Below are 56,643 nucleotides of genomic sequence, written 5' to 3'. Positions count from 1 at the left end.
CCATCTCGCGCAGGGCATCCTCGCGGAAGTCGGCCGCCGAGTAGGGTTCGGCCGGATCGCGGATGTCGATCAGCCGGTGCGGCGCGCGCGAAAGCTCCTCGGGCTCGGGCTTGGCACTGCCGATGTCCAGCTCGCGATAGACCATCGCCGAGTCGACGCTGATCAGATCGCAGCCGAGCCGCTCGTGCAGCTCGATGGCGAGATCGGTCTTGCCGGCGGCGGTGGGGCCCATCAGCAGGATGGCGGGGGGGCGGTCGTCAGGCATTCAGGCTCCAGGAAAGACGACCCCGGCGACAGGTCTGCGAGGAGGCGCTGTGAATCCCTCCTTGGACGCTACCGATTCCATCCCTGGAATCGGACCTCCTCTACGACCTGTCCCCGGCGTCTCTCATAAGACAGTCCGGTTCAGTACATCGAAGTTCACTGCCCCCTCAGGAAGAGGCGGTCGAGTTCCTTCATGCTCATCTCGGTCCAGGTGGGACGGCCGTGATTGCACTGGCCGCTGCGCTCGGTGCGCTCCATGTCGCGCAGCAGGGCATTCATCTCCTCGAGGCCGAGCTGGCGGTTGGCGCGCACGCTGCCGTGGCAGGCCATGGTCGCCAGCAGCTCGTTGATGCGCGCCTCGACCCGGTCGGAGCGCCCGTAGCGCTCCAGGTCCGCGAGCATGTCGCGCACCAGCGGCTCCACGTCGGCATCGGCCAGCAGCACCGGCACCTGGCGCACCAGCAGGGTCTCGGGGCCGGCCGCATCGAGCTCTACTCCGAGGCGCGAGAAGGCCTCCCGCTCGGCCTCGGCGGTCGCCACCTCGGCGGGGCTCGCGGCGAGCGAGACCGGCACCAGCAGCGGCTGAGCCTGCAGCCCGGTCGCATCAGTGGCGTCGCCGTGCACCTGGGCCTTCATGCGCTCGTAGACGATGCGCTCGTGGGCAGCATGCATGTCCACCACCACCAGGCCGCGCTCGGTCTGGGAGAGGATGTAGACGCCGTGCAGCTGGGCCACGGCGTAGCCCAGCGGCGGCGCCCGGGTGGCGTCCTCCTCGGGCATCGCCGGCCGCGGGGCGCGCTCTGACTGCGCGGCGCGGCGCTCGTCGAGGGCCACCCCGGCGGCGCTGCCGCCTGGGGCCGGTGCGGCGGGCTGCGGGGTCAGCAGGGTCTCCTCGTGCTCGGGATGCAGCGCCCGGTAGCCTTCCATGAAGGCGCGGACGCGGTCGGGCGTCACGCCCTCGCGCCCGTCACCGCGGCCGCCACCACTGTCACCACCATGCCCGGCGGCGTGGCCGGGCAGCGCCATGGGCTGCTGCTGCCAGGCCGGGGCGGCCTCGCGCACGCCAGGATCGTGCGCCGCTTCCTGTCCTGCCTGCCCTTCGGGTTGACGTTCGCCGGCCTCGTCACGCTCACCGGGCCGCGCCTCGGCCAGTGCGCGATGCAGGCTCGAGAACAGGAAGTCGTGAACCATGCGCCCGTCGCGGAAGCGCACCTCGTGCTTGGTCGGGTGGACGTTGACGTCCACCACCCGCGGGTCGACCTCCAGATAGAGCACGAACACCGGATGACGGCCGTGGAAGAGCACGTCGCGATAGGCCTGGCGGATGGCATGGGCCACCAGGCGGTCGCGCACCACGCGGCCGTTGACGAAGAAGTACTGCTGGTCGGCCTGGGCGCGGGAATGGGTGGGCAGGCCGACCCAGCCCCACAGCCGCAGGCCGCCGACCTCGAGGTCCAGGTGCAGGGCGTTCTCCAAAAAGCCCTTGCCGAGCAGGGCGCCGAGGCGCCGCTCCCGGGTGACCGGGTCGTCGCCCGGCGGCAGCTGGTGGAGGGTCTTGTGGTTGTGGCGCAGCGTCCAGCCGATGTCGAAGCGCGACAGCGCCTGGCGCCGGAAGGCCTCCTCGACGTGGCCGAACTCGGTCTTCTCGGTGCGCAGGAACTTGCGCCGCGCCGGCGTATTGAAGAAAAGATCGCGCACCGTCACAGAGGTGCCACGCGGGTGCGGCGCCGGGGTGACGCGCGGCTCCATGCGGCGCCCCTCGGCGACCACCCGCCAGCCGCCGCGGGGGTCCTCGTCGACGTTGGAGGTGAGCTCCAGGCGCGAGACCGAGCTGATCGAGGCCAGCGCCTCGCCGCGAAAGCCCAGGCTCGCCACCCCTTCGAGCTCCTCGAGGGAGAGGATCTTGCTGGTGGCATGCCGCGACAGCGCCAACGGCAGGTCGTCTTCGCCGATGCCGCTGCCGTCGTCGCGCACCCGGATCAGCCGGGCGCCGCCGTTCTCGAGTTCGACCTCGACGCGGCGGCTGCCGGCGTCGATGGCGTTCTCGACCAGCTCCTTGACCACCGAGGCGGGGCGCTCGACCACCTCGCCGGCGGCGATCTGGTTGGCCAGGCGGGGGTCGAGGATCTGGATATGTCGATTATCTGGCATGTCGCTCCGGGGCTTGGCAAGACGAGTCGGGACGTCGGGATCACGAACGAGGGATACGCAGCACCTGGCCGACCCGGATCACGTCGCCGTTGAGCTCGTTGGCCTGGCGAATCTGCGCCACCGGCACGCCGTGACGGGCGGCGATCTCCGAGAGGGTGTCGCCGGGCTGGATACGATACTCGTTACCCGCCGTGCTGCGGCCGTTGTCACGCTGCCAGGCCAGCAGGCTCGCCGGCGGCGGGTTGCGCTGAAAGTGGCCGTGGATGCCGCCGAAGATGGCATCGACCATCTTCTGCTGATAGGCCCCGTCGCGCAGCCGGCGCTCCTCGCCAGGGTTGGAGATGAAGCCGGTCTCGACCAGCAGCGAGGGAATGTCCGGCGACTTGAGCACCACGAAGCCGGCCTGCTCCACCCGCGACTTGTGCAGCCGATTGACCCGTCCCATGCGATCCAGCACCTGGCCGCCGATGGTAAGGGAGTCGTTGAGGGTCGCGGTCATGGTCAGGTCGAGCAGCACGCCGCGGAGGACCTCGTCCTTGTCGTCCAGCGAGAGGTTGCCGTCGACGCCGCCGATCAGGTCGGCCTCGTTCTCGCTGGCGGCCAGCCACTGGGCGGTCTCGGAGGTGGCGCCGCGCTGCGAAAGCGCATAGACGGAGCTGCCGTTGGGCCGCGGGCTGTCGAAGGCGTCGGCGTGGATCGAGACGAAGAAATCGGCCTTCTGCTCGCGGGCGATGTGGGTGCGCTGGCGCAGCCCGACGTAGTAGTCGCCGTCGCGGATCATCACCGCGCGGAACCCCTCGGTGGCGTTAACTTTACGGGCCAGGCGCTTGGCCATCTCCAGCACGATATCCTTCTCGCGGGTGCCCGAGGGGCCGATCGCCCCGGGGTCCTCGCCGCCGTGGCCGGCGTCGACGGCGATGATGATGTCGCGCCGGGGGTGCGGCGTGGCCGGCTCCAGTACGTCGGGCGCGTCGACCTCGGCGGGGTTCCTGCCCTCGACCACGGCCTCGCTGCGCGCGCGCTGGGCGGCGATCTCCTGCTCGCGGATCATCGACTCGATGGGATCGATGGGGTCCTCGACGGCACTCTCGCCAGGGTATTCCAGGTCGACCACCAGGCGGTGGCCATACTGATCGTTGGGCGCCAGGCTGAAGTGCCGGGGCTCGATCTCCCGCTCGAGCTCCAGCACCACCCGCAGGCCGTTGCCGTCGCGCACGCCGGTGCGCAGGGTGCTGATGGCGCTCCCCTCCAGATCCAGGGCGTCGACGCGGGTATTGAGCCGGCTGTCGTCGAGGTCGATGACCAGGCGGCGCGGGTTGTCGAGGCTGAAGACGTTGGCCGCGGCCGGGGAGGAGAGATCGAAGACCAGGCGCGCATGGTCGGGCGCCGCCCAGAGGCGTAGGTTGTCGACGCTGGCGGCCTGGGCCAGGCTCGCAAACAGGGCGCCGGCCAGCCCGAGCCCCAGCATACCGAGGCCGACCAGCAGCCGCTTGGCGCGTATCGTGGGCTTCATGACGCCGCGTCGCCCTCCGCGTTCGTGAGACAGGGCGCCAGCTCGGGCATGCTCGCCAGCCGCTCGAGGACCGCCCGGCCGTGTGCGCTGCGCGCCTCGAGGAGCGCCTCGCGGCCCTCCTCGGCCAGGCTGAGGTGCACCGTGAGGTCCGGCGCGGGCAGCCAGCCTTCCCCCCGTTCCGGCCATTCGATCACGCAGAGCGCGTCCTCGGCGAGCAGGTCGCGGCCGCCGATGAACTCGAGCTCCTCGGGATCGCCCAGGCGATAGAGATCGAAGTGATGAACGAGCACGCCGGTAAGCTCATAGGGCTCCACCAGCGTATAAGTCGGGCTTTTGACCGCGCCGACGTGCCCGTAGGCGCGCAGGATACCGCGGGTCAGGGTCGTCTTGCCGGCGCCCAGCTCGCCGGTCAGGTGCACGCGACCGAGGCCCTCGAGGGCCCGCCCCAGGCAGGCGCCGAAGGCGACCTGGCGGTCTTCGTCATCGAGTCGCAGCAGCATCGTCCTCGCCCTTGCCATCACACACGGTCGGGTTGACCAGAATTCGCGCACAGGATGCCAGATCGCCGGCCAGCAGGCCACGCTCGCCGCCCTCGCGGGCCGCCCTGTCGGCGGCCAGGGCATGCACCAGCACTCCCAGCCGGGCCGCTGCCTCGAGCTCGAGCCCCTGGGCCAGCAGCGCGCCGAGGATGCCGGAGAGCGCATCGCCCATGCCGCCGCTGGCCATGCCCGGGTTGCCGTGGGGGCAGACGGCGAGCCCCGCGGGGCCGGCGACCAGCGTGCCGGCGCCCTTGAGCACCACCACGCCGCCGTAGCGGCGCTGCAGCGCCAGGGCCGCGCCGGGGCGGTCGGCCTCCACCTCGCCGGCAGAGCAGCCGAGCAGGCGCGCCGCCTCGCCGGGGTGCGGGGTGAGGATCCAGTCGTCACGCTGCCGGCCGCGGAATCGCGAGGCCAGCAGGTTGAGGCCGTCGGCATCCACCACCAGCGGGCGCGATGCCGCCAGGGCCGCCTGCAGCATGCCCTGCCCCCAGCTGCCCTGCCCCAGGCCCGGCCCGACCACCAACACATCGGCGCGCTCCGGCAGCGCATCGAGATCCCCGGCGCCGCGCACGCCGTGGACCATCACCTCGGGTCGACGCACCAGGCTCGCGGTGACGTGTTCGGGCGCGGTGGCGAGGCTCACCTTGCCGGCCCCCAGCCGCGCGCAGGCCTCGGCGGCGAGCAGCGCCGCTCCGCCGAACCCCGGCGCCCCGCCGAGCACCAGGGCATGGCCGTGATCGCCTTTGTGGGCATCGCGCGGCCGGGGCGGCAGCCAGGCCGCGATCAACCCGGCCTCCAGCCGACGGGCGGCGGGGGCGAGATCGCCCTCGGCCTCGGCGTCCACGCCGAGGGCGCAGAATACCAGCTCGCCGACGTGCGCCGGGGCCGCGCCGGTATAGAGGCCCAGCTTGTCGGCGATGAAGGTCACGGTGCGCGTCGCCCGGATCGCGCACCCGAGCCGCGCCCCAGTGTCGGAGTGAAGCCCCGAGGGAATGTCGATGGCCAGCACCGGCAGGCCGCTTTCATTGACGGCCTCGATCGCCTCACGAGCCTCGCCGCGCACCTCGCCGCCGAGGCCGGTGCCCAGCAGCGCATCGACGACGACGTCGCCCTCGAGGCGAACATCCGCCCGCCAGGGCTCGGCCGACACCCCGGCCACCGTGGCCATGTCGGCGGCGCGCCGGGCGTCGCCGGTTAACGCCTCTACCGGCTTGAGCAGCACGCGCTGCACGGCTAGCCCCTCGGCGGCGGCCAGCGCCGCCAGCACGTGGCCGTCGCCGCCGTTGTTGCCGCCGCCGCACAGCACGGAAAGCGCGCGCGCATGTGGCCAGCGCGCCCGCAGGTCCTGCCAAGCGGCGGCCGCCGCGCGCTGCATCAGGGCGAAGCCCTCGATGCCCCTCGCGATGGTGCGCCGGTCGAGCTCGCGGACCTGCTCGGCGCGATAGAGCGGCCGCAGCGTCGGCGCGGGATGGTCGGCTGGCCGGGTCATGCGGTGTCTCCTCGTTCGGGATGCTTTACCATACCGAGTGTAAATTCTCTGCGCCCCACGCCAAGTCATGGGGCCGATCTGCATGGTGTTTTCTCGATCATGAGCCCAGTGTCCCCCACGGGTGACGACCCCGACATGGCCGCCCTCGCCGAGAGGATCAAGACCTGGGGCCGCGAGCTCGGCTTCCAGCAGCTGGGCATCACCGACGTCGACCTGGCCGAGGACGAGGCCCACCTCGAGGCCTGGCTGGACGCCGGCTATCACGGCGAGATGGGCTTCATGGCCAAGCACGGCACCAAGCGCACCCGCCCGGAGGAGCTGGTGCCCGGCACCCGGCGGGTGATCAGCGTGCGCCTGGACTACCTGCCCGCCGAGGTGGAGACCACCAAGGTACTGGGTCGACCGTCGCTGGCCTACGTCTCTCGCTACGCCACCGGACGCGACTATCACAAGTTGATGCGCAAGCGGCTGGCCACACTCGCCAAGTGGATCGAGGCCGAGGTCGGCGACTTCGGGTATCGCGCCTTCGTCGACTCCGCCCCGGTGATGGAGCGCGGCCTGGCGCGCAAGGCCGGGCTGGGCTGGTTCGGCAAGAACGCCATGCTGCTCAACCCGAAGGCCGGGTCGCTGTTCTTCCTCGGCGAGCTCTATACCGATCTGCCGCTGCCGGTAGACGCGCCGTTCGAGACCGATCACTGCGGCAGCTGCAGCGCCTGTCGCACCGCCTGCCCCACCGGGGCCATCGTCGAGGACAAGGTGGTCGATGCCCGGGCCTGCATCTCGTACCTGACCATCGAGCTGTTTGGCGCCATCCCGGAGCGCTACCGCGAGGCCATGGGCAATCGGGTATTCGGCTGCGACGACTGCCAGCTGGTCTGCCCCTTCACCCGCTTCACCCGGGTCAGCCAGGAGCCGGACTTCGCGCCCCGCCACGACCTGGACCGGGCGAGCCTGGTCTCGCTGTTCGCCTGGGGCGAGGAGGAGTTCCTGGAGAAGACCGCCGGCAACCCGATCCGGCGCATCGGCTACGAGCGCTGGCTGCGCAACCTGGCCGTGGGGCTCGGCAACGCGCCCTGGAGCCAGGCCGTGGAGGCGGCGCTGCTGGCGCGGCTACCCTACCCCTCCGACCTGGTCCGCGAGCACGTGCGCTGGGCGCTGGACCGACAGCGTGAGAAGCGCCGGGCGCGCATTGCCAGCACCGGCTAGCCCGTCTCCCCATCGCCGGCGCCGCCAGCCTCCGGCGTGCGCCGCAGTCGCTTGGTCCATCGCTGGCGGGCGTATTTGCGCAGGTTGGCCACGTTGTCGGTCTCGTCGACGATATCCTGGCCCAGGATCGCCTCGATCACGTCCTCCAGGGTGACCAGCCCGACCCAGGTACCCAGCTCATCGTAGACCACGCAGAGATGCTGGCGGTCGCGCAGCATGACCGCGAAGAGGTGCTCGACGTTGTCGTCCACCTGGACGCTGCGCACCGGATGCATCAGCGACTTGAGAGTGGCCTCCGGCTCGGCATGGTAGGTGTCGGCCTTGTGTACGTAGCCCAGCGCCTGCTCGCCGCCGTCCATCACCGGGAAGCGCGTGAACGCCGAGCGTCCGAGCTGCTCATCGAACTCCGCCACGCTCATCTGCGGCTTGACGATCACCGAGACCGTGCGCGGGGTCATCACCTCCTTCACCCCAATCTCGTGCAGGTTGATGATATTGGTGATGACCCGGACCTCGTCGGCGTCCAGGGCCTTTTCTTCCAGGCCGATCTGCGCCAGCGCCTTGATCTCGCCGCGCATGTCGGTGTCGTGCTCGTGGCGCCCGATGCGCTGGGTGATCGCTTCGGAGAGCCAGATGAGCGGCTTCATCGTCCACACCATCACCCCCAGCACCTTGACCATGCTTCCCGCCAGCTGGCGCCAGTAGGTGGCACCGATGGTCTTGGGAATGATCTCGGAGACGAACAGGATCAGCAGCGTCATCACCGCCGAGGCGATGCCGAGCCAGGCCTCGCCGAACACCACCGTGACCTGGGCGCCCACGCCCGTGGCCCCCACCGTATGGGCGATGGTGTTGAGGGTCAGAATCGCGGCCAGTGGCCGGTCGATGTTCTGCTTGAGGTGGGCCAGCCGGCGATGCAGCTCGGGCTGCGTCTCGCGCAGCCCCGCCACGTAGCTTGGCGTCATGGAGAGCAGCGCCGCCTCGAGCAACGAGCAGATAAAGGAGACGCCGATGGAGAGGATCGCAAACGCGGCTAGCAGGAGCATGGTGCCTCGATTCGTGGCTCAGGGAAGCCGCCAGGCGGCTCCCGCATCATCGATCATGCTCCGCACCGCCGCAACCGGGGTCGTCACTCCTCCTCGTCACCGCGCTGGTCGGCCGTCTTGAGGAAGGTAGTGCGGTAGTGGGCGAGCTCGGCGATGGACTCGCGGATGTCGTCCATGGCGAGGTGCACGTTGCGCTTCTGGAAACCCGCCAGGGCGCCCGGGTTCCAGCGCTTGGCGATCTCCTTGAGGGTGGAGACGTCGAGGTTGCGGTAGTGGAAGAAGGCCAGCAGCTCGGGCATCTCACGCTCCAGGAAGCGGCGATCCTGGTGGATGCTGTTGCCGCACATCGGCGAGGCGCCGGCCTCAACGTGGGCGGCGAGAAACTCGAGGGTGCGCCGCTCGGCCTCGGCGGTGTCGACCCGGCTCTCCTTGACCCGCTGCACCAGCCCCGACCCCCCGTGGGTCCTGGTGTTCCAGTCGTCCATGGCGTCCAGCAGCGCATCGGGCTGGTGCACCGCGATCACCGGGCCCTCGGCGACCGTGTTGAGGTCGCTGTCGGTCACCAGGGTGGCGATCTCGATGATGCGCTCGCGGTTCGGGTCAAGCCCGGTCATCTCCAGGTCGATCCAGATCAGGCGCTGGCGGCGTTCATCGGCGGTGGCGGGCGTGGCATGCTCGGTCATGGGACATCCTTGCGGGGCGACGGCTGACGACAGCGGGCGCCTTGGGTGAGTACAATGCGCCCTATTGTAGCGAGCTTCGGGCCCCCATGAGCAAACGCAAGTTGAGCCGCCAGCAGCGCTGGCGCATCGAGAAGGTTCAGGCCGAGCGCGCCCGTCGCGCCGATCGGCGTGACGCCCAGGACAGCGACAAGCTGGCCGCCGGCGAGTACGGTCCGGAACAGAACGGCCGCGTGGTCGCCCACTTCGGCCGCACCCTGGACGTGCGCCCCGACGAAGGTGGCACGGCCGTGCGCTGCCACCTGCGCGCCAACCTCGAGGGGCTGGTCACCGGCGACCGGGTGATCTGGCGCGCCGCCCATGACGCCCGCGACGGCGTGGTGGTGGCTCGGGGTGAGCGGACGAGCGTACTGGAACGCCCCGATCCCCGCGGCCAGCTGAAGCCGGTGGCCGCCAACATCGATCAGATCCTGATCGTCTTCGCGGTGGAACCGGCGCCCCACGCCAACCTGATCGATCGCTACCTGGTGGCCGCCGAGGCCACCGGCATCGCGCCAGTGCTGGTGCTCAACAAGATCGACCTGCTGCCAGAACAGGGCGGCGAGCTGCGCGCGCTGCTGTCGCGCTACGAGGCGCTGGGCTATCCGGTGGTCACCACCACCACCGAGCGTGAAGGCGGCCTCGCGGATCTGTACGCGCGGCTCGCCGGCCGCACCTCGGTGTTCGTCGGCCAGAGCGGCGTGGGCAAGTCGTCGCTGATCGACCGCCTGCTGCCGGATGAAGAGCTGCGCATCGGCGCGCTCTCCGAGGACTCCCGCAAGGGCCGCCACACCACCACCACCGCGCGGCTCTACGCCCTGCCGGCAGCGGACGCCGGAACGCCTGACGAGGCCGGCAGTGGCGAGCTGATCGATTCGCCGGGAATCCGCGAGTTCGGCCTGATCCACCTGGACGAGCAGCAGGTCACCGAGGGCTTCATCGAGTTTCGCGACGTGCTGGGGCGCTGTCGCTTTCGCGACTGCCGTCACCGCCAGGAGCCGGGCTGCGCCCTGCTCGCCGCCGTGGAGCGGGGCGATATCCACCCCGAACGCTTCGCCAGCTACCGACGCATCGTCGAGAGTCTCGAGACAAGCTGACGCCAGACGCCAGCCCGGGCGACTACCCTGAGGCGCGGGTGACCGCATCGCGGAGCCTACCTCAAGGAGCCGAATTTAAGGAGAGTGTGCCATGAGTTCCGAAGACAACCTGCTCCCGCTGATCGTCGAGCCCGACCAGCTGGCCGCCCGGCTCGACGAGCCGTCGCTGTTGATCATCGACGTGCCCGCCCGGGCCGACAGCCATCAGGAAGGCCACGTGCCCGGCGCCCTCTTCCTGGATCATCGGCGGCTGCTGGCTGGCGAGGGCGAGGTGCCCAACGAGGTGCCCTCGATCGAGGCGCTCTCGCAGCTGTTCTCTTCGTTCGGCCTGACCCGCGACACCCACGTGGTGGCCTACGACGACGAGGGCGGCGGCTGGGCCGGGCGCCTGCTGTGGACCCTGGAGCTGATCGGCCACACCCGCTACTCCTACCTGAACGGCGGCCTGCACGCCTGGCGCCAGGACGGCCACCCCCTCTCCACCGAGACGCGGGCGCCCGAGCCCAGCGACTACCGGGCCGAGATCCTCCACCCCGAGGTCGCCATCGATCGCCTCGAGCTCGAGGAGCGCCTGGGCGAGAAAGGGCTGGCGATCTGGGATGCCCGCTCGCGGGCCGAGTACGATGGAGAGAAGGGCAACAATCGTCGCCTGGGCCATATCCCCGGGGCAGTCAACATGGAGTGGACCGACGCCATGGACCGCGAGCGCGGACTGCGCCTCCGCGACTATGCCGAGCTCATCACCGAACTCGAGACCCTGGGGCTGACCCCGGACATGGAGGTGGTCACCCACTGCCAGAGCCACCACCGCAGCGGCTTCACCTGGCTCGTAGGCCGCGCGCTGGGCTTCAAGAAGATTCGCGGCTACGCCGGCTCCTGGCAGGAGTGGGGCAACCGCGACGACACACCCATCGAGAGCTGATGGCCAGTGCTTCCGGCCACGCCTGGGCGTGGCCTTCCCTATCCGACTCCCTGATGGACGACTGCCCGTGTCACTCGCTCGACTCTTCGCCCTGATCCAGTATCCCCTGCCCCATCATCTGCTGTCGCGGCTGCTGGGCCGGCTCGCCGACTGCCAGCAGCCCTGGCTGAAGAATGCCCTGATCCAGGCCTTCATCCGCCGGTTCAAGGTCGACATGGACGAGGCCGCCGAGCCGGACCCGACGGCCTACGCGACCTTCAATGACTTCTTCACCCGCGCCCTGGAGGACGATGCTCGCCCGATCGGTGAAGGCGTGGTTTCTCCCGCCGACGGCACCCTCTCGCAGTTCGGCCCCATCGAGGCCGGCCAGCTGATCCAGGCCAAGGGCCACCGGTTCTCGGCCATGGAACTGCTCGGCGGCTACGGTGAGGCGGCCAGGCGCTACCTAGGCGGCAGCTTTGCCACCGTCTATCTCTCGCCGAGCGACTACCACCGCGTGCACATGCCCGTCGGCGGCACCCTAACCGAGATGGTCTACGTGCCGGGGCGCCTCTTCTCGGTGAACGCCGCCACCACCCATCACGTGCCCAACCTCTTCGCCCGCAACGAGCGGCTGGTGTGTCATTTCGACACCGAGCACGGCCCCATGGTGATGGTGCTGGTGGGGGCGATGATCGTTGCAGCCATCGAGACGGTGTGGGCGGGCCAGATCACCCCCCTGCCCCGTGGCGACGTGCAGCGCATCCGCTTCGACACCCCAGTACGCCTCGAGAAGGGCGAGGAAATGGGCCGTTTCAAGCTCGGCTCCACCGTAGTGATGGGCTTCGCCGAGAAGCTGGACGTCGACGGCCTGGCGCCCGACCAGAAAGTGCGCATGGGGCAGTCGCTGGGGCAACTGCCTCACTAGGATCAGGGCTTTATCAGCGGAAAGTCCCGGGGTGTCGGACCATTGCGAAGGCGCTGCAAACCCATCCTTGGACGCTACCGATGCCCTGCTGCGCTCTCGCGTCCCGCTCCGCTTGCAGGACCGGTGCTGGCCATCCTTGGCCAGCCCGTTCGGAGGAATCCTCCTCACCCATGGCATAGGGCCTTCGCTTCGACTTCCCTCCGAGCGCCCTGACCTTTTAGACTCAGCAGCGGGGCGTGGCGAAGGCCATCACCTCGGCGACGCTCTCCTTGCCCAGCGCCAGCTGGATCAGCCGGTCGAGCCCCAGCGCCACACCGCTGCCGGCCGGCAGGCCGCTCTCCAGGGCCGCCAGCAAGCGCTCATCTACCGCCACCTCGGCAAGCCCGAGGGCGCGGCGGGCGGCGTTGTCCTCGGTGAAGCGCGCACGCTGCTCCGCGGCGTCGGTGAGCTCATCGTAGCCGTTGGCGAGCTCGAGCCCGCCGAGGTAGAGCTCGAAGCGCGAGGCCACCCGCGCGCCGTCCTCGGGGTCGCGATGGTGGCGCGCCAGGGCGGCCTGGCTGGCCGGGTAGTCGACCACCGCGTCGAGCCCGTCGCGCCCCAGGCCCGGTTCGATGACGAAGCTCATCAGCAGGTCCAGGCAGCCGTCGCGATCGCTCTCGGCCATCGACAGCCCGCCCCGCTCCCCGGCCAGCCGGCGCAGCGACTCGAGCGACGCCGTGAAGGGATCGATGTCCAGCGTCTCGCGGAAGAGCTCGCGGTAGCGGCGCCGGCGCAGTGGCCCCGGCTTATCCCCCGCCCCTCGCCCGAGCACCCGCGCCACCAGGGCGGCGGTCTCCTCGATCAGCGCCTCGAGGCCGAGCCCCGGCCGATACCACTCCAGCATGGTGAACTCGAGGTTGTGGCGTCGGCCCACCTCGCCGTCGCGAAAGCTGCGCGCCAGCTGGAAGATCGACCCACTGCCTGCCGCCAGGAGGCGCTTCATGGCGAACTCCGGTGAGGTCTGCAGCCACAGCCGCTCGCGGCCGGCCGTGGTGGTCGCCTCGGCCGAGAGAGAGGCCAGGTGCACCTCGGTGCTGCCGCCATGGCCGAGCACCGGGGTCTCCACCTCCCACACGTCGCGCTCGGCGAAGAAGGCCCGCACCTCGGCGATCAGCCGCGCGCGCTCGCGCAGGGTCGCGATCTCGGCGCTCGGGCGCCAGTCGTCTGTCATGTCCCGACCTCCAGAACCGACAAGACCACGCCGAAGCGTGGCCTTGAGAGCTTTATCAAAAAAGCTGTCGCCCTCTCCGAGCGATGCTCAAACTAGGCGAATCCCGAGTAAGGCGGCGGAGTTTAGCAGCGCTAAATGAGCAAGCCGTCTCGGGATTCAACGACGTATGAGCGAGCGCAGGAAGGGCCGCACCTCAGGCGCGGGAGACGTACTCGCCGGAGCGTGTATCCACCTTCAGCACCTCGCCCTCGTTGATGAACAGCGGCACGCGAACCACGGCGCCGGAGGAGAGGGTCGCCGGCTTGGAGCCGCCCTGGGCGGTGTCGCCCTTGAGGCCTGGGTCGGTCTCGGTGACCTCGAGCTCGATGAAGTTCGGCGCGGTCACGTTGATGACGTTGTCGTTCCACAGCGTCACGGTGTAGGGCACCTGCTCCTTGAGCCACTTCTCGGTGTCACTCAGGGCCTTCTTCTCCACGGCGTACTGCTCGAAGGAGCCGTCGGTCTTCATGAAATACCACATGTCACCGTCGGTGTAGAGGTACTCCATCTCCAGCTCCATGACGTCGGCGGCTTCCAGGGAGTCGCCGGACTTGAAGGTGTGCTCCAGGACTCGACCGGTCATCAGGTTACGCAGCTTGACGCGGTTGAAGGCCTGCCCCTTGCCCGGCTTGACGAGCTCGTTATCGACGATGCTGCACGGATCGCCGTCGAGCATCACCTTCAGACCGCCCTTGAATTCGTTGGTAGAATAGTTGGCCATGATCGCTTATCCATATTCGAGCGTGCCACCGGCCGAGGCCGGCGGCACGCGCAAGCAGATGAAGTGTCACGGGGGCCTGGCCCCCGTACGCATTGACTGGTGTGCCGCATGATAACCCGAAGCAGCGCTCTTTTGCAGCGCCCCGCCCCGGAGACCAAGCCTCTCACTCCGGAGACCCAGCCCCTGCCCGTGCAGGCTCGCTGGCAGACCCAGCTGGCCAGGGCGATCCGCGCCCCCCGCGAACTGTGCCGTCGCCTGGGCCTCGACGCGAGCTGGCAGGGCGGCGCCGCGCGTGGCCATGCGCTGTTCGAGGTGCGGGTGCCCGAGGCCTATCTATCCCGCATCCGCCCCGGTGATCCGTCGGATCCGCTGCTGCGCCAGGTGCTGCCGCTCATTGAGGAGGAACGTTCGGTGACCGGCTACGTGGCCGACCCCCTGGCCGAGGCCGAGCACACCCCGGCCAAGGGGCTGATCCACAAGTACGCCGGCCGGGTGCTGCTGATCGCAAGCCCCGCCTGCGCGGTGAACTGTCGCTACTGCTTTCGCCGCCACTTCCCCTACGAGGAGAACGCCCCCTCCCGGGCGCAGTGGGAGCAGAGCCTCGACTACCTCCGGGAAGATGCGACGATCCGCGAGGCGATCCTCTCCGGCGGCGACCCCCTGGCCGCCAGCGATCGTCGGCTCGCCTGGCTGGTCGAGCGGCTCGAGGCGATCCCGCACCTCAAGCGGCTGCGCCTGCACACACGCCTGCCGGTGGTGATTCCCGACCGCATCGACGCTGCTCTGCTCGACTGGCTCGGCGCGACCCGGCTGCAGAAGGTGATGGTGCTGCATATCAACCATGCCCAGGAGATCGACGAGGCGGTGGTCGCGGCCTGCCGGCGACTGCGCGAGGCCGGCGTGACCCTGCTCAACCAGAGCGTGCTGCTGCGCGGGGTGAACGACGACCTCGACGCCCTGGCCACGCTCTCCGAGCGGCTCTTCGAGGCGGGCATCCTGCCCTACTACCTGCACGTGCTCGACCCGGTGTCCGGCGCCGCGCATTTCGACGTGGCAGACGACGAGGCCCGCGCGCTGGTCGCGGAGCTGCGCGAGGTGCTGCCGGGTTTCCTGATGCCGCGGCTGGTCCGAGAGATCCCCGGCGAGGCCAGCAAGACGCCGCTCTAGCTGTAAGCCATAAGCCGTAAGCTGTAAGCTGTAAGCTGTAAGTAAAAACCCCCAAGGCACGACACCTTGGGGGTTTTCTTATGGCTTAAAGCTTACAGCTTAAAGCTGCCGACCGGGGAAGCCGGTCAGGCCAACGTCTCGGCCGTGACGTTGGGCGCCGGCGCCTCGGTGGAGAGCTTGCGGTTGATGGCGCTCATCACGCCCTTGATGGAGGCGCTGGTGATGCTCTCGTCGGTGCCGACGCCGAACACCGCCTCGCCGCCGACGCGTACCTCCACGTAGGCGATCGCCTCGGCATCGGCGCCCTGGCCCCGGGAGTGCTCGTGGTAGTCGATGATCTCCACGTCGTGGCCCTCGGCGGCCAGCGCCTTGACGAAGGCGGCCAGCGGGCCGTTGCCCTGGCCCTGGATGGTGCGGCGCTCGCCATACTCCTCGATGGTCGCCTCGAGGCTCACGGTCGGGCTGTCCGGCTCCGAGGCCATGCGGTGGCTGATCAGGGCGAAGGGCTCGTGCTGCTCCAGGTACTCGTCGACGAAGGCCTGGTAGATCATCTGCGAGGTGATCTCCTTGCCCAGCCGGTCGGCGACTTCCTGCACCACCTGGCTGAACTCGATGGAAAGCCGGCGCGGCAGCTCGATGCCGTGCTCCTGCTCGAGCAGGTAGGAGACGCCCCCCTTGCCGGACTGGCTGTTGACGCGGATCACCGCCTCGTAGCTGCGGCCGACGTCCAGCGGGTCGATGGGCAGGTAGGGCACCTCCCAGGCGTCGCTCTCGGCCTCGCGGCGTGCGGCCATGCCCTTCTTGATGGCGTCCTGGTGGGAGCCGGAGAAGGCGGTGAACACCAGATCGCCCACGTAGGGGTGGCGCGGGTGCACCGGCAGCTGGTTGCAGTACTCCACCTCGCGCATGATCGGTGTGATGTTGGAGAAGTCGAGCTTCGGGTGCACGCCCTGGGTGTAGAGGTTCATGGCCAGGGTGACGAGGTCGACATTGCCGGTACGTTCGCCGTTGCCGAACAGGCAGCCCTCGACCCGGTCGGCGCCGCCCATCACCGCGAGCTCGGCGGCGGCCACGCCGGTGCCGCGGTCGTTGTGCGGATGCACGCTGACGATCAGGTGATCGCGCTTGGCGACATGGCGGCAGAACCACTCTATCTGGTCGGCATAGTTGTTGGGCGTCGCGCACTCCACGGTGGCGGGCAGGTTGACGATCATCGGCGCCTCGACGCTGGCGTCGAAGGCAGCCTCCACGGCGTCGACGATCTCCACGGCGAAATCCATCTCGGTGGTGGAGAAGAGCTCCGGGGAGTACTGGAAGGTCCAGTTCGTCTCCGGCGCCGCTTCCATGTTCTGGCGAATCTGGGTGGTGGCGTCCACGGCGATCTGGATGCACTCGGGCTTGTCGACGTTGAACACCACGCGGCGGAACACCGGATCGGTGGCGTTGTAGACGTGGACGATGGCGTTCTTCGCGCCCTTCAGCGACTCGAAGGTGCGATCGATCAGGTGCGGGCGGGCCTGGGTGAGCACCTGGATCTGCACGTCGTCCGGCACCTTGTCCTCTTCGATCAGGGCACGCACGAAGTCGAAATCGGTCTGGGAGGCCGAAGGAAAGCCCACCTCGATCTGCTTGAAGCCGATCTTGACCAGCAGGTCGAAGAGGCGCTGCTTGCGCTCCTGGTCCATGGGATCGATCAGCGCCTGGTTGCCGTCGCGCAGGTCGACGGCGCACCACTGGGGCGGCGTCTCGATGCGCCGGCTGGGCCACTGGCGGTCGGGCAGGTCGACGGCCACGAAGGGGCGGTACTTGGTAGCGGGGTTATCGAGCATCATGGTGGCGTTCTCCCAGGTAAGCGGCGGCGTTCAGCAACGTTCCGTCAGAAACGGCTAGTCAGAAACAGCGACGCCCCGTCGGCCAGGGGCGGACGGGGCGTCGTGGTAGTCAATGTTGTCGCACACGGCCATGCGGGATGCCTGACGGCAGCCGTGGGCGATGGCAACAGCGGCAATGTTCATGGCGCGGATACTGCGGATGGTGGACATGCTACAACCTCGTTTCGACCGGGACGTGCTCTCTAGCGGCGGGCGAGGCGACGGCGATGCGGACTGCACCGCACGTCGCACTCAGCGGCGGGCTAGGGGTAGTCGTAGGTCGAGAACGAGGTGGCGCGATGTCGTGTTCATGCCCCTAGAAGATCAGTCCTCGCCGCGCCTGTCAACTCCACTCCCCTCCCGTCGAGAGCCCAGCGCCGCCTCCATGCGGTCGAGCTGGTCGCGCAGCGCGCGCACGTCGTGGCGCAGGCCGTGCAGCTCAGCGGCCTCGCCCTGCCCGCTTTCGATCTCCATCTGCACGCTCTCCTTCTGCATCACGTCGAGCACGATGCCGATCATCATGTTGAGGAAGATGAAGGCGGTCAGGAAGATGAAGGTCAGGTAGTAGATCCAGCTCCAGGCATGCAGCTCCTGGGTGGCATACATCACGTCGGTCCAGTCCTCGAAGGTGGCGATCCGGAACAGCGTCAACATGGAGATCGAGATGTTGCCCCACAGGACCTCGTCGACCTCGGCGAACAGGAAGCTGCCGAGCGCCGCGTAGATGTAGAAGATGATGAACATCAAGAGCGCCACGTAGCCCATCCGCGGGATCGACTTGACCAGGGCCGCCATCAGCAGGCGCAGCTCGGGGATCATCGAGACCAGACGCAGCACCCGAAAGATGCGCAGCAGCCGTGCCAGCAGCACCATCTCCGAGTCGTCCAGGGGAATCAGGCTCGCCGTCACGATCAGGAAATCGAAGATGTTCCAGCCCCGGCGGAAGAAGTCCCGCAGGCGCTTCTCCGCCCCCATGCGAATCAGGATCTCCACCAGGAAGAACACCGTCACCGCCACGTCCATCGCCAGCAGCCACTGCTGGAAGCGACCGGTCTCCTCGTAGGTCTTGGCGCCGATCAACAGCGCCGAGAGGATGATGATGGTGATGACCGTCAGCTCGAAGGCCTTGTGGGCGCGCAGGCGCTCGAAGTGCCCCCGCCAGGTCTCGAAGGTCGTGCTCACCGCGACGGCTCCTCCAGGTCGCCCTGGCGATAGCCGATCAGGTAGAGCACCGCATCGAGCCCCAGGGTGGAGATCGACTGGCGCGCCTGGGCCCTGACCAGCGGCTTGGCCCTAAAGGCGATGCCGAGCCCGGCGGCGGCAAGCATCTTGAGGTCGTTGGCGCCGTCGCCCACGGCGATGGTCTGCTCCATGGCGAGGCCCTCGCGCTCGGCGATCTCGGCAAGCAGCTCGGCCTTGCGGTCGGCGTCGAGGATCGGCTCGCGCACCTCGCCGGTGACCTTGCCGTTCTCGATCACCAGTTCGTTGGCATGCACCTCGTCGAAGCCGAGGGTCTCCTGCAGGTGGCGAGCGAAGTAGGTGAAGCCGCCGGAGAGGATCGCCGTGCGATACCCGAGCCGCTTGAGCTGGCGCATCAGGCGCTCGACGCCGTCCATCAGCGGCAGCGACTCGGCGATCTCGGCGAGCACCGCCTCGTCTAGCCCCTTGAGCTTCGCCATGCGCTCGCGGAAGCTCTGCTGGAAGTCCAGCTCGCCGCGCATGGCCCGTTCGGTGACCGCCGCCACCTCGTCGCCCACGCCGTGGCGATGCGCCAGCTCGTCGATCACCTCGGTCTGGATCAGGGTCGAGTCCATGTCGAAGCAGACCAGCCGGCGGTGGCGACGCCAGATGGAGTCCTCCTGGATGGCGATGTCCACGCCGTGCATGGCACCAAGCGCCAGGGCCTTCTCGCGCAGGGCCTCGAGGTCGACCTCCTCGCCGCGCAGCCAGCACTCCACGCAGGCGCCCTGGATGGCGTCTTGCTCCCCGGGCACGCCGCCGTCCAGCGGCTCACGACCGGAGAGGCGATGGATCAGCTCCACGGTCAGGCCGTGCTCGGCGGTGAGCGCGCCCACCTCGGCGAGGATCCCGGCGGGCAGGTGCGGCGCCAGCAGGGTCAGGATCAGCCGCGGCCGGCTGGCCTGACTGCTCCAGCGCTGGTAGTCCTCGGCGCTGACCTGGATCGCCTGGACGTCGAGGCCCAGCGCGTCGCCCGCCGACGCGAGCGCCGCCTCCAGGTCGCTCTCGTGGGCGAGGCCCACCAGGGCCTCCAGGGAGAGCATGCCGAAGGTCACGCTCTGGTTGATGTCCAATAGGCGAGCCCCGCTGCTCGCCAGTGCCCTGCCCAGGCCGGCCAGCTGACCGGGGCGCGCCGTGCCGGTGGCACGGATCAGCAGTCGTCTCGTCATGTCACTCTTCCACGTTCAGGCGGTCGACCTTCTGCAGGCCGCGGGGCAGCTTGCTGCCCCGCCGGCCGCGCTCACCGCGATAATAGTCCAGGTCCGCCGCCTTGAGGGTCAGCTTGCGCTTGCCGGCGTGCACCACCAGGGAGGCACCGGCCGGCACCACCACCAGGTCACGCAGAAATTCCTCGCGTCGCGCGGCCCGGGCGCCGGGGATGTCGATCATCTTGTTGCCCTTGCCCTTGGCCATCTCGGGCAGCGCCTCGAGGGGGAAGACCAGCAGCCGCCCCTCGTTGGAGACCGCCGCCACGCTCGCGCCCTCCGCGGCCGGCACCTCCAGCGGCGGCAGCACGTTACAGCCCTTGGGCACGCTGAGGATCGCCTTGCCGGCCTTGTTCTTGCCGGTGAGCTCCTCGAGCCGGGCGACGAAGCCGTAGCCGCCGTCCGAGGCGAGCAGGTAGCGGGTCTCGGGCGGGGCCAGCATCAGACCCGTCATGTGCGCCCCGGCCACCACGTTGACCCGGCCGGTGACCGGCTCGCCCTGGCCACGGGCGCTGGGCAGGTTGTGGGCCTGCAGGGTGTAGGCGCGACCGGTGTCGTCAAGCAGCACCAGCGGCTGGTTGGTCTTGCCCCGGGCGGCGAGGTGAAAGCAGTCGCCGGCCTTGTAGGAGAGTCCGGCGGGATCGATCTCGTGGCCCTTGGCGCTGCGGATCCAGCCCTTCTCGGAGAGCACCACGGTGACCGGGTCGGCGCCGACCAGTTCGACCTCGGAGAGCGCCTTCGCCTCCTGGCGCTCGACCAGCGGCGAGCGACGCGCATCGCCGTGCGCCTCGCCGGCCTCGCGCAGCTCGGTCTCGATCAGGTCGGTGAGCTTGGCCTCGTTGCCGAGCAGCTCCTGCAGGCGCTGGCGCTCGGCCTCCAGGTCGTCCTGCTCGCCGCGGATCTTCATCTCCTCGAGCTTGGCGAGGTGGCGCAGGCGCAGCTCGAGGATCGCCTCGGCCTGGCGGTCGCTCAAGCCGAAGGCCTCGATCAGCGCGGCCTTGGGCTCGTCCTCCTCGCGGATGATGCGGATCACCTCGTCGAGGTTGAGGTAGGCGGCCAGCAGGCCCTCGAGGATATGCAGGCGGTCCTCGACCTTGCCCAGACGGTGCTCGAGGCGCCGGCGCACCGTGGCACGGCGGAAGCGCAGCCACTCACCGAGCAGGTCGGGCAGCGGCATGACCCGCGGCCGGCCGTCCAGGCCGATCACGTTCATGTTGACGCGGATGTTCTTCTCGAGGTCGGTGGTGGCGAACAGGTGCGCCATCAGCGCCTCGACGTCGACCCGGTTGGAGCGCGGCTCGATCACCAGCCGGGTCGGCTCCTCGTGGGTCGACTCGTCGCGCAGGTCGGCCACCATGGGCAGCTTCTTGGCCTGCATCTGGGCGGCGATCTGCTCGAGCACCTTGGCGCCGCTGACCTGGTAGGGCAGCGCGGTGACCACCACGTTGCCCTCTTCGCGCACGTAGCGCCCGCGCAGCTTCACCGATCCTCGCCCGCCCTCGTAGAGCTTTCTCAGGTCGGACCGGGAGGTGATGATCTCCGCCTCGGTGGGGAAGTCCGGCGCCGGCAGGTACTCGAGCAGGTCGACGGTGGTCGCCTCGGGATGGCGCAGCAGGTGGCAGGTCGCCTCGACCACCTCGCCCACGTTGTGGGGCGGGATGTCGGTGGCCATGCCTACGGCGATGCCGGTGCCGCCGTTGAGCAGTACGTGGGGCAGCCGCGCCGGCAGCACCACGGGCTCGTTCATGGTGCCGTCGAAGTTGGGGGTCCAGTCGACGGTGCCCTGGCCGAGTTCGGCGAGCAGCACCTCGGCGAACTTGGACAGCCGCGCCTCGGTATAGCGCATCGCCGCGAAGGACTTGGGATCGTCGGGGCTGCCCCAGTTGCCCTGGCCGTCGACCAGCGGGTAGCGGTAGCTGAACGGCTGGGCCATCAGCACCATCGCCTCGTAGCAGGCGCTGTCGCCGTGGGGGTGGAACTTGCCCAGCACGTCGCCGACGGTGCGCGCCGACTTCTTGTACTTGGCGCTGGCACCGAGCGCCAGCTCGCGCATGGCATAGACGATGCGCCGCTGAACCGGCTTCATGCCGTCGCCGATGTGGGGCAGGGCCCGGTCGAGAATGACGTACATCGAGTAGTCGAGGTACGCCTTCTCGGTGTATTCGCGCAGCGAGAGGCGCTCGACGTCGCCCTCCGCTACCTGGATATCCATGGTCATACGGTGTGCCCTTGGTCAGGGTTCAAAATCTGTGTCCGCCACCCGCGGCTGTTCCGGCGACAGGCCCCGAAGTGTCGGGCCATCGGGGAGGCGCTGTGAACCCTTCCCTGGGCGCTACCTTTTCCGTCCCTGGAAAAGGACCTCCCCTTCGGCCTGTCCCCGGCGCCGCTTGCCTTGGTGCTTGTAGCTTGGTGCTTGTAGCTCGGCGCTCGTAGCTTGTGGCTCGGCGCCTGGCGCTATACCTCGATATCCGCCAGGTTGCCGTAGTCCTCGAGCCAGCTCTTGCGGTCGGCGGCGCGCTTCTTGGCCAGCAGCATGTCCATCATCTCCATGGTGCCGTCGCCGACCTCACGGGTGAGCTGCACCAGCCGGCGGGTCTCGACGGCCATGGTGGTCTCGCGCAGCTGCAGCGGGCTCATCTCGCCCAGGCCCTTGAAGCGCTGAACGTTCACCGTGCCGCGCTTGCCCTCGAGCTTGCGCAGGATAGCCGCCTTCTCGCTCTCGTCCAGGGCGTAGTGCACCTCCTTGCCCAGGTCGATACGGTAGAGCGGTGGCATGGCGACGAACACATGGCCAGAATCGACCAAGGCCGGGAAGTGACGCACGAAGAGCGCGCAGAGCAGCGTGGCGATGTGCAGGCCGTCGGAGTCGGCATCGGCGAGGATGCAGATCTTGTGGTAGCGCAGCTTGGAGAGATCCTCGCTGACCGGGTCCATGCCCACGGCCACGGCGATGTCGTGCACTTCCTGGGAGCCGTAGATGTCGTGGGACTCCACCTCCCAGGTATTCAGGATCTTGCCGCGCAGCGGCAGGATCGCCTGGCTCTCACGGTTTCGCGCCTGCTTGGCGCTGCCGCCGGCCGAGTCGCCTTCGACCAGGAAGAGCTCGCTGGTGGCCGGGTCCTGGCCCGAGCAGTCGGCGAGCTTGCCGGGCAGCGCCGGGCCCGAAGTGACCTTCTTGCGCGCCACCTTCTTCGAGCTCTTCTGGCGACGCTGGGCGGCGCTGATAACGAGCTCGGCGAGCGCCTCGGCCTGATCGACGTGGTGGTTGAGCCACAGTGAGAAGGCGTCCTTGACCACCCCGGAGACGAAGCCCGCCACGGTGCGCGACGACAGCCGCTCCTTGGTCTGGCCGGCGAACTGCGGTTCGAGCATCTTCACCGAGAGCACGTAGGAGACCCGCTCCCAGAGATCCTCGGCGGTCAGCTTGACGCCTCGCGGCAAGAGGCTTCGGTACTCGCAGAACTCGCGCAGGGCATCGAGCAGCCCGGCCCGCAGGCCGTTGACGTGGGTGCCTCCCTGGGGCGTCGGGATCAGGTTGACGTAGCTCTCCAGCAGCGCCTCGCCCCCCTCGGGTAGCCACTGGATCGCCCAGTCGACGCCGTGTTCGTCGTCGGCGAAGTGGCCGACGAAGGGCGAGGCAGGCAGCACCTCATAGCCGTCGGTGGACTGGGCCAGGTAGTCGCGCAGGCCGTCGGCGTACTGCCAGACGCTCCGGTTGCCGTCGGGTTCGACCAGGGTGACCTTGAGCCCCGAGCAGAGCACCGCCTTGGCGCGCAGCAGGTGCTTGAGGCGCGACAGAGACAGTTTCGGGCTGTCGAAGTAGCTCTCCTCGGGCCAGAAGCGCAGCAGGGTGCCGCGAGCGCGCTTGGGCGCGCTGCCGATCACCTGCAGGGGGGAGGCCTTGTCGCCGTGCTCGAACGCCATGCCGTGGCGGCTGCCGTCACGCAGCACCTCGACTTCCAGACGCTTGGAGAGCGCGTTGACCACCGAGACCCCGACGCCGTGAAGGCCGCCGGAGAAGCGATAGCTCGACTGGGAGAACTTACCGCCGGCATGCAGCCGGGTCATGATCAGCTCGACCCCGGAGACGCCGTGCTCCGGGTGGATATCGATGGGCATGCCGCGGCCGTCGTCGGAGACCTCGACGCCGCCGTCCTCGAACAGGCGAACGGTGATCGCCCCGGCATGACCGGCCAGCGCCTCATCGACGCTGTTGTCGATGACCTCCTGGACGAGGTGATTGGGCCGCGAGGTATCGGTATACATGCCGGGGCGCTTGCGCACCGGCTCGAGGCCGGAGAGGACCTCGATGGAGCTGGCACTGTATTGCGTCATGCATCACCCAAAATGGTTACGATCGTTCGTGTCGCCCGGGACGCCGGTGCCCTGAATGCCAGGAGCCTGAAAGCCAGGAGCCTGGACGCCAGTCGCTTGCACAGCGGGGCCCTCACGGCCGGCGAGCCGCGCCGCCGACAGGGCGTGGCCACCGTGGGCGAGGATCGCCGGCAGGTAGTCTGCCAGGGCCGCGAAGCCGTGATCCCCCTGCGGGTGCAGGATGACTCGCGCACCCCGGTAGAGGGCGAAGGCCCGCCGGGGATTCAGGGTCTCGTCGGCCGTGCCCAGCAGCAACAGGTAGCGCTCTGCCGTGACTCGCCCGGGCGTCAGCGCCTCGAGCTCCTCGAGATGCGCGGCCTCGATGGCGAAGCGCTCGCCGGTGTAGGCGTTGTCGAAGCGCTGACCGACCCAGTCGGCCACCAGCGTCGCCGGGGCCACCGCCGGGTTGATCAGCACCCCCGGCAGGTCGTGGCGCTCGGCGATCAGGGTGGCCAGAAAGCCCCCCATGGAGCTGCCCACCACCAGCGGGGCGGAGCCCAGCTCGGCGAGTCGCGCCTCGGCACAGGCCAAGGCGGCGCGCGGCCGGTGCGGCAGCTGCGGCGTGGCGCAGGGCAGCCCGAGCCGCGCGCAGGCCTCACGCACCAGGGCCGCCTTGGGCGAGCCGCTGCCGCTGTTGAACCCGTGCAGGTAGAGCACCCCGCTGGCCGCCGGCCGCCTCCGGGCGGCGCTCAGCATACCGCAACCCCTGTACATGCAGCCAGTATCATCACGAACCGCGTTCCGCCGCCCAGGCGGCCTCGATCAGGCCACGAGTGGAATCGTCCATGCTCGCGAGGTCGGCGTGATGCTCGAGGATCCGCTGGGTCTCGCCGGCGATCTGCTTGCCGAGTTCCACGCCCCACTGGTCGAAGGGATTGATGTCCCAGATGGTCGCCTGGACGAACACCTTGTGCTCGTAGAGGGCGATCAGCGCCCCCAGGGTCGCCGGCGTCAGCCGCTCCAGCAGCAGGGTGCTGGAGGGCTGGTTGCCGCGGTAGCGCTTGTGCACCGGGCGCGGCCCGTCGTCCTTGACGGCCTCGTCACCGAGCATCAGCGCCCGTGACTGGGCGAAGCAGTTGGCGAGCGTCAGGCGATGCTGGCCCATCAGGTGAGCGCGGGTGGCCGGGTCCTCGACGTCCTCGTAGCGCACCAGGGGGGCGATGAAGTCGCACTCCACCGCCTGGGTGCCCTGGTGGAGCAGCTGATAGAAGGCGTGCTGGGCATTGGGCCCGAGCTGGCCCCACAGCACCGGGCAGGTGGAGTAGCCGACGGCCTGGCCGTCGTGGGTCACCGACTTGCCGTTGGACTCCATCTCCAGCTGCTCGAGATAGGCGGCGAAGTATTCCAGGCGGCCGTCATAGGGGAGGATCGAGTGGGCGCGGACGTCGAGGAAGTTGACGTTCCAGATCCCCGCCAGGGCCAGCAGCACCGGCAGGTTGTCCTCGAGGGGCGCCTCGCGGAAGTGGCTATCCAGGCCGTGGGCGCCGGCCAGCAGCTCTCGGAAGTTCGCCATGCCCACCGCCAGGGCGATGGGCAGGCCGATGCCGCCCCACAGCGAGTAGCGCCCGCCGACCCACTCCCAGAACTCCAGCTGGTGGGCTTCGGCGATGCCCCACTCACTCATCTTCTCGGGGCTCGCCGAGATGCCGATGAAGTGCTGCTGCAGGACCAGCTCGGCGTCGACGCCCTCCTCGCCGTCCTCACCCAGCAGCCGCGCCATCAGCCAGTCGCGGGCGGTGCGCGCATTGGAGAGGGTGTCGATGGTGGTGAACGACTTCGACGAGAGCACGAAGAGCGTGGTCTCGGGATTGAGCCGCGCCAGGTAGTCGGCCAGCTGCGAGCCGTCCATGGTGGAGGCGAAGTGCACGTCGACGGCGTGCACGCCCCGGGGCCGATAGTCGGCCAGAGCGTGGGTCACCATCAGCGGCCCCAGGTCGGAGCCGCCGACGCCGAGGTTGACCACGTCGCGGATCGCCTTGCCGGTGGCGCCCCGCCACTGCCCGGCGTGAAAGCGCTCGACCATGGTCGCCATGCGATCCAGCGTGGCGTGAACCGAGGGCACCAGGTCCTCGCCCTCCACCATCAGGCTCGCCTCGGCCGGCAGCCGCAGGGCGGTGTGCAGGGCCGGACGATCCTCGCTGCGATTGACCCGCTCGCCGGCGAGCAGGGCACGAATCGCCTCGGGGACCTCGGCCTCCCGGGCCAGGTCGAGCAGCTTCGCCAGGGTCTCGGCGTCCCAGCGCTGCTTGGAAAGATCCAGGGTCAGGCCCGCCGCCTGGCGGGTGAAGGCGCCATGGCGACCCGACTCACCGGCGAAGAGTTCGCTCAGGTGCGTGGCACGCATCCCCTCGGCGTGTTCGGCCAGTGCCTGCCAGGCAGCCCCCTGGTCGATGGTGGGCTCTATCATGGGCGTCTCCTGAACGTCCTGTCGTGCAGCCGATGCGGGCGAGGCGTAGAATGGCGCCCCTTACCCCATGATATCCGGCCTGTTCCATGAGTGACGCATCTTACCGTGACGCGATCTTTTCGACACCCCTGGACCGGGTGGCGCGCTTCTCCTTCGACGAGCAGGTCGTCGCCTGCTTTCCCGACATGATTCGCCGCTCGGTGCCGGGCTATGGCCAGATACTCGGCATGCTCGGCGTGATCGCCGGCCGCCACCTGCGCCACGGCGCCCACGTCTATGACCTGGGCTGCTCGCTGGGCGCCGCCGGCCTGGCACTGGCCGGGACCCTGGCGCCGGACGCCTTTCGCTACACCGGCGTGGATCTCTCCCCGGCCATGGTGGCGCGTGCCCGAGAGACCCTGGCGGCGGAGTGTCCCGACCACGCCATGGAGGTGCTCGAGGGCGATATCCGCCAGCTGGAGTACGCCCCCGCCGGCATGATCGTGCTCAACTTCACCCTGCAGTTTCTCGCCCCGGAGGAACGCGACGCGGTGATCTCTCGCCTCTTCGCTGCCCTGGAGCCCGGTGGCGTGCTGGTGCTCTCCGAGAAGATCAAGGCCGCCGACGAGCAGGAGAACGCCTGGCTGGTGGAGCGCTACCACGACTTCAAGCGGGCCAACGGCTACAGCGAGATGGAGATCAGCCAGAAGCGCACGGCGCTGGAGAACGTGCTGGTGCCGGACACCCTGGCGGGGCATCACGAGCGCCTGGCGCGGGCCGGCTTCTCCCGCGCCCACACCTGGTTCCAGTTCCTCAACTTCGCCTCGCTGATCGCCTTCAAGGACTGCCGTTAAAAGGAGTAACCCCGTGCCGATCGCGCCGGAACACCGCGACCTCTACCGCGCCTTCCTCGACCAGGGCTTGGACGCTTGGCTGGCCCGCCTGCCCGACCAGCTCGCCCGGGGGCTCGACCGCCAGCGCTACGGCGACCTGCCGGCCTGGGAGAAGGCCGTGGCCAAGCTGCCCGACCTGCCCGAGACGCGCCGCGTCGAGCTCGACCGTGACACTGTGAGCGTCGAGGCGGCGCTCGAAGATAGCCAGCGCCGTCAGGCCGAGAGCCTGCTGAGAAAGCTCATGCCCTGGCGCAAGGGGCCCTTTTGCCTAGGCGGGGTGAATATCGACACCGAGTGGCGCTCGGACTGGAAGTGGCAGCGCGTCGCCCCGCATCTGGCGCCGCTCAACGGTCGCCGGGTGCTCGACGTGGGCGGCGGCAGCGGCTATCACGCCTGGCGCATGGCCGGGGCAGGGGCCGCCTTCGTGCTGGTGATCGACCCCTCACCGCGCTTCTTCTGGCAGTTCCGGGCGGTGCGCCACTTCGTCGGCGACGCCGACGGCCACCGCACCCACTTCCTGCCGGTGGGCATCGAGGACGTGCCCGAACGGCTCGCCTTCTTCGACACGGTGTTCTCCATGGGCGTGCTCTATCACCGCCCCTCGCCGCTGGAGCATCTCGTGCAGTTGAAGGAGGCCCTGCGCCCGGGCGGCGAGCTGGTGCTGGAGACCCTGGTGGTCGAGGGCGACGCCACCACGGTGCTACTGCCCGGGGAGCGCTACGCCGCCATGCCCAACGTCTACTTCCTGCCCTCCTCCGCCGCGCTCTGCCAGTGGCTCGAACGCTGCGGCTTTCACAACGTGCGGGTGGTAGACGAGGCGGCGACCACCACGGAAGAACAGCGGGCCAGCGACTGGATGACCTTCCAGTCGCTGGCCGACTTCCTGGATCCCGATGACCCGATCCGCACCCGGGAGGGCTACCCCGCCCCGCGCCGCGCGGTGATCATGGCCAACCGGCCGGGCTGAGACTCGAGGCGCGATCCCGAGTAGCTACGGGCGGTTTCATGCCTCAGCGGCATCGTCAGGCATCAAGGCCTCAGGCGGGATCCTCGGGCCCGTTATCCTCAGGTGCCGTAGCCGCCTCACGGCGCACCGCCGCCAACCCATGGCCGGAGATGAACCCCTGGGCATGGGCATGTTCGGCGATCAGCACGCTGTCGGCGGCCAGTACCAGATCGCAGTGGGTGTGGCGCAGCTGGTCGCAGAGCACCTGGATGGCGCGCTGCCGATCCTCTCGCTGCTCCACGCGTCGGATATAGATGGCCTTGATGCGCCCGGGGTGGGCTTCGACGATGCGGGTGTAGACCTCGGGATCGTGCTGTCCGCTGTCGCCGATCAGCACGCAGGGCACTCTCTCGAACGTCGCCAGCATGCGGTTGATCAGCTGCTGCTTGTGATCCACGGCCCGACGCGGCAAGGGGTGGCGCAGGGAGATGCCCCACTCACGCAGGAACAGGATCGGCCCGACCGGAATGCGATTGAGCTGGAAGAAGGTCTCCAGCATCTCGTAGATCGCCCAGGGGCCCCGCGACACGTAGAGGATGGGCCGCTCGCCCTGGTCGTCGGCGCCGCGGTGCAGGGCCTGGTAGAGCGCGGCCACGCCGGGAAAGGCCATGCGCTGATCGGGCTGCTCGATGAACAGCCGATAGAGCATGCGCAGCTTGTCGGCCACGCCGGTGTACATCACGGTATCGTCGATGTCGCTAATCACCAGCAGGTCGGTGGCGGATACCGGGATGAAGACCTCCGCGCTGGCGCGCACCGGCAGTTCCTGATCCGCGCTGACCCACAGCTCGGCGCGATGCCAGGCACTATCGCTTGGCAGCGACGAGGCCAGCATCAGATGCGCATCGAAGTAGCCGTCGCGGTCGGTGGTCACGGCGACTCGATTGTCGCCCAGGCGGATATCGACGCTGGCCCCGGCCACGCCGCGCCGGCCGATCCGTCGTGCCACGTCGACCAGGTCGCGCAGGAAGCCGCGGCGCGGCACGCTTTTGCCAAGCGGCGCCTGGCGGAACACGCGGCCCGTGAGAAAGACTTCTCGCCGCGAGCCATACCCCCGGTAGGGGGTGACCGTCAGGCCGCCACGCCCGTGGCCCCGCTTCATCGGCCGAGCCACGCCCCCCACCAGCCGCTTGACGAACAGGGCGGCGCGTCGAAGCGACGGCTTCCCCACCGCCACTCTCTCCAGCGACCCGCTCAAGATGCACCGTTCATGGTCGGATATTCCCTATCACGTCGATGCCTTCAGCCTACTCCCAGCCCGCTGGGTTTCGCATCTTCCATCCGTCAACGCCGAGACGCTGTTCCATCAGAGAAGCTTGCGGCCACCGCCGGGGGCATCGCGGCAAGAACGCCGATGCCTATCGTCCGCCCTCGCACGAGGCCTAGCGCCGCAGGATCACCAACCAGCGTCCCAGGTTGAGGATGCTGGCCAGGGAGGCGGCGACATAGGTGAAGGCGCAGGCGGTGAGCACGTGGCGGGCACCGGCCATGTCACGAGCCGGGATATACTCCGCCAGCAGCGGCAGGGCCCGCCCGAAGCTGGCATCGAACTCCACCGGCAGGGTCACCAGGTGCACCAGCGCCGCGGTACCGAAGCTGATCACCGCCAGGGCCACCACGACGATCAGGCCGCCGGGCAGGCGCGTCAGCACGAACAGGAAGGGCGCGGCCATCATCAGCAGCGCCCCGACCTTCTCGGCCTTCTGCGCCACGGCCACCAGCCGCGAGCGCGCCAGCAACGGCGCATAGCCGTCCCGGTGCTGGATGGCATGGCCCACCTCGTGGGCCGCCACCGTCACCGCCGTAAGCGAGCGTCCCGTGTAGTGTTCCTGTGAAAGCCGCACCCGCCGCGCCTCGGGGTCGTAGTGATCACCGTGATCGGTCACCTCTACCCGGACGCCCTCGAGGCCGAGTCGCCGAATCAGGTGCTCGGCGAGCTCGCCACCGGTACCGGGGTATTCGTCACGCCCTCGGGCGTGACGGGCCAGCACCCACTTCGCCCAGAGGTTGGGCAGCAGGAAGAGGGCCAGCAGCAGGGCGATTGCCAGGACGATCATCGGGTCGGGCTCCAAGCAGGGTCAGATCATTGGACCCAGACTATCAGAGCCGGTTTCCGAAACGCCTGCCCCAGACGACAAGAAGCCCGACGACACGGGGTCGCCGGGCTCGTTGTCGGCCGGAGTCATCGGCCTATTTGTTGAGCAGCTCGCGCAGGTCCTTCGCCTCCCAGTGCGGGAAGTACTTGCGCACCAGGGCGTTGAGCTCCAGTTCGAAGCCGGCCCAGTCCACCTCGCCGGCCAGGCGAGCGGACGACTGGGCGACGGCGCGAATCATGCCCGCCCCCACCGTGACGTTGGTGAGCCGGTCGATGACGATGAAGCTGCCGGTGCCCGGGCTGCGATCGTAGTCGTCCAGCGCCACCTCGGCGGTCAGCTCGACCCGGCAGCGGGCGATGGCGTTGAGCTCGAGCCGCTCGGCCGAATGACGCGCCTGGCTGTTGACGTCTACCTGATGGAGGATCTCGCCGATCCGGCCCGCCACGGAACGCCCGGCCAGGCGGATGTCGATCGGCCGCCCGGGGGTAAGGGGCTCGTCGTGCATCCACACGATGTCCGCCTCGAAGGCGTCGGACAGGGCGACCTCGGCGTCGGCGGCGACGATCCAGTCGCCGCGGGAGATATCGACCTCATCACTCAGGGTGACGGTGATCGCCTGGCCCGGCCAGGCGATGTCCAGGTCGCCGTCGAAGGTGACGATGCGCTCCACCGTCGAGGTCCGCCCGGAAGGCAGCACCTTGATCGCCTGACCCGGGCGCAGGATGCCCGCCTCCAGGGTGCCGGCGTAGCCGCGGAAGTCGAGATCGGGGCGGTTGACGATCTGCACCGGCAGGCGCAGGTCGGTCAGGTTGCGATCGCGACTGATCTCGACGCTCTCCAGCAGCTCGAGCAGCGGCGGGCCGGGTTGTCCATCGACGAAGTACCAGGGCGTCTTCTCGCTGCGATTGACGACGTTGTCGCCCTCCAGCGCCGAGAGCGGCACGAAGCGGATATCGGGGGCGTCGAGCTGCTCGGCGAAGGCGCGATACTCGGCGACGATCTCCTCGAAGCGCGCCTCGTCGAAGCCGACCAGGTCCATCTTGTTGACCGCGATCACCAGGTGCTGGATGCCCAGCAGGTCGGCGATGAAGCTGTGCCGGCGGGTCTGGGTCTGCACGCCGTAGCGGGCATCGATCAGGATGATCGCCAGGCTCGCCGTGGAGGCGCCGGTCGCCATGTTGCGGGTGTACTGCTCGTGGCCCGGGGTGTCGGCGATGATGAACTTGCGCTTGTCGGTGGAGAAGAAGCGGTAGGCCACGTCGATGGTGATGCCCTGCTCACGCTCGGACTGCAGGCCATCGACCAGCAGCGCCAGGTCCACCGCCTCGCCGGTGGTGCCGCTCTTCTTAGAGGCCTGGGTGATCGCCGCCAGCTGGTCGTCGAAGATCATCTTCGAGTCGTGGAGCAGCCGCCCGATCAGGGTCGACTTGCCGTCGTCGACGCTGCCGCAGGTGATGAAGCGCAGCAGGTCCTTGTTCTCGTGCTCGTGCAGGTACTGATCGATGTTGTCGGCGATCAGGTTCGATTGATGTGACATCTTTAGAAGTACCCCTCGCGCTTCTTCTTCTCCATGGAACCGGCCTGATCGTGGTCGATGGCGCGGCCGCTGCGCTCGGAGGTCCTCGTCAGCAGCATCTCCTGGATGATCTCGGGCAGGGTGGCCGCCCGGGACTCCACGGCGCCGGTCAGCGGATAGCAGCCGAGGGTGCGAAAGCGCACCCACTTCTCCTCGGGCACCTCGCCCTCGGCCAGCGGCAGGCGCTCGTCATCGACCATGATCTGCATGCCGTCGCGCTCGACCACCGGACGCGGCGCGGAGAAGTAGAGCGGCACGATGGGGATGCCCTCGAGATGGATGTACTGCCAGATATCCAGCTCGGTCCAGTTGGAGAGCGGGAAGGCGCGGATCGACTCGCCCTTGTTGACCCGGGCGTTGTAGAGGTTCCAGAGCTCCGGGCGCTGGTTCTTGGGGTCCCAGCGATGGTGCTTGTCGCGAAAGGAGAACACCCGCTCCTTGGCGCGGCTGGCCTCCTCGTCGCGGCGCGCCCCGCCGAAGGCGGCATCGAAGCCGTACTTGTCCAGCGCCTGCTTGAGGGCCGCGGTCTTCATGACGTCGGTGTAGCCGCTGGAGCCGTGATCGAAGGGATTGATGCCGGCGGCGCGCCCCTCCTCGTTGATGTGCTCGATCAGCTCCATGCCGGATTCCGCGGCCATGCGATCACGGAACTCGATCATCTCGCGAAACTTCCAGGTGGTGTTGACGTGCATCAGCGGGAACGGCGGCGGCCCGGGATAGAAGGCCTTGCGCGCCAGGTGCAGCATCACCGAGGAGTCCTTGCCGATAGAGTAGAGCATCACCGGGTTGGCAAACTCCGCCACCACCTCGCGGATGATGTGGATCGATTCGGCCTCGAGCTGCTGCAGGTGGGTGAGGCGCTGGCGCGACGGCGTCGGGTCGCCGACGGCGGCCTCCACGGCGCTCTCGCGTGATGGTGCGGAAAGACTGCTCATGGCCCGGCTACCTCGCATGACGTTGGGCGGGTGAGATCATGCGAGACAGGGTAACCCCGGGTAATTAATAACCCAAAAGAATCAATAACTATCTTTTTATGCTTATTTTAACTACTTGATGCTAACGAGGAGGGCCCGGCGTGATCTCGCGGGCCTTCAGGGCGCGACGCGCACCACCCGGGTCTCGAGCGCGCCGGGACCGAGCTCAAGAAGGCGATAGCCAGGCCAGGCGGCCTCGTCGAGGGCGAAGGTGGTGGCGCCGGGCAGGAACTGATCGCTGGAGGCGGGACAGCCGTAGACCGCCACCCGCCGGTCGGCCAGGGGCTTGGCGCCCTCGAAGGCCTGGTGGACGTGGCCGAAGCACACCGCCCGCACCTGACGATGCGGGGCAATGAGGCCCCAGAAGGCCTCGGCGTCGGCCAGGCCGATCGCGTCGAGCCAGGCCGTGCCGACGGGCAGCGGCGGATGGTGCAGGAACAGAAGCGTCGGGCGATCGTCACCGGCGAGGCGCGCCTCCAGGGCCGCCCGTCGCTCGGCGCCCAGCTCGCCGCCCTCGCGACCGCGGACCTGGGTATCCAGCAGCAGCGCACGCCAGTCGCCCAGGTCGAGCTCATCGGGCAGCGCCCGGCACTCGGCCATCAGGTCGGTACGGTCATGGTTGCCCGGCAGCCAGCACCAGGGGGCGTCGAGCCGCGACAGCGTCCGCTCGGCGAGCTCATAGGAGGCCGCCGTCTCGTCTTGGCTGATGTCGCCGCTGACCACCACCCGATCCGGACGCTCGCGGTTGACCGCCTCGATCACGGCCTCGAGCTGGCGGAGCGGGACGCCGAGCCGGCCTTTTGCCGCGGGGTCGGCATGCAGGTGGCAGTCAGTGATCTGGACCAGGCGCATTGGGACGGCTCCTCGATCGGGCGGGCGAAGGGGCGGGATTCGGCGCGAGACGTGCCGGCTGACGGCCGGCGACGACGTCGTCAGGGCAGCTGCGGCAGGTCGAAGTGGCCGTGGGCCAGTCCGTGCTCCAGCCATTCGCCGAGGAAGCGGTTGAGCTGCAGCTTCTCGTCGGGCTGATGCATGCGCGCATTGGGGTAGCGATAGCGGCCGTGGAAGTGGCGCTGACGCTGGAAGTCGGTGACCTCGGCCATGCGCACGTCATGATAGAGATGCACGCGCATGCGCGGCGACTCGATCACGCTATCGAGCGCCCCGCGCTGAGAGACCCGCACGATGCTGGTGTAGGGCGCGCGCTCCTGAAGCTCGAGACACAGCGCGCCCAGGCAGCGCCCCCGATTGACCAGCGCCACCTCACGGGTCTCGCCGGCCTCCAGATCGCCCAGCAGCCGGCTGAGGCGGATGAAGTTGGCCGCGCATTCGCCCTGCAGGGTCTTCAGGTCGGTGACATAGGCGTTTCTCGGCACGCTACCTCCTTGCTCGCAACGATGCGCGCTCGCCGGCCAGCCAGTGGAAGGCGATCAGGCACATGGCATTGTCGAGTCGTCCGGCCTGCAGGAGTTCCCAGGCACGAAGGAACGGTAGCACATGCACGCGGATATCCTCGTGCTCCTCGTCCAGCCCGTGCACGCCGCCGAGGCCATGGCTGTCGACCAGGCCGCAGAACAGGGTGACGCGCTCGTCGCAGGCGCCTGGGCTGGGATAGTAGGCATGTAGTTCGATCAGCTCGCCCACCGCGCAGCCGGCCTCCTCCATGGCTTCGCGGCGGGCCACCTCGGCGGCGCTCTCGCCGCGCTCGACCAGCCCGGCGACCACCTCGAGCTTCCAGGGGGAGGCGGGATCATCGAGGGCCCCGGCGCGGAACTGCTCGACCAGCACCACGGTGTCACGCTCCACGTCGTAGAGCAGCACCCCCACCGCGTCGTGGCGATGGTGCACCTCGCGCACCATGCGACCGCTCCAGCCGCCCTCGAAGAGGCGATGGCGCAGGTGCAGCGCCTCCAGGCGGAAGAACCCCTCGTGCAGGCAGCGCCGCTCCTCCAGTTCCACGTCGGCCGCCGTGAAGGGCGGCTCGCGGGTGAGGTCGTGATCGTCCGCGGGCGGGCGCGTGTCGCTCATGCCGGTCTCCCGATCGTGCAAAGAGCCCATTATCGGGACCGCGGACGAGAATGCCAACCACCCGGCCCCGCAGCGCGCCCTCAGAAGCGAGCGAGCAGTGCCCTGGCGTCGTCGCGCAGCGCCTCGTCGGAAAGCGGGCGAGTCGCGCGGGCCGTGCCGTCGATGGCGCGGCGAGCGTGCTCACGGGCCTCGTCGCGGCGCCCCTCCTCCTCGAGGAAGGCGGCGTAGTAGTAGTGAACGTCGATCCCCTCGGGGCGGATCGACAGGGCCCGCCGGAACATCCGCTCGGCGGTCTCGGCGTCGCCGAAGGCCACCGGCCAGCCGGGCGCCCGATCGTAGAGGGCTCCCAGGGTCACCCAGGCGGAGCCGTTGTGCCCTTCGGGGTCGAGCTCGACGGCGCGCTCCAGCACCTTGCGCGCCTGCTTGGCCGAGCCCAGGGCGGAGAGCCCGCCGGCCGCCCGCGCATGGGAGGCCAGGACGATGCCCCGCCAGACCAGCACCGGGCTCTGCCGGGGATAGGCCTCGGCAAGGGCACTGCTCTCATCCGCCAGCGACTCGAGCGCGGACTCGCGGCGATCCTCGGGCATCTCGGTGGTGATCCGTTCCCAGCGATGGCGCAACTCACCCACCTCTTGGTCCCAGGCCTGGGGCTCGGCCTGGGCCTGTGCCAGCGAGGCGACGAGCAGCCCCGGGCCGAGGACGGTGACAATCGCGGTGGCGAACAGCGGACGACGATGCATGGCGAAACTCCCTGACGGCTTATTGTTGTGATCGCATCACCGCAATGTAACGAACGTTCGAATGAACTGCCAGGCGGGCGACCGGTCCCGTGGCGAGCCCCGCGGCGATGGCGTATCTTGCTTCTCTCGACAGACGGACTCGACGGATGGACTCGTGATAGACGGGCCCGACAGCCGAAGGAGGGAAGCGGTCAACTACCTCCGGCTGAAGCCGGAGGCTTGTGAAAGCAAGCCCGGTTGACCAGGGAGAGCGGTAGCCAACCCGCTACGTTGGTAACAGGTCGCCAAGACCCACCCCGCCGTGCTTCCTCAGCCGCGGGCTCTGGAAGGTCAGGATCATGCTGCGGTACGCCGCCCGGGCGCAAGGCAAAACGCCGAAGGTTCTGATCGCTGTGTAAACGCAGGAGCCGGTTATCGACATTCCCGAGGGGAGACGGGCCGACAGGCCCGCGACACCAGGCCCGTAAGGGCATTGATAGGGAGAAAATCGCATGGCGGTTTTCGTATTGGATAAACAGAAGCGGCCCTTGATGCCGTGCAGCGAGAAACGCGCCCGGTTGCTGCTGGCGCGGGGGCGAGCGGTGGTGCATAAGCGCTACCCGTTCACGATCCGGCTCAAGGATCGTGTGGGTGGCGACACCCAGCCGCTGCGACTCGGCATCGACCCCGGCAGCAAGACCACCGGGATGGCGCTGGCGCGCGAGGATGCCGAGGATCGTCATGTGCTGTGCCTGTTCGATCTTGTCCATCGTGGCTTTCAGATTCGCAAGGCGCTGGAGCAGCGACGAGCCTTTCGTCGCCGTCGCCGCAGCAAGAACCTGCGCTACCGGGCGCCACGCTTCAACAACCGCACCCGACCCAAGGGCTGGCTGGCCCCCAGCATTCAGCACCGTGTCGATACCGTCACGGCTTGGGTGAACCGGCTGACTCGACATGCGCCGATCACTGCCATCAGTCAGGAGTTGGTGCGCTTCGATACGCAGAAGCTGGAGAACCCGGAGATCAGCGGTGTCGAGTACCAGCAGGGCTCGCTGCTCGGGTACGAGGTGCGCGAATACCTGCTGGAAAAGTGGGGGCGCGAGTGCGCCTACTGTGGTGATACCGACACCCCACTGGAGGTCGAGCATGTGGTGCCTCGCGCTCACAGTGGCTCGAACCGCGTCAGCAACCTGACGCTGGCCTGCCACGTCTGCAACCAGGGCAAAGGCAAAGGCACGCTGGACGCCTTCTTCACCACCGACAAGGGGCTCAAGAAGCGACTCAAGGCCAACAGCCTGTCGGTGGATGCTCGACTGGAGCGCGTGCAACGTGAGCTCAAGCGCCCGCTGCGGGATGCCAGCGCCGTCAACGCGACCCGTTGGGTGCTGTTCGGTGCCCTCAAGGCCACCGGCCTGCCGATGACAGCAGGTAGCGGCGGGCGCACCAAGTACAACCGCCAGCGCCTCGGCATTCCCAAGACCCACGCCCTCGATGCCGCCTGCGTCGGTCCATTCGGCCGGCTGCATGGGGAGAGCCGCCCCACGCTGGTCATCAAGGCGACCGGGCGCGGCAGCTACCAGCGCACACGGCTCAATAAGCACGGCTTCCCGCGCGGCCACCTGATGCAACAGAAGCAGGTGCGCGGCTTTCAGACCGGCGACATGGTGAAAGCCATCGTGCCCACCGGCAAGAAGGCCGGCATCCATACGGGCCGTGTCGCTGTTCGGAAAACAGGCAGCTTCAACATTCAGACCGAGCAGGGAGCGGTGCAAGGCATCTCGCACAAGCACTGCTTGCTGATCCAACGCGGTGATGGCTACGGCTACCACCTCACCTCATCCATTCAACCAAAGGGAGGAGCGGGGCAGGCGGTGGCGTAACAGGTCGCCCTGCGGGCGACGCGCTATCCCTCCCGGCACTGAAAGTACCGGGTATCCCGCGCAAAATTTGATGAAGGGCCGCAACATGACGCGCTGGCGCGACCCCGCCAAGGACCCGCGTCAGGAACCCAAGAGCAACCTGATCACCGCCGAGGGGGCCGAGCGGCTGCGCGGCATCCTCGACCACCTCTCACGGGTCAAGCGCCCGGCCCTCTCGACCAAGGTGGGCGAGGCGGCGGCGCTGGGCGATCGCAGCGAGAATGCCGACTACACCTACAACAAGAAGGAGCTCAACCGGGTCATCGCGCGCATCCGCTATCTCACCAAGCGCCTCGACGAGCTGACCGTGGTCGACCGGCTGCCTGCGGATACCGAGCGCGTCTACTTCGGCGCCTTCGTCACTCTGGAAGACGAAGAAGGCGAGGAGCTGGCCATCCGCATCGTCGGCCACGACGAGACCGACACCACCAGGCGCTGGATCAGCGTGGATGCCCCCTTGGCGAAGGCCCTGCTGGGCAAGGGGCTCGACGACGAGGCCACGGTGGCCGCGCCGGGCGGCGAGACCACCTACCTGATCACCGATATCGCCTATCGCGCCCCCCAGACCTGATCAAGCCCTGATCAAGCCCTGATCAGCCCCTCGATCCGTCCTTGATCGCCCGATAGACCCGGAAGCGCCGATCGTCGGCCAGGATCTCGAAGCCGCCGAAGGTGCGGGTCAACAGGTCCGGATAGGGCAGGAAGATGTTGGCCACCAGCAGCAGCTGGCCGCCGGGCTTCAGGTGCTCCGGCGCCTCGCGGATCAGCCGCCCCGCCGGGCCGTAGTCGATGGCCCGCTCCTGGTGGAAGGGCGGGTTGCTGATGATGACGTCGAAGCGTCGGGCGCCGTCGCGTCGGGCGCCGTCGCGCCGGGCGTCTAGCGCCGAGTAGACGTCGCTTTCCAGCGCCTCACCAATCAGGCCGTTGGCCGCGAGCGTGCGCCGCGTCGCCTCCACTGCGAAGGCGTTGACGTCCGTCGCGGTGACCCGAGCGCCGCGTCGCGCCAGCCAGGCGGCGAGGATGCCGTCGCCGCAGCCGACATCCAGAATATCCGCCTCGTCGGCGCCCTCCCCCAGCGGCCCACCCAACGCCCCGGGCAACTCGCCCAGCAGCAGCCGGGTGCCGTCGTCGAGCTTGCCGTGGCCGAACACCCCGGGATGGCTGACCAGTTTCAGGCCCTCGGCCTCGAAGCTCATCCAGGCCGCGTCGGGATCGATCCCCACCCGGTCCAGGCGAGTCGCGTAGAGGCCGCAGCGCCGAGCGCTGTCCACCTTGCGACAGCCAAGCCCCAGCGCCGCCAGCACCTTGAGCACGCGCTTGATGCCGCCCTGATTCTCACCGACCAGCTGCAGCGGCGTGCCCGGCGGCAGGTGGGCGCAGAGCCACAGCAGCCACCACTCGCCCAGGGCGTGACTCTTGGGCCAGAACAGCACGGCCCCGGCAGGTGCCTCGTCGACTTCTTCAAAGGGCGAAAGCGCCGATAGACCCCGAGCCTGCCAGGCCGCGCGCACCGCCTGGTCGGCCGAGAGCAGGCGGCCCTGCCCCGCCTCCAGCCAGGCGTCCCTGGGCGGCGCCACCCAGAGCCAGCCGCGGTAATCAAACGCCTGTCGCTCCAGCAGCTGGCAGACGGGGGTCTCAGCACTCATGGGGTGGCCTCCTGTGCGGGATGGATCGGGCGCTCCAGCGTGTAGAGCAGGTAGCGGCCGAGCCGCCAGTGGGGATCGGCCCGGCAGTAGCGATGCTCGAGCGCCAGCAGGCGCTCGCGATCGGCCTCGCTCTCCGGCGGGTGTCGCAGGTAGTCGGAAAACACTCGGATGCCCGCCACCTCGCGGATCACGAGATCATTCTCGGCGCTCCAGGCCTCAATCTGCCCGTGGGTCAGCGGCGAGATCGGCGTCAGCCGCTTGCGAAGCCCCTTGCCCTCCAGACGGTCCTCAAGGGCCTTCTCCAGGTTGCCCTTGACGACGTTGGAGAGCCTGAGCGCGTCGCGATTGAACACCATCAGCGAGAGCTGCCCGCCCGGGGCGAGCAGGCTCGCCAGGGTAGCCAGGGCACCGCGCGGGTCGGCCAGCCATTCCAGCACCGCATGGCAGGCGATCAGCGACCAGGGCCCGGGGGCCTTTCCGGGCAGGGCCTGCAGCGGCGTCTGATGGAAGATGACGTTGTTTCCGGCCAGGTGTTCCCTGGCCCTTGCGAGCATCTCGGCGGAGGGCTCAGCCAGGGTCACCGGGTGACCGCGCCCGACGAACCAGCCGGCCAGCTGGCCGAGGCCGCCGCCGACGTCGAGCAGCGGCTGGCCGTCGAGGTCGAGCATCTCGGGCAGCAGGCGATCGAGCAGCGCCAGACGCAGCTCGCCCCGGGCACCGCCGTAAAGGCTCGCGGCGAACTTGTCGGCCAAGCCGTCGAAATGGCGATCGCCCGCTGGCGAGAGAGGAGAGACAGGTTCGGTCATGCCGGCCACCGGAAGCTAAGATGGGCGCATTCTACCCGGGAATCGCGCCGGACTCATGGCCCGGGACACTGCCCGGGAGTGGCGCGGGTTTATCTCGGCCGTTCAGGCGCTTATAATGCGCTGCGTCGCGCCCCCATAGCTCAGCTGGATAGAGCGTCCCCCTCCTAAGGGGAAGGTCTCAGGTTCGAATCCTGATGGGGGCGCCAAACTATCCCCCAGCCTCACCTTCCCGTCTTTTCGACACGCGCCCCACGCTGATCAATCAGAAACGATAATCGACGCCCACCCAGAGGCTGCGTCCGGGTTCGTTCAGCGGCAGATCCTGATTGTCTGGATCCTCGGCCAGGAAAGGATCGCTGGCGCTGCGGTTGCGATTGAGAAAGTCACTGTAGGTCTTGTCGAGCAGGTTACTGACGCCCGCGCGCAGGGTCATGGCCCGCCCATGCCAGGCCGCTTCGGCATCCAGCACCACATAGCCTGCCGTGGAGACCTCGCCTGGCCCCAGGCGGTCCTGGGCATCGGAGAAACGGGCGGTAAGGCCGGCCTCCCAGGCCTCGCGCACATGAAACTGCGAGAGCCGCCCGCGCAGCGGCGCAATATCGGACAGGGCGCCGCCATCATCCAGGTTGTCGCCACGCACCCAGCTCAGCTGTCCCCGCGTCTCCCAATGCCGAGCCCAGCGCAGATCACCGGAGAGCTCAATGCCATAGAGCGTCGCATCGATATTGCGGTACGTGCTCACCCCGCCAGTGGTTTCGGCGCGGTAGATATAGTCATCGACGCGGTCGGCGAAGGCCGTCAGCTCAATCCCGGCGTGTGCCAGACGACGCTCGAAGCCCACGTCGAGCTGGTGATGCACCTCGGGGTCGAGGCCGGGATTGCCCACCCAGTCGCCCTTGGCGAAGTAGCGCTCGGTGGCGTCGGCGTCGCGCTCGGCGCGGCTCAAGCTGGCATAGAGGGTGTCGGTGTCGTTCAGGCGCTGCTCGCCGCGCAGGAAGCCGCCCACCAGCCAGGCCTCGTGGTCCAGGTCGCCCGCCACCCCGTACTCGCGCCGGTAGAGATCGACCGCCACCACGCCCGTCTCGCTGGCCTGGTGGGCGGCATCGGCGCTGGCCTCGGAATAGTCCAGCCGCAGGCCGCCGCTCAGGGTGGTGCGCTCGCCCAGATAGTGATCCAGCTCGGCGAACGCCCCCGACTGGCGGGTAGTCACGTCCGGCCAGGAGAGGAACGCCACCACGTCCTTCGAATCGTTGATGATCCGCGCGTCGCGGGTATTCTGCAGCACATTGAGCCCGAATCGCAGGTCGCTGTTGGCCTGCTGCTGCACCACTATGCTCTTCCAGGTGAGTGTGTCGGACTCGGTGGGCGAACGCATCTTCATCATCGGCGCGTCGCGCAGCGTGTAGTTGTCCATCACGTGATCGATGGTCGTGAACTGCAGGCGGTTCTCCACCCGCAGGGTATCGGAGAAGGCGTGATCGAGGCGGACTCGCAGGGTGTCGTTGTCGCTCTTTGGAGAATCCATGCCGGCGCCGGCAAACGCGACGTCGCGCTCGCGCACGCCCTCGTAACCGAACGCCACCTCGGTGTCGTCCGTGGGTGTGAACCCCAGAGTGACGCCGCCGCTGGTGGTCTCGTAACCGCTGTGGATGCGCCGGCCGTCGCCGTCTTCGTAATCGTTGGCCTGTTGCCGCTCGCCGTTAAGCCGCCAGTAGCCATTCTCGTTTCCAGCCACCAGGTTGGCGTAGAGACCGGCACGCTCACCGTTGTCGTCGAAGCTCGCCCCCACGCTGCCCCGCTGCTGGACGTTACGCCCCGAAAACGCCGGCGGCAGCCGCTCGAAGAGTACGGTGCCACCGCTGCCACCGGCACCATGTTGAAGCGTGGTCACCCCCTTGCTCACCGTCACCCGATCGAAGCTCTGCAGTGGCGCATAGGCGGTGGGCGGATCCATGCGGTTGGGACAGGCGCCGAAGACATAGCCGCCATCCACCAGGATGTTCAGCGCATTGCCCTGCTGGCCACGAATCACCGGATCGAGACCGTGACCGCCCATGCGGATCGCCTCAACGCCGTTGATTCGCCTCAGCCACTCGCCGGCATCGGCTGCCGGCGCCGGCGACTGGCGGGGTGTGATCGATGACTCGCCGGGAACGCCGGCACTCCCTTCGATGATCATGGTGGCGAGGGTATCGGTCTCGGCCTGGGCAACGCTGCTCCAGGCGGCGATGCAGGCCACCAGCGGCAGGCGACGACACATTGGCGTGATCATTATCCCGTACTCTTTTGAATAATTTTATAAGATAAAAGAATAATAATCTGGCGCGGAATGACCCGGAATGAGTCAGGTTGCCGCATCGACGCAGAGATCCCGAGGGCATCGGCACGAGACCATCAGAGGCGGGATAACCATCTCTGCCAGACGCTATCACGCCCCGACGTCTCGGTTTAACAGACTCGTCACACTGTGCTTCTCGTTGACAGCCGAGCTTCGATTGGCTCCAAAAACCCGACCCGCGATTGATTCATCGCAAGACCATAATATGACGTTAATCCTTTAAAACGACTCATCTTGTCGTCTTTTTGATAAAAAAACGTGGTTTTTACCGTTCATTGAGGCAAATCAAGTTTTAAACACTTGCTTATATGGGAAGCCCGTCTAGGGATGGTTAGCATGTCAACCATCGGCGGCACCGGGATCATCAGGGGAGCCACGGGCGTCGCCGAACCTCCCCCGCTTCGGCGGCGAAACTGCACAAGGAAACGACCCGATGACACCGCATGTCTCCCTGAAGCGCGCCTCTTGCCTGGCGGCCGGCGCTCTCGGCCTGGCGATCGCCGGCACCGCCCACGCCGTGGATATCGAGATCGGCGACACCGACGTCAGCCTCTACGGCTATGCCAAGCTGGACATGATCTACGACGTGGACAACGAACTGGGCGACCTGGCGGCTCGCCCGCGCATCCGCATCGATGGCCAGCCCGACGGCAGCGATGGGCACACCACGATGCACGCCTATCAGTCACGCCTGGGCTTCAAGACGGCCACGCCCGCCGGCGATAGCCAGCTCGTCACCCGCGTGGAAGTCGACTGGTTCGATAACGCGCCGGAGGGTGGCGACCTGCGACTGCGCCACGCCTACGGCAGCTGGAACGGGGTGCTGGCGGGCAAGACCTGGACCAACTTCGGCAGCCGGCTGGGCAAGACGCCGACCATCGACCTCGCGCCTCAGCCGGGCCAGAGCAAGATCGGCCGCAAGGCACAGCTGCGCTACTCCTGGGGCCAGTGGCACCTCGCCCTGGAAAACCCCGACCCCGAGGATTATCGGGACGGCGTTGCCGAGGCGTTCAAGGCCGGAGGCGGCATCTATCAAGTGGCCGAGGATGCCAAGACCGGCCTGCCCGACCTGACGCTGCGCTACCAGAGCCGGGCCGCGGGGCTCGACTACTCGGCCTCTGCGATGCTGCGTCAGCTGGAGGTCGAAAGCGACGATGGCCTCTCGGGCGTCGACGACAGCGCCACGGGCTGGGGCCTGAACCTGGCGGCTCGCTACCGGGCCAGCGAGCGCCTGACCCTGCGCGGCGCCCTGACCTACGGCGACGGCATCGGCGAATACCTGCAGAACAACCCCTCGGCGCCGGGCTACCTGTCACAGGGTGACATCGACACCGTCACCGCCTGGGGCGCCAACGTCGGCATGAGCCTCAAGGCCGGGCCGGGCACCGTCAACCTGGGCTATGGCATTTCCAAGGCCGATCTGGACGATGCCCGCGAGACCGGCATCGTCAACGTGAAGAGCGCCAACGAGCAGTTCGAGGCGCTGCACCTGAACTACATCTGGTCGCCCATCGAGCGCGTCAGCTACGGCCTGGAGGCCGGTTACCACACACGCGAGGTGGTCGATGGCCGTGACGGCGACGCCCTGCGCCTGCAGGGCATGGTGAAGTACCGCTTCTGAGGCCGGCACGGGCTCTGGCCGGCCAGGCTTTTAGATCTCTCGATAAGCGGTGGCTTCGCCTGCGGGCCTCGGAACATGGTCGGGTGATGGATCCAGTGCCATAGTGCAGGAGGGTCCATTGCCCGCTGTAAGGAACGCGAGCAGGGAGACACCAACTAAATAGGACCTGGTGGCAGGTCCTGACCATTTCGTCACATGTGAGGTGCCCCATGAACATCAAGACGCTGACTGCCGGCTTCCTGACCCTGCTGCTGATGGGCGGTGCCGCGCAGGCCATGGACTCCGCGGCCATCGAGGAGCACATGGAGAAGATCAACGAACAATACGTCCAGACGTCTGAGCAGGAGGGCGAAGTCGAGGCGCTCGAGGAAAAGGTCGAGGCACTCGAGGAAATGATCCAGATGATGCTCGACGACCAGGATTCTTGACGGCCAGCGGGCCCTCGATGCCTGATACCGTAACGCCCAACAAAGAGGCCCGCGGCGCCTGTGCGCCGTGGGCCTCTTCATCTCCAAGGATCGTCGTCTGCCACGGCCGTCGTGGCGAAGCTACGGGCGATCCCGCTTCTGCACCTTGAGCTCGTAGTTGTTGACGCCGGACATCGCCGAGCCGAACTTCTGGCCCTGCACGCGGATGCGATAGCGGCCCGGTGACAACTCGGTCTGCATGTCCACGTCGCCGTCGAAGCCCTCGCCGGCGCCCTCGGCGACCACTCGGCCGTCGGCGTCCAGCACCTCGAGCTCGAGGCGGTAGGTATCCTCGTAGCCGGTCGGATAGGTCGAGGTGGTAATGGCGACGCTGCCGCGCTCGGCCATGTCGAAGGTCAGCACCTCGCCGCGGGCGCGAATCTTCACGTCGGTGACGATGGTCTCCACGCCGCTCGAGGCCTGGGCCGGTGCTTGCTCGGCGGAGGGCGCCTGCGCTTCGGCCTGCGGGGCGGCGCTCGCTGCCGCGCTGGCGGACGCCTCGCCGGTCGCCGCGCCGCCACTCGTCTCGGGTGCCGGTGCGGCGAGGGTCGCCACGTCGTCGTCCCGGCCGCGCACGAAGACGCTGCGATTGCCCTCTCGCGCGCTGCCGCTGAAGATCAGCCCCTGGCCGTCGCTGACGCCCTCCTCGAGGCGGCGCCCGTTCTCATCCAGGCCGGCGACGGTGATATAGAAGCTGTTGCCCGTGGTGCTGCGCGTACCGAACTTGCGCCCCTCGACGCGCAGCACGTAGTCGCCCGGCGCCAGGCGCTGGCGCATGGCGAGCCCGCCGTTCTGGCCCAGCGCCTCGCCCCGGGCGATCACCCGGCCCTGGTCGTCCAGCAGCGCCGCGGCCACGCGGTAGTCCTCGGACTCGCCGCCCGGCACTTCGCTCTCGAACAGGTACTCGCCCGCCTGCTTGACGGTGAAGTCATGCTCATGGGGGCTGCCGTAGAGGAAGCTGCGGCTGCGGGCGTCGTTGTCGGCCTGCAGGAAGCCGGTCAGGTCGAGCTGCTTGCCCTGCTCGCGGAAGCGCTCCGCCGTCTCGCTGGCGAGCGCCGGGGCGCTGGCGAGCCCCAGCCCCAGGGCCAGCAGGCTTGCGGTGATGATCGGCTGTTTCATGAACCCTCGCCTATGTCCTGATACGTCCTGAATGAAAAAAGCCGACCCCGGAGGATCGGCTTTCGGTGTTCCACCCTACGGGCAGGAGGATCCTGCGAGGGGATTAGAACAGGTAGACGGCACCCACGGCCATACCGTCATCGACATCGCCTTCGCGATCGTACCAGGCGGCCTCGACGAAGGTGTACATGGCGTCGGAGATGTTGTAGGTCGCCCCGATCATCATCTCGTTGTAGCTCTCGTCTTCGCGCTCGTTCGGCCAGTCGCCGCTGGTCAAGGCGTCGTCGGCGGTATCGATGAAGTCGCCACCACCCACGTCGACGTACTGGTAGGCGCCGTAGATGTCGCCCATGCCGTAGCCGTAGCGGGCACCCACGCCGTAGAAGTTGGTGTCGGCAACGAAGTCGTTGTCGGACTCGAAGCGCTCGATCTTGGCAGCCACGCGCAGGGTATCGACGGTGTACTGGGCGGTGATACCGTACTGGTCGCCGGCGTCGAAGTCGCCGCTGATGGCGTTGTCGTCAGAGTCAACACCGGTGTAGTCACCGTCGTTGTTGCCCAGGTTGTCGTAGACCGCGGCGATGGAGAAGGCGCCGGCGGTGTACTTCACGCCACCGAAGAAGGAGGCAGTACTGTCGTCGTCCTGGTTCACGTTCAGAGTGGAGTTACCGACGCCGTCAACAGTTTCAGAGCCGTTGCTTTCGAAGTCACCCTCGTACTGGGTACCCAGGGCGAACTGCAGGCCGCCGAAGGAGGGCGACATGTACTGCAGCTTGTTGCCTTCACGCGAATCCTCGACACCCACGATGCGGCTGTTGGAGTCGGAGACGTCGAAGTACTCGTTGTTGGTGATCGGGTCCTGGATCCAGTCGTCGATCAGCGGATCCCAGGAACCCAGGCGCGAGTCACCGAAGTTACCCTTCAGGCCGAAGTAGGCCTGGTCGCCGCTGTTCAGACCGCCTTGAGTCTTAGCCTCGTCGGCGTTGCCTTCGAACTCGTACTTGAAGTAGCCGGTCAGCCCGTCGTAGATCACGTGCTCGCCGGCCACACCCAGGGTGGAACCGTTGTCGAAGAGATCGTCTTTAGACTCAACGTCACCAGTATTTGCGTCAGCGCGCTCGATGGTACGGTAGGCAATCTGCAGATTGCCGTACAGGTCGAGCTTGGTGCCGTCCTGGTTGTAGACGGTGGCGGCCTGGGCGCCGGAAGCGGCCAGGGCACCGGCGATAGCAGTCGCTAACAGTGTCTTTTTCATTGCGATAGTTCCTTATTGACTAGCTTGCTGTTTCGATCGTGGCTGCCCGGTCTTGGTGAGCGGGTCAGCGGGCTTGGCCGGTCTTGGTGCCGGTTCTCGTGCCTGGGGCTCCCTCTCGGGAGGACAGGTCGCGAGCCAGACCGCGGCGAAGCCTGAGTTATAGTCCAATGCTCGCAGGAGGAACTCTATACCGGGGATTCGGGGAACGCAACAAGAAAAAAACACTGTTTTCCTTCCCTGCGAACACCGTTCGTCCGTGCATCCTCCTGCCTGGCGAAATGGGCGCCGTCCCGGCGAGCCCACTGCTCAAGCCGGCGTGACGGCCGCCGAATCGAGCGCCTGGCGCGATGAGCGGCTCCATCATGCCCTGCGAATATGACGAAGACAAGTCGGCGGGAAGTCAACGCTGGTTGTGCTTGGCCAGCAGTGCGGAGAGCTTCTCATCGAGGCTGGCGGGATCGGCCGCCGAGGGGGTGGCGGATGGTCTGGTGGCCGAGGGGGATGACTGGGCGGGGCGAGAATCGCCGGCGTTTGTCTTATTCCCCTTTCCCCCGGGCGGGGCATCATCGGCTCGGGGGCTGCCGTGCCGGGCCTGTCCGCCGGCACCGCCCTGGCGCTTGGCGCCCCCCCGCGAATTGCCGCGGGCGGCGCCCGTGCGCCCACGCTCTCGACGGTCGGCCTGCAGCCGCTCGAGCTTCTTGTGGGCATGCTCGGCGGCGGCGGCATCCACCTGCCCCGCCGGCTCGCCGGCCAGATCGAGGCGCCAGGCGCCTTCGCGCACCGACTTGAGGTAGCGCGGCAGATTGACGTAGCAGGCCAGCGCCCGGCGCACGAGCTTCTCGGGCCAGGGCTCGCGTGCGGTCAGCTCCTCGTGGATGCCGATCTTGAGCGGCCGGGTATGGCCCTTGAAGAAGGTAGAGGAGTAGCGTCGATACCACTGGTCCAGCAGCGCCTGGGGAGACGGCGCCTCATCGGCGTGAGGCGCGTTCGCTTCGCTCGGCTCGCTGGGTTCACTCGGCTCGCCCACCCTGGCCGGCGCCGGCGCTTCGTGCTCGTCGTCGGCAGAGGCGGCGCTGCCACCAGTGCTACCAGCCGTCGCAGCGGGGGGCTCAGAGGCGATGTCTCGAGCAGACGACTCGGCCACGGCATCATCCGCCGGCTGGCGACGCGGGCGTTCGCCGATCAGCGCGGAGAGCCCCTGGGCCCGCCGCGCCTGGCGGTGGAAGAGCACCGTGCCCGCCTCGGCCTCGGCGGGCGAATGCGTCTGCGCCAGCAGGCGACGATTGTGCGACTCGAGCTCGCGATTCTGCTCATCGAGCTCGCGGTTCTCCTCGACGAGTTCCAGGCGAGTGGCATCGAGGTCCTTGATGCGCGCCTCGAGCTCCTGGCAGCGCTGTGCCAGGGCCTGGTGGGCGGCCTGCTCCTCGCGGGCTTCGGCGGCCCGCTCGGCATGGCTCGCTTCCAGTTCAACGCGACGGCGCTCCAGCTCGGCGAGTCGCGACTGCAGGGCATCCTGCTGCACGCGGGACTCTCGCAGCAGCGACAGCAGTGCCGCGGCACGCTGCTCCAGCCGTTCCAGCAGGCGGGTTAAGCCTTCCTCGATCACGTCCTGTCCCTCCAGTGCGCCTTGCCCCTGAATCGTCCCGCCATCGCCGGCCATGGCCGTGTAAACCTGGCTGTGTAAACCTGGCTGTGTAAACCTAACCGACGATGGCCCTCGCTGCCCAGTCTGTGCCAGGCATGGCGTCGTGACAAATGTCGCCGACGGGCGACGTCATCGACGTCGCGGCTCTCAACAGCGATGGTACTGCACGAAATGATAGTCCGGCTGGCCCTCGGCGGGCGTGCCGGGCACGCGCTGCACCTCTTCCCACTCGCCCATGTCGAGCGCGGGGAAGCGGGCATCGCCCTCGACCTCGACCTCCACCTCGGTGAGGTAGAGCCGGCTGGCGAAGGGCAGCGCCTGGGCGTAGATCTCGGCGCCGCCCATCACCATGATCTCCTCGACGCCGTCGATGGTGGCCTGCTGGTCGGCAAGCCACAGCGCGGCGGCGAGATCATGGCAGACGCGCACGCCTTCGGCGTGGAAGTCGGGATCGCGGGTGACCACGATATTGAGTCGGCCCGGCAGCGCCCGGCCGATGGACTGGTAGGTCTTGCGCCCCATCACCAGCGGCTTGGCCTGGGTCATCCGCTTGAAGAACTTCAGGTCCTCGGGCAGGTACCAGGGCAGCTGGTTGTCCACGCCGATCACGCGGTTGCGAGACATGGCGGCGATCATCGCGATGGGGATCAGGGTCTCGTCGGTCATGGCGCTGGTCTCGCTCATACGGCCACCTGGGCCTTGATATGCGGATGGGGGTCGTAGCCCTCGATGGCGATGTGCTCGAAGCGAAACGCGAAGAGATCGTCCACCGAGGGGTCGAGCACCAGCCGCGGCGCCGCGCGCGGCGTGCGCGAAAGCTGCTGCTCGGCCTGCTCGAGGTGGTTCAGGTAGAGGTGCGCATCGCCCAGGGTATGCACGAAGTCGCCCGGCTCGAGGCCCGCGACCTGGGCGATCATCTGCGTCAGCAGCGCGTAGCTGGCGATATTGAACGGCACGCCGAGGAAGATATCGGCGCTGCGCTGGTAGAGCTGGCAGGAGAGTCGTCCGTCAGCCACGTAGAACTGGAAGAGGCAGTGGCACGGCGGCAGCGCCATCTCGTCGACCAGCGCCGGGTTCCAGGCCGAGACGATCAGCCGACGCGAGCGCGGGTTGGTGCGAATCTGCTCGAGCAGCGACTCGATCTGGTCGACGTGGCCGCCGCGCGGGTCGGGCCAGCTGCGCCACTGGTAGCCGTAGACCGGGCCCAGGTCGCCGTTCTCGTCGGCCCACTCGTCCCAGATGCGCACCCCGTTCTCCCTGAGATAGGCGATGTTGGTATCGCCGGCCAGGAACCACAGCAGCTCGTGGATGATCGAGCGCAGGTGCAGCTTCTTGGTGGTGACCAGCGGGAAACCCCGCGAGAGGTCGAAGCGCATCTGATGGCCGAACACAGAGCGGGTACCAACGCCGGTGCGATCGTCACGCTCAGTGCCGTGATCGAGCACCTGACGCATCAGGTCGAGGTAGGGCTGTTCGAGGGCGGGAAGCGTCTGATCGGTCACGGCATCGTCGAGGCTGGGAAGTGGACGGCACATTCTACATGCCCGGGCCGAGGGCGCCCATCCCGGGCAATACCGCGGATAGTTTAAAAGCTCGTCAGCTCGGGGCTGCCCTGGGGACAAGCCTGCGAGCGGGGCCGGCCTTCCGGAGGCGCTGTGAACCCATCCCTGGGCGCTACCGACGCCATCCCTGGCGTAGGACATCCTCTACGGCTTGTCCCCAGGACCCGGAATTTCAGTTACCTCGCTAGCCCTTTTGCTTCCCCTTCCCGCTCAGACCTTCGCATCCACCGGCTGGCGGCGCGACCAGGCGATCAGCGCAAGGCCCGCGGCGATCATCGGCAGGGTCAGCAGCATGCCCATGGTCACCCAGCCCAGGGCGATGAAGCCGAGGTGCGGGTCGGGCAGGCGCACGAATTCCACCAGGAAGCGGAACACCCCGTAGAGCAGCAGGAAGAGCCCGGAGACCAGCCCGCGGCGACGCGGCACGGCCGAGACCCACCACAGCACCGCGAACAGCACCGCGCCCTCGAGCAGCGCCTCGTAGAGCGACGAGGGGTGGCGCGGCGCGGGCCCCATTCCAGGAAAGGGCATGCCCCAGGGCAGATCGGTGAGACGCCCGGGCAACTCGTGGTTGATGAAGTTGCCGATGCGCCCGGCGCCCAGGCCGATGGGCACCAGGGGGGCCACGAAATCGGTCAGGGTGAAGAAGGCCAGGCGCTTCTTGCGGGCGAACCAGAGCGCGGCGAGCAGCACGCCGATCAGGCCGCCGTGGAAGCTCATTCCGCCGTCCCAGACGCGGAAGATCCACAGCGGGTCCGCCAGCCACTGGGACATCCCATAGAAGAGCGCATAGCCCAGGCGACCGCCCACCACCACGCCGATGGCGGCGTAGAACAGCAGGTCGCCGACGTCGTCCCGGGTCAGGCCGATGCGCTCTGCCCGGCGACGCCCGAGGAACCAGGCGGCCACGAAGCCGACCACGTACATCAGGCCGTACCAGTGGACCTGGAAGGGGCCGAGGGCGATGGCCACGGGGTCGATGTCGGGATAGCGCAACATGGGATGTCCTTGAAACGATGGCTTGGAAGCGACGGGTTGAAAACCGTGGCTTGAAAACAGCGACGTGAAACGATCAGAGCAGAAACTTGAGCCCCACCACCGCCAGCAGGGCGGCGAAGGAGAGGCGCAGCAGCCGAGCCGGCAGCCGGTGGGCCAGCCACACCCCTAGGCGCGCGAAGGGCACGCTGGCCAGCACGATGCCAAACAGCGCGGGCAGCATGACGAAGCCAACGGCTCCCGAAGGCAGTAGCGGGTTGCCCCACCCGACCACCACGAAGGTGGCCGCGCCGAACAGCGCGATGGGCAGGCCGCAGGCCGACGAGGTGCCCGCGGCCTGGGTCATGGTGGCGCCGCAGCGTGACAGCCAGGGCACGCTGAGGGTGCCCCCGCCGATGCCGAACAGCGCCGAGACGCCGCCGATCACCGCGCCCGCCAGGCCCATGGTGATACGCCCCGGCTGGACGTCGCCGGCCGTCGGGCCGCGCCCCAGCGCCATCTTTAATGCCACCAGGATCACGAAGACGCCGAACAGGGTGCCCAGGCGCCCGCCGGAGAGGCTGCCGGCGACGAAGACACCGGCGATGGCGCCCAGCACCAGCCCCGGCAGCAGCGCCAGGAACCAGTCGCGACGGATGCTGCCGCGACGGTGATGTCCCCAGGCCGAGGAGGCTCCGGTCACCACGATGGTGGCAAGCGAGGTACCCACCGCCAGATGCATCGCCACCTCGGGGGCCACGCCCTGCAGCTCGAAGGCCACGATCAGGGCCGGCACGATGATCAAGCCGCCGCCCACGCCGTAGAGGCCGGCCAGGGTGCCGGCCGCGGCGCCCAGCGCCAGGTAGGCCAGAAGGGTCGCGAGGAGGCTCATGAGGGGTCGGGCTCCGGCAGTACCAGCCACTGGCGCACCATGTCGACCAGCGCCTGGGGGCGGTAGGGTTTGGCGAGGAAGTCGTCCATGCCGGCCTCGTGGAAACGGCGACGATCCTCGTCGCTGGCGTTGGCGGTCAACGCCACTAGCACGCTGCGCCGGCGGGAGACCATCTCGGCCTCGCGCTCGCGCCAGCACCGACTGGCCTCCACCCCGTCCATGCCGGGCATGAAGATATCCATCAGCACCAGGTCGAAGGCGTCCTCCTCGAGTCGCTCCATCGCCTGCTCGCCGCTGGTGGCCGTGGCGACCTCGAGCCCCTGACGCTCCAGCACCTGGCGGGCCAGGGTAAGGTTCACCGGGCCGTCATCGACGATCAGCACCCGCCCGCCAGCGGCGGCCCCGGGGGGCGCGGGCGGCGCAGGCGTGTCGGCGGACGCATCGAGGTTCTCGAGCAGCAGCATGGCATCGGCGAGCCGCTCGCGCAGCGCCAGCAGCGCGGCACGGTCATGCTCTCCGCCGCGCTGGCGAAGGGTCTCGCTCTCCAGCACCTCGGTGAGCGAGGTCATCAGGGGGCTCAGCGACTGGCGCAGGTGGCCGAGATAGCCGGACTTGAGGCGCGACTCTTCCCGGGCGCGGACGCGGCCGGCCTCCAGGCGCTCGACCTGGTCCTTGAAGGCCGCGAGGTCATCGACCAGGCGCCGTTCGGTAGCGTGGCTCTGGCCGAGGTCGTCGCGCCAGCCCTCCACCAGGTCCTCGCAGGCGCTCGACAGGGCCCAGAGGCGCTGAGAGAGCGGCTGGTCCTGCCGCTGGGGCCGATGGTGGCGCGCCAGGTAGGTCTCGACGCCGGCCAGGGCCTCGTCCACCTCGCGCTGGATACCGCGCATGCGCTGGCGAAGCAGCGTCAGGAAGACCGCCACGTTGAGACAGCTGCCCAGCAGCAGCGCCACCGGCAGCCAGAAGGCGGTGTTCCAGGAGGCATGGGGCGGCATCATCCACCACAGCAGGAGACCGACCAGCAGGCAGAGCACCACCAGGGCGACCTGGACCAGCAGCAACGGCCAGAAGATCGGCCACACCAGACGCGACCATAAACGGTCCAAGCGGATATCGTCCTGCATTCTCGTCCCTGTTGTGCACGCACGATGAGCGAAAGAGTGTACGCGGCCGGGCCCGAACTGTCATGACGCCACCTTCCCCCCGGGCCGGCGGGCGGCTAAGCTGGCCCGATGTGCCTGATTGCCTTTGACCATCGACCCGGCGGCGCCTTCCCATTGCGCCTGATCGCCAACCGCGACGAGTTCCATGCCCGCCCGACGGCGCCGCTTGGCGCCTGGGAGGAGGCCCCCGCGATCGTCGGGGGCCGCGACCTGGAGGCCGGCGGCAGCTGGCTGGCCGTTCACCGCCGCGGGCGCTTCGCCGCCGTGACCAACGTCCGCGATCCTCGCCTCACGGTGCCGTCGGGGTCGCCGAGCCGCGGCGAGCTGGTACGCGAGGCCCTGGAGCGCGACGACCTGACGGCCTGGCTCGATCGGCTGGCGGGCGGCGGGGCTCGCGCCTATGCCGGCTTCAACCTGCTGGTGGGCGACGGGGAGGCGCTGTGGCACCTGCACCGCGGACTCGACGCTCTCTGCCTCCGGCGCGTGCCACCCGGCCTGCACGGCCTCTCCAACGCCAGCCTGGATACGCCCTGGCCCAAGCTGATCGCCGCCCGTCAGGGGCTCGGCCACGGCCTGCGCCACGGCCGCTTCCCCGAGGATGCCCTGGCCGTACTCAGCGATGCTCGGCCCGCCGATGACGAGGCGCTGCCGGAGACCGGCGTGGGGCTCGAGCGCGAGCGGCAGCTGTCGTCGTGCTTCATCGTCGGCCGTGACTACGGCACGCGGGCCACCACCTGGCTGAGCTGGCACGACGACGGTGTCATCGAGATCGGTGAACGACGCTTCGGACCGGAGGGAGTCCGGCTGGGCGAGAACGTGGAGCGGCTGACGCTGGACCTCCCGTAGGAACGTCTCACCATCGCGCTGTCAGCCGCGCTCCCCAGGCTCTGCCGAGAGCGGGGACTCAGTCCTTGGGAGGCAGCAGGTGCGCCAGCTGCCATTCGCCCAGGCGCGCCTCCAGGTGCCGGCGAACGGCGAGGGGGGAATCGAGACGCAGGGTCTCCTCGACCAGCTCCCGCGCACTCGCGAGACTCACCCGACGAATCGCCGCCCTCACCCGGGGCAGGCTGGGTGCGTTCATCGACAAGGCATTGAAGCCCATGCCCATCAGTATCAGCGCCCCGGCGGGGTCGCCGGCCATCTCGCCGCACACCGAGGTCGGCATGGCCAGGCGTCGCGTCTCATCGCCCAGTCGCGCCATAGCCGCCAGCACGGCGGGATGGCAGGAGTCGTACAGATCGGCGACGCGCGGATTGTTGCGATCCACGGCCAGCAGGTACTGGGTCAGGTCGTTGCTGCCCACCGAGAAGAAGTCCACACGCTTGGCCAGGGCATCGAGCTGGTAGAGGGTCGCCGGCACCTCCAGCATCACGCCCACCTTGGGCCGATTCACCGCCACGCCCTCCTCGCCGAGCTCGACGATGGCGCGATCGAGCAGGCGCAGCACGTCGTCGACCTCGTCGACGTTGGTGACCATGGGCAGCAGCACCTGCAGGTTGTCGAGCCCCTGGGAGGCGCGCAGCATGGCGCGCAGCTGCACCATCAGCACCTCGGGATGGTCGAGAGTGACCCGGATGCCGCGCCAGCCGAGGAAGGGGTTGGCCTCCTCGATGGGGAAGTAGGGCAGATCCTTGTCGCCGCCGATATCGAGGGTGCGCATCACCACCGGCAACGGCGCGAAGCTCTCGAGCTGATCGCGATAGAGGCGCGTCTGTTCCTGCTCGCCGGGAAAGCGCTCGGTGATCATGAAGGGCACTTCGGTGCGATAGAGCCCGACGCCGCCGATCCGCGACTTGAGCGAGGCCACGGTATCCACCGCCAGGCCGGTATTGACCATCAGCGGCATGTCGTGGCCATCCGGGGTGCGGCTGGGCAGGTCCTGCTCGTGCTCCAGCACCGCCATCAGCGCCCGCTCCTCCTCGATCAGGCTTTGATAGTGGCTCTCGAGCTCCGGCGAGGGACGCACAAAGAGGCGCCCGCGGTGGCCATCCAGCACCACCCGGTTGCCGCCGAGGCGCGGCAGCGGCAGATCGACCATGCCGGACACCGTGGGAATGCCCATGGCACGCGCAACGATGGCCACGTGGGAGGTGCTGGAGCCGCGCACCGAGACCAGCCCGGCGAGCTTGTCCCGGGGCACCTCACCGAGCATCGCCACGCTGATCTCGTCGCCCACCAGGATGGTGCTCTCGGGGTAGACCTCCGGCGTCTGGGGCGTCTCCTCCTGCAGGTGGGCCAGCACGCGTCGACCCAGGTCGCGTACGTCCGCCGCCCGCTCACGGAGATAGTTATCATCCACCCGCTCCAGGTACTGGACGTGGCGCCGCACCACGTCGGCCAGCGCGCCCGGCGCCCACTGCCCCTCACGAATGCGTTTTTCCACCTCCTGGGAGAGCGCCGCCTCACCGAGCATCTGCTGGTAGACGTCGAACAGCGCGAGCTCCTGGGCGGAGATACGGCTCGCCAGGCGCTCCCCGGCGGCGCGGATCTCGTTACGCACCCGGCCGATGGCTTCCTTGAGGCGCGCGATCTCGTACTCGACGTCGGTGGGGATCAGGTCCGGCACGCTGTTGAGGTCGGCCGGCGCGGCGATGACGACCGCCTCGCCGATGGCCATGCCCGGCGAGGCCGCCACGCCGGTGAAGCGGGCCTCGCCCCCCGGGATGCTCGGCCGATTGAGCCCGCCGGTCGCCAGGGCATGGGCCAGCACGCCGGCCAGCTGGGCGGCCATGGTGACCAGGAAGGCCTCGTCCTCCTCGTCGAAGCGACGCTTCTCTGACTGCTGCACCACCAGCACGCCGAGCATGCGTCGCTGGTGGATGATCGGCACGCCGAGAAAGCTCGAATAGCGCTCCTCGCCGGTGGCCTCGAAGTAGAGGAACTGCGGGTGGGCCTGGGCGTCTTCCAGGTTGAGCGGCTCCTCGCGCTTGGCCACCAGGCCCACCAGGCCCTCCCCCACCTGCAGGCTCACGCGCCCCACCGCCTGGGCACGCAGGCCGATGGTCTCCATCAGCACCAGGCGATCGATGGCCGGGTCGAACAGGTAGAAGGAGCAGACGTCGGTGCGCATTGCCTTGCGGATGCGTCGCACCATGGTGGCCAGCGCCGCGTCCAGGTTGCGGGCCCCGTTGACCTCCTGAATGATGCGTCGCAATACCTCGAGCATTGGCGTCTTCTTTTCCATTGTGGTTGTCTCTCGCCTCGCTGAGGGAATGCCGTCAGGCCCTCGGCTCATCCATGACCGAGGGCCAGCCGCTGTGCCCGAGGGGACAACTCGCGCAGGGCACGGCGATAGACCTCACGCTTGAAGGGCACCACCTGCCCCAGGGGGTACCAGTAGCTGACCCAGCGCCAGCCATCGAACTCCGGTTTGCCGGACAGGTCCATGCAGATCCGGCTCTCCTGACAGCGGATCCGAAGCAAGAACCACTTCTGTTTCTGGCCGATGCACACCGGCCTCGAGTGGGTACGCACCATGCGTCGCGGCAGGCGATAGCGTAGCCAGCCCCGGGTGCAGGCAAGGATCTCGACGTCCTCGGCGGTGAGGCCGATCTCCTCGTGGAGCTCACGAAAAAGTGCCTGTTGCGGAGTCTCGTTAGCCTTGATGCCTCCCTGGGGAAACTGCCACGCGTTTTGCCCTACCCGACGCGCCCAAAGCAGCTGCCCCAGCTCGTTGGCGATGATGATGCCAACGTTGGGGCGAAAGCCGTCAGCGTCGATCACGGACTTCACCTTATGGTTTCAGTATTGGGGCCATTCTTCCACAAGGCCACAAAGCGCATCAATCCTGGATTCATAGAATAACTGCAGCGCTTTGGACCACACGGTAGAGGTAGGAGGGCCAGCGCCGATACCCTCCCTGCTTTACCGACCAAAGTGAA

Annotated in this window: 49 protein-coding genes and 1 tRNA gene (1 of these 50 only partly in view); 13 read left to right on the top strand and 37 right to left on the bottom strand. The window is 68.3% G+C overall.

Going from position 1 to position 56,643, the window contains the following annotated elements; all coding sequences use genetic code 11:
* The 5 genes from miaA to BM388_RS03145 all read right to left on the bottom strand — a co-directional run.
* A protein-coding gene (gene miaA / locus BM388_RS03165; protein WP_089847150.1) for a tRNA (adenosine(37)-N6)-dimethylallyltransferase MiaA crosses the window boundary here: on the bottom strand, positions 1-265 show its beginning. The gene continues 674 nt to the left of window position 1, outside the view; only the first 265 of its 939 coding nucleotides appear in the window; it begins with the start codon at positions 263-265; its stop codon lies beyond the left edge, outside the window.
* 155 nt (positions 266-420) lie between these two features.
* On the bottom strand, positions 421-2,415 hold the full coding sequence (gene mutL / locus BM388_RS03160; RefSeq protein ID WP_089847148.1) for a DNA mismatch repair endonuclease MutL: 1,995 nt from the start codon (positions 2,413-2,415) through the stop codon (positions 421-423).
* Between the two features lie 40 nt (positions 2,416-2,455).
* Positions 2,456-3,883 carry an N-acetylmuramoyl-L-alanine amidase gene (locus tag BM388_RS03155; RefSeq protein WP_089847293.1) on the bottom strand — a complete coding sequence of 476 codons (1,428 nt, stop codon included), beginning with the start codon at positions 3,881-3,883 and terminating at the stop codon, positions 2,456-2,458.
* Positions 3,884-3,924: 41 nt separating this feature from the next.
* The gene (gene tsaE / locus BM388_RS03150; protein WP_089847146.1) at positions 3,925-4,428 is read right to left on the bottom strand and encodes a tRNA (adenosine(37)-N6)-threonylcarbamoyltransferase complex ATPase subunit type 1 TsaE; all 504 of its coding nucleotides are present in this window, start codon (positions 4,426-4,428) and stop codon (positions 3,925-3,927) included.
* Positions 4,409-5,956: an NAD(P)H-hydrate dehydratase gene (locus BM388_RS03145; protein WP_089847144.1), complete on the bottom strand. Its 1,548-nt coding sequence runs from the start codon at positions 5,954-5,956 to the stop codon at positions 4,409-4,411. Before BM388_RS03145 ends, tsaE begins: the two co-directional genes overlap by 20 nt.
* 99 nt (positions 5,957-6,055) lie before the next feature.
* On the opposite strand from BM388_RS03145, the gene queG reads away from it, so the two are divergent.
* Entirely contained in the window at positions 6,056-7,162 is a 1,107-nt protein-coding gene (gene queG, locus BM388_RS03140; RefSeq protein WP_089847142.1) for a tRNA epoxyqueuosine(34) reductase QueG, read from the top strand.
* Here the strand turns inward: queG and BM388_RS03135 are convergent.
* Both BM388_RS03135 and orn read right to left on the bottom strand, forming a co-directional pair.
* Positions 7,159-8,208, bottom strand: coding sequence for a CNNM domain-containing protein (locus tag BM388_RS03135; RefSeq protein WP_089847140.1), 1,050 nt, complete (start codon positions 8,206-8,208; stop codon positions 7,159-7,161). The two genes, queG and BM388_RS03135, sit on opposite strands and share 4 nt — an antisense overlap.
* Positions 8,209-8,291: 83 nt before the next feature.
* On the bottom strand, positions 8,292-8,891 hold the full coding sequence (orn, locus tag BM388_RS03130) for an oligoribonuclease (protein ID WP_089847138.1): 600 nt from the start codon (positions 8,889-8,891) through the stop codon (positions 8,292-8,294).
* An 86-nt stretch (positions 8,892-8,977) separates the two neighbouring features.
* Between orn and rsgA the strand changes: the two genes are divergently transcribed.
* The 3 genes from rsgA to asd all read left to right on the top strand — a co-directional run bounded on the left by rsgA (position 8,978) and on the right by asd (position 11,853).
* The gene (gene rsgA / locus BM388_RS03125) at positions 8,978-10,024 is read left to right on the top strand and encodes a small ribosomal subunit biogenesis GTPase RsgA (protein ID WP_089847136.1); all 1,047 of its coding nucleotides are present in this window, start codon (positions 8,978-8,980) and stop codon (positions 10,022-10,024) included.
* Between the two features lie 91 nt (positions 10,025-10,115).
* Complete coding sequence (locus tag BM388_RS03120) at positions 10,116-10,946, top strand: sulfurtransferase (RefSeq protein WP_089847134.1); 831 nt, start codon at positions 10,116-10,118, stop codon at positions 10,944-10,946.
* A 67-nt stretch (positions 10,947-11,013) separates the two neighbouring features.
* A complete protein-coding gene (gene asd / locus BM388_RS03115) occupies positions 11,014-11,853 on the top strand; it encodes an archaetidylserine decarboxylase (RefSeq protein ID WP_089847131.1) in 840 nt (279 codons plus the stop codon).
* A 223-nt stretch (positions 11,854-12,076) separates the two neighbouring features.
* Here asd and epmA read toward each other — a convergent pair whose 3' ends face one another.
* Together epmA and efp are read right to left on the bottom strand one after the other, a co-directional pair.
* On the bottom strand, positions 12,077-13,063 hold the full coding sequence (gene epmA, locus BM388_RS03110) for an EF-P lysine aminoacylase EpmA (protein WP_089847129.1): 987 nt from the start codon (positions 13,061-13,063) through the stop codon (positions 12,077-12,079).
* A gap of 193 nt (positions 13,064-13,256) precedes the next feature.
* Positions 13,257-13,823: an elongation factor P gene (gene efp, locus BM388_RS03105; protein ID WP_089847127.1), complete on the bottom strand. Its 567-nt coding sequence runs from the start codon at positions 13,821-13,823 to the stop codon at positions 13,257-13,259.
* 108 nt (positions 13,824-13,931) lie between these two features.
* Between efp and epmB the strand changes: the two genes are divergently transcribed.
* Positions 13,932-14,990, top strand: a complete 1,059-nt coding sequence (epmB, locus tag BM388_RS03100) for an EF-P beta-lysylation protein EpmB (RefSeq protein ID WP_089847125.1) — start codon at positions 13,932-13,934, stop codon at positions 14,988-14,990.
* A 125-nt stretch (positions 14,991-15,115) separates the two neighbouring features.
* Here epmB and leuA read toward each other — a convergent pair whose 3' ends face one another.
* From leuA to pgi, 7 genes are all read right to left on the bottom strand, one after another.
* Complete coding sequence (gene leuA, locus BM388_RS03095) at positions 15,116-16,822, bottom strand: 2-isopropylmalate synthase (protein WP_089847123.1); 1,707 nt, start codon at positions 16,820-16,822, stop codon at positions 15,116-15,118.
* A gap of 363 nt (positions 16,823-17,185) precedes the next feature.
* Positions 17,186-18,043, bottom strand: coding sequence for an ion transporter (locus tag BM388_RS03090; protein ID WP_089847121.1), 858 nt, complete (start codon positions 18,041-18,043; stop codon positions 17,186-17,188).
* Complete coding sequence (gene serB, locus BM388_RS03085; RefSeq protein ID WP_089847119.1) at positions 18,040-19,269, bottom strand: phosphoserine phosphatase SerB; 1,230 nt, start codon at positions 19,267-19,269, stop codon at positions 18,040-18,042. Before serB ends, BM388_RS03090 begins: the two co-directional genes overlap by 4 nt.
* 1 nt (position 19,270) lies before the next feature.
* Positions 19,271-21,523 (bottom strand): DNA topoisomerase IV subunit A, encoded by a 2,253-nt coding sequence (gene parC / locus BM388_RS03080; protein ID WP_089847117.1) that lies wholly within the window; start codon positions 21,521-21,523, stop codon positions 19,271-19,273.
* Between the two features lie 236 nt (positions 21,524-21,759).
* Positions 21,760-23,640, bottom strand: a complete 1,881-nt coding sequence (parE, locus tag BM388_RS03075) for a DNA topoisomerase IV subunit B (RefSeq protein ID WP_089847115.1) — start codon at positions 23,638-23,640, stop codon at positions 21,760-21,762.
* Positions 23,641-23,643: 3 nt separating this feature from the next.
* Complete coding sequence (locus tag BM388_RS03070; protein WP_089847113.1) at positions 23,644-24,375, bottom strand: YqiA/YcfP family alpha/beta fold hydrolase; 732 nt, start codon at positions 24,373-24,375, stop codon at positions 23,644-23,646.
* Between the two features lie 31 nt (positions 24,376-24,406).
* Positions 24,407-26,086, bottom strand: a complete 1,680-nt coding sequence (gene pgi, locus BM388_RS03065) for a glucose-6-phosphate isomerase (RefSeq protein ID WP_089847110.1) — start codon at positions 26,084-26,086, stop codon at positions 24,407-24,409.
* Positions 26,087-26,172: 86 nt separating this feature from the next.
* Between pgi and cmoA the strand changes: the two genes are divergently transcribed.
* Positions 26,173-26,919 (top strand): carboxy-S-adenosyl-L-methionine synthase CmoA, encoded by a 747-nt coding sequence (cmoA, locus tag BM388_RS03060; protein ID WP_089847107.1) that lies wholly within the window; start codon positions 26,173-26,175, stop codon positions 26,917-26,919.
* A gap of 13 nt (positions 26,920-26,932) precedes the next feature.
* Positions 26,933-27,925 carry a tRNA 5-methoxyuridine(34)/uridine 5-oxyacetic acid(34) synthase CmoB gene (cmoB, locus tag BM388_RS03055; RefSeq protein ID WP_089847105.1) on the top strand — a complete coding sequence of 331 codons (993 nt, stop codon included), beginning with the start codon at positions 26,933-26,935 and terminating at the stop codon, positions 27,923-27,925.
* Between the two features lie 70 nt (positions 27,926-27,995).
* Here the strand turns inward: cmoB and BM388_RS03050 are convergent, their stop codons facing one another.
* The 8 genes from BM388_RS03050 to BM388_RS03015 form a co-directional block, all read right to left on the bottom strand.
* Positions 27,996-29,066: an App1 family protein phosphatidate phosphatase gene (locus tag BM388_RS03050; RefSeq protein WP_089847291.1), complete on the bottom strand. Its 1,071-nt coding sequence runs from the start codon at positions 29,064-29,066 to the stop codon at positions 27,996-27,998.
* 280 nt (positions 29,067-29,346) lie between these two features.
* On the bottom strand, positions 29,347-30,021 hold the full coding sequence (locus tag BM388_RS03045) for a zinc metallopeptidase (protein ID WP_089847102.1): 675 nt from the start codon (positions 30,019-30,021) through the stop codon (positions 29,347-29,349).
* 133 nt (positions 30,022-30,154) lie between these two features.
* Complete coding sequence (gene cysN, locus BM388_RS03040; protein ID WP_089847099.1) at positions 30,155-31,597, bottom strand: sulfate adenylyltransferase subunit CysN; 1,443 nt, start codon at positions 31,595-31,597, stop codon at positions 30,155-30,157.
* Between the two features lie 2 nt (positions 31,598-31,599).
* Positions 31,600-32,571, bottom strand: coding sequence for a sulfate adenylyltransferase subunit CysD (cysD, locus tag BM388_RS03035; RefSeq protein ID WP_245781447.1), 972 nt, complete (start codon positions 32,569-32,571; stop codon positions 31,600-31,602).
* Positions 32,572-32,727: 156 nt separating this feature from the next.
* A complete protein-coding gene (locus BM388_RS03030; RefSeq protein WP_089847095.1) occupies positions 32,728-33,462 on the bottom strand; it encodes a phosphodiesterase in 735 nt (244 codons plus the stop codon).
* Positions 33,463-33,542: 80 nt separating this feature from the next.
* Complete coding sequence (locus BM388_RS03025; RefSeq protein WP_089847093.1) at positions 33,543-33,986, bottom strand: DUF1249 domain-containing protein; 444 nt, start codon at positions 33,984-33,986, stop codon at positions 33,543-33,545.
* A gap of 1 nt (position 33,987) precedes the next feature.
* A complete protein-coding gene (locus tag BM388_RS03020) occupies positions 33,988-34,638 on the bottom strand; it encodes an NUDIX domain-containing protein (protein WP_089847091.1) in 651 nt (216 codons plus the stop codon).
* Between the two features lie 80 nt (positions 34,639-34,718).
* The gene (locus tag BM388_RS03015; RefSeq protein ID WP_089847089.1) at positions 34,719-35,378 is read right to left on the bottom strand and encodes a TRAP transporter TatT component family protein; all 660 of its coding nucleotides are present in this window, start codon (positions 35,376-35,378) and stop codon (positions 34,719-34,721) included.
* 491 nt (positions 35,379-35,869) lie between these two features.
* Here BM388_RS03015 and iscB point away from each other — a divergent pair, with 491 nt between their 5' ends.
* The gene (iscB, locus tag BM388_RS03010) at positions 35,870-37,237 is read left to right on the top strand and encodes an RNA-guided endonuclease IscB (protein ID WP_089847087.1); all 1,368 of its coding nucleotides are present in this window, start codon (positions 35,870-35,872) and stop codon (positions 37,235-37,237) included.
* A gap of 70 nt (positions 37,238-37,307) precedes the next feature.
* Entirely contained in the window at positions 37,308-37,847 is a 540-nt protein-coding gene (gene greB, locus BM388_RS03005) for a transcription elongation factor GreB (RefSeq protein WP_089847085.1), read from the top strand.
* 22 nt (positions 37,848-37,869) lie between these two features.
* Here the strand turns inward: greB and BM388_RS03000 are convergent, their stop codons facing one another.
* Together BM388_RS03000 and BM388_RS02995 are read right to left on the bottom strand one after the other, a co-directional pair.
* Positions 37,870-38,922, bottom strand: a complete 1,053-nt coding sequence (locus BM388_RS03000) for a methyltransferase (RefSeq protein WP_089847082.1) — start codon at positions 38,920-38,922, stop codon at positions 37,870-37,872.
* Positions 38,919-39,728 (bottom strand): methyltransferase domain-containing protein, encoded by an 810-nt coding sequence (locus BM388_RS02995; protein ID WP_089847080.1) that lies wholly within the window; start codon positions 39,726-39,728, stop codon positions 38,919-38,921. Before BM388_RS02995 ends, BM388_RS03000 begins: the two co-directional genes overlap by 4 nt.
* Positions 39,729-39,857: 129 nt before the next feature.
* Between BM388_RS02995 and BM388_RS02990 the strand changes: the two genes are divergently transcribed.
* Positions 39,858-39,934 (top strand) — tRNA-Arg (locus tag BM388_RS02990).
* Positions 39,935-39,990: 56 nt separating this feature from the next.
* Here the strand turns inward: BM388_RS02990 and BM388_RS02985 are convergent.
* The gene (locus BM388_RS02985; RefSeq protein ID WP_089847078.1) at positions 39,991-42,000 is read right to left on the bottom strand and encodes a TonB-dependent receptor domain-containing protein; all 2,010 of its coding nucleotides are present in this window, start codon (positions 41,998-42,000) and stop codon (positions 39,991-39,993) included.
* 499 nt (positions 42,001-42,499) lie between these two features.
* Here BM388_RS02985 and BM388_RS02980 point away from each other — a divergent pair, with 499 nt between their 5' ends.
* Positions 42,500-43,687 (top strand): DcaP family trimeric outer membrane transporter, encoded by a 1,188-nt coding sequence (locus BM388_RS02980; RefSeq protein ID WP_089847076.1) that lies wholly within the window; start codon positions 42,500-42,502, stop codon positions 43,685-43,687.
* Between the two features lie 209 nt (positions 43,688-43,896).
* Positions 43,897-44,115, top strand: coding sequence for a hypothetical protein (locus BM388_RS02975; protein WP_089847075.1), 219 nt, complete (start codon positions 43,897-43,899; stop codon positions 44,113-44,115).
* A 120-nt stretch (positions 44,116-44,235) separates the two neighbouring features.
* Here BM388_RS02975 and BM388_RS02970 read toward each other — a convergent pair whose 3' ends face one another.
* The 8 genes from BM388_RS02970 to BM388_RS02935 all read right to left on the bottom strand — a co-directional run bounded on the left by BM388_RS02970 (position 44,236) and on the right by BM388_RS02935 (position 52,705).
* On the bottom strand, positions 44,236-45,273 hold the full coding sequence (locus tag BM388_RS02970) for a hypothetical protein (RefSeq protein ID WP_089847073.1): 1,038 nt from the start codon (positions 45,271-45,273) through the stop codon (positions 44,236-44,238).
* Positions 45,274-45,376: 103 nt separating this feature from the next.
* Positions 45,377-46,528 (bottom strand): porin, encoded by a 1,152-nt coding sequence (locus BM388_RS02965; protein ID WP_089847071.1) that lies wholly within the window; start codon positions 46,526-46,528, stop codon positions 45,377-45,379.
* Between the two features lie 400 nt (positions 46,529-46,928).
* Positions 46,929-48,188: a ProQ/FINO family protein gene (locus BM388_RS02960; RefSeq protein ID WP_089847068.1), complete on the bottom strand. Its 1,260-nt coding sequence runs from the start codon at positions 48,186-48,188 to the stop codon at positions 46,929-46,931.
* Between the two features lie 132 nt (positions 48,189-48,320).
* On the bottom strand, positions 48,321-48,839 hold the full coding sequence (locus tag BM388_RS02955) for a dihydrofolate reductase (protein ID WP_425431901.1): 519 nt from the start codon (positions 48,837-48,839) through the stop codon (positions 48,321-48,323).
* Positions 48,840-48,853: 14 nt separating this feature from the next.
* A complete protein-coding gene (locus BM388_RS02950; protein ID WP_089847065.1) occupies positions 48,854-49,708 on the bottom strand; it encodes a thymidylate synthase in 855 nt (284 codons plus the stop codon).
* Positions 49,709-49,945: 237 nt separating this feature from the next.
* A complete protein-coding gene (lgt, locus tag BM388_RS02945) occupies positions 49,946-50,734 on the bottom strand; it encodes a prolipoprotein diacylglyceryl transferase (RefSeq protein WP_089847063.1) in 789 nt (262 codons plus the stop codon).
* A 73-nt stretch (positions 50,735-50,807) separates the two neighbouring features.
* Positions 50,808-51,602, bottom strand: a complete 795-nt coding sequence (locus BM388_RS02940; protein ID WP_089847061.1) for a sulfite exporter TauE/SafE family protein — start codon at positions 51,600-51,602, stop codon at positions 50,808-50,810.
* Entirely contained in the window at positions 51,599-52,705 is a 1,107-nt protein-coding gene (locus BM388_RS02935) for a response regulator (RefSeq protein WP_139233887.1), read from the bottom strand. Before BM388_RS02935 ends, BM388_RS02940 begins: the two co-directional genes overlap by 4 nt.
* Before the next feature lie 126 nt (positions 52,706-52,831).
* On the opposite strand from BM388_RS02935, the gene BM388_RS02930 reads away from it, so the two are divergent.
* Positions 52,832-53,608 carry an NRDE family protein gene (locus tag BM388_RS02930; RefSeq protein WP_089847057.1) on the top strand — a complete coding sequence of 259 codons (777 nt, stop codon included), beginning with the start codon at positions 52,832-52,834 and terminating at the stop codon, positions 53,606-53,608.
* Between the two features lie 58 nt (positions 53,609-53,666).
* Here BM388_RS02930 and ptsP read toward each other — a convergent pair whose 3' ends face one another.
* Positions 53,667-55,928 carry a phosphoenolpyruvate--protein phosphotransferase gene (gene ptsP / locus BM388_RS02925; RefSeq protein ID WP_089847055.1) on the bottom strand — a complete coding sequence of 754 codons (2,262 nt, stop codon included), beginning with the start codon at positions 55,926-55,928 and terminating at the stop codon, positions 53,667-53,669.
* A gap of 65 nt (positions 55,929-55,993) precedes the next feature.
* Positions 55,994-56,485: an RNA pyrophosphohydrolase gene (locus BM388_RS02920; protein ID WP_089847053.1), complete on the bottom strand. Its 492-nt coding sequence runs from the start codon at positions 56,483-56,485 to the stop codon at positions 55,994-55,996.
* Between the last annotated feature and the right edge of the window lie 158 nt (positions 56,486-56,643).

Origin of the sequence: Halomonas saccharevitans, assembly GCF_900116405.1 — a bacterium.
In the GTDB taxonomy this organism is placed as follows: Bacteria; Pseudomonadota; Gammaproteobacteria; order Pseudomonadales; family Halomonadaceae; genus Halomonas; species Halomonas saccharevitans.
Note: the sequence above shows the minus strand (reverse complement) of the source record. Positions and strands in the feature narration are given on the sequence as shown.

What these genes read in the sequence shown, in the direction of transcription:
- mutL (WP_089847148.1), bottom strand. Translation starts at nt 2,415, where the DNA reads ATGCCAGATAATCGACATATCCAGATCCTCGACCCCCGCCTGGCCAAC.
- BM388_RS03155 (WP_089847293.1), bottom strand. Translation starts at nt 3,883, where the DNA reads ATGCTGGGGCTCGGGCTGGCCGGCGCCCTGTTTGCGAGCCTGGCCCAG.
- tsaE (WP_089847146.1), bottom strand. Translation starts at nt 4,428, where the DNA reads ATGCTGCTGCGACTCGATGACGAAGACCGCCAGGTCGCCTTCGGCGCC.
- BM388_RS03145 (WP_089847144.1), bottom strand. Translation starts at nt 5,956, where the DNA reads ATGACCCGGCCAGCCGACCATCCCGCGCCGACGCTGCGGCCGCTCTAT.
- queG (WP_089847142.1), top strand. Translation starts at nt 6,056, where the DNA reads ATGAGCCCAGTGTCCCCCACGGGTGACGACCCCGACATGGCCGCCCTC.
- BM388_RS03135 (WP_089847140.1), bottom strand. Translation starts at nt 8,208, where the DNA reads ATGCTCCTGCTAGCCGCGTTTGCGATCCTCTCCATCGGCGTCTCCTTT.
- orn (WP_089847138.1), bottom strand. Translation starts at nt 8,891, where the DNA reads ATGACCGAGCATGCCACGCCCGCCACCGCCGATGAACGCCGCCAGCGC.
- rsgA (WP_089847136.1), top strand. Translation starts at nt 8,978, where the DNA reads ATGAGCAAACGCAAGTTGAGCCGCCAGCAGCGCTGGCGCATCGAGAAG.
- BM388_RS03120 (WP_089847134.1), top strand. Translation starts at nt 10,116, where the DNA reads ATGAGTTCCGAAGACAACCTGCTCCCGCTGATCGTCGAGCCCGACCAG.
- epmA (WP_089847129.1), bottom strand. Translation starts at nt 13,063, where the DNA reads ATGACAGACGACTGGCGCCCGAGCGCCGAGATCGCGACCCTGCGCGAG.
- efp (WP_089847127.1), bottom strand. Translation starts at nt 13,823, where the DNA reads ATGGCCAACTATTCTACCAACGAATTCAAGGGCGGTCTGAAGGTGATG.
- epmB (WP_089847125.1), top strand. Translation starts at nt 13,932, where the DNA reads ATGATAACCCGAAGCAGCGCTCTTTTGCAGCGCCCCGCCCCGGAGACC.
- leuA (WP_089847123.1), bottom strand. Translation starts at nt 16,822, where the DNA reads ATGATGCTCGATAACCCCGCTACCAAGTACCGCCCCTTCGTGGCCGTC.
- serB (WP_089847119.1), bottom strand. Translation starts at nt 19,269, where the DNA reads ATGACGAGACGACTGCTGATCCGTGCCACCGGCACGGCGCGCCCCGGT.
- parC (WP_089847117.1), bottom strand. Translation starts at nt 21,523, where the DNA reads ATGACCATGGATATCCAGGTAGCGGAGGGCGACGTCGAGCGCCTCTCG.
- parE (WP_089847115.1), bottom strand. Translation starts at nt 23,640, where the DNA reads ATGACGCAATACAGTGCCAGCTCCATCGAGGTCCTCTCCGGCCTCGAG.
- BM388_RS03070 (WP_089847113.1), bottom strand. Translation starts at nt 24,375, where the DNA reads ATGCTGAGCGCCGCCCGGAGGCGGCCGGCGGCCAGCGGGGTGCTCTAC.
- pgi (WP_089847110.1), bottom strand. Translation starts at nt 26,086, where the DNA reads ATGATAGAGCCCACCATCGACCAGGGGGCTGCCTGGCAGGCACTGGCC.
- cmoA (WP_089847107.1), top strand. Translation starts at nt 26,173, where the DNA reads ATGAGTGACGCATCTTACCGTGACGCGATCTTTTCGACACCCCTGGAC.
- BM388_RS03050 (WP_089847291.1), bottom strand. Translation starts at nt 29,066, where the DNA reads ATGAAGCGGGGCCACGGGCGTGGCGGCCTGACGGTCACCCCCTACCGG.
- BM388_RS03045 (WP_089847102.1), bottom strand. Translation starts at nt 30,021, where the DNA reads ATGATCGTCCTGGCAATCGCCCTGCTGCTGGCCCTCTTCCTGCTGCCC.
- cysN (WP_089847099.1), bottom strand. Translation starts at nt 31,597, where the DNA reads ATGTCACATCAATCGAACCTGATCGCCGACAACATCGATCAGTACCTG.
- cysD (WP_245781447.1), bottom strand. Translation starts at nt 32,571, where the DNA reads ATGAGCAGTCTTTCCGCACCATCACGCGAGAGCGCCGTGGAGGCCGCC.
- BM388_RS03030 (WP_089847095.1), bottom strand. Translation starts at nt 33,462, where the DNA reads ATGCGCCTGGTCCAGATCACTGACTGCCACCTGCATGCCGACCCCGCG.
- BM388_RS03020 (WP_089847091.1), bottom strand. Translation starts at nt 34,638, where the DNA reads ATGAGCGACACGCGCCCGCCCGCGGACGATCACGACCTCACCCGCGAG.
- BM388_RS03015 (WP_089847089.1), bottom strand. Translation starts at nt 35,378, where the DNA reads ATGCATCGTCGTCCGCTGTTCGCCACCGCGATTGTCACCGTCCTCGGC.
- iscB (WP_089847087.1), top strand. Translation starts at nt 35,870, where the DNA reads ATGGCGGTTTTCGTATTGGATAAACAGAAGCGGCCCTTGATGCCGTGC.
- greB (WP_089847085.1), top strand. Translation starts at nt 37,308, where the DNA reads ATGAAGGGCCGCAACATGACGCGCTGGCGCGACCCCGCCAAGGACCCG.
- BM388_RS03000 (WP_089847082.1), bottom strand. Translation starts at nt 38,922, where the DNA reads ATGAGTGCTGAGACCCCCGTCTGCCAGCTGCTGGAGCGACAGGCGTTT.
- BM388_RS02995 (WP_089847080.1), bottom strand. Translation starts at nt 39,728, where the DNA reads ATGACCGAACCTGTCTCTCCTCTCTCGCCAGCGGGCGATCGCCATTTC.
- BM388_RS02985 (WP_089847078.1), bottom strand. Translation starts at nt 42,000, where the DNA reads ATGATCACGCCAATGTGTCGTCGCCTGCCGCTGGTGGCCTGCATCGCC.
- BM388_RS02980 (WP_089847076.1), top strand. Translation starts at nt 42,500, where the DNA reads ATGACACCGCATGTCTCCCTGAAGCGCGCCTCTTGCCTGGCGGCCGGC.
- BM388_RS02975 (WP_089847075.1), top strand. Translation starts at nt 43,897, where the DNA reads ATGAACATCAAGACGCTGACTGCCGGCTTCCTGACCCTGCTGCTGATG.
- BM388_RS02970 (WP_089847073.1), bottom strand. Translation starts at nt 45,273, where the DNA reads ATGAAACAGCCGATCATCACCGCAAGCCTGCTGGCCCTGGGGCTGGGG.
- BM388_RS02965 (WP_089847071.1), bottom strand. Translation starts at nt 46,528, where the DNA reads ATGAAAAAGACACTGTTAGCGACTGCTATCGCCGGTGCCCTGGCCGCT.
- BM388_RS02960 (WP_089847068.1), bottom strand. Translation starts at nt 48,188, where the DNA reads ATGGCCGGCGATGGCGGGACGATTCAGGGGCAAGGCGCACTGGAGGGA.
- BM388_RS02955 (WP_425431901.1), bottom strand. Translation starts at nt 48,839, where the DNA reads ATGACCGACGAGACCCTGATCCCCATCGCGATGATCGCCGCCATGTCT.
- BM388_RS02950 (WP_089847065.1), bottom strand. Translation starts at nt 49,708, where the DNA reads ATGTGCCGTCCACTTCCCAGCCTCGACGATGCCGTGACCGATCAGACG.
- lgt (WP_089847063.1), bottom strand. Translation starts at nt 50,734, where the DNA reads ATGTTGCGCTATCCCGACATCGACCCCGTGGCCATCGCCCTCGGCCCC.
- BM388_RS02940 (WP_089847061.1), bottom strand. Translation starts at nt 51,602, where the DNA reads ATGAGCCTCCTCGCGACCCTTCTGGCCTACCTGGCGCTGGGCGCCGCG.
- BM388_RS02930 (WP_089847057.1), top strand. Translation starts at nt 52,832, where the DNA reads ATGTGCCTGATTGCCTTTGACCATCGACCCGGCGGCGCCTTCCCATTG.
- ptsP (WP_089847055.1), bottom strand. Translation starts at nt 55,928, where the DNA reads ATGCTCGAGGTATTGCGACGCATCATTCAGGAGGTCAACGGGGCCCGC.